Here is a 57671-nt window from a genome sequence, read left to right as displayed (position 1 = left end):
GCCAGCTTAGAGTAAAATATTGAGATACCCTTCTCCTTTAAAGCAGCCGCGGTATGCAACACACCTTTACATAATGTAGATTTTTCGGCATTATCTTTCGGTTAAAAATTAAGGTAGTAACCCCTAGAGGATTCGATGGCCAAAGAAGACAATATTGAAATGCAGGGTACCGTCATAGATACGTTACCAAATACCATGTTCCGCGTTGAATTGGAAAACGGACACTCAGTAACCGCTCATATCTCTGGTAAAATGCGTAAAAATTATATCCGCATTTTAACAGGCGACAAAGTCAATGTGGAATTGACCCCATACGATCTCAGTAAAGGCCGTATTATCTTCCGTGAAAGGTAGAGATCCCTCGCCCCCGGTTTAGGCGAGGAAAGTGATTAGAATTTAAAAACGCTAACGCATTGTTTGTATTCGCTGGTAATTTAGTACTGACTTTTATTACTGCCTTGTCGCGTGCAACGGGTATTTATCGCTTTCGGCTAACTTATCCGTAGTTCGTGACTGGGATGAGTGCCAGTAGCCAGCGCCGCCATAACTTGAAAGGCGAAGGGTATAAAATTTTACCTCCTTCCTTGGCGGCAATGTCATATCAGTTAATTAAGAACGGCTCCAGCCGCTTTACGATTTTTGGCTGCTTGAAATTGGTAGCTGAGTTTCTGTTTATTTTTATCTAAACTAACAATAACCGAGCCACCATAAAGTAGTGATCCAAACAACAGTTCATTAGCCAATGGTTTTTTCAGATTTTCTTGAATGATCCTCTCCATTGGCCTTGCTCCCATCGCCCTATCATAACCTTTTTCTGTCAGCCAATTACGTGCCTCATCACTGACCTCCAGAGATACTCCCTTCGCATCGAGCTGTGCTTGCAATTCGACGATAAATTTATCAACAATTTGCTGGATCACGATAATTGAAAGATGATTGAACCAAATAATATTATCCAAGCGGTTACGAAACTCCGGTGTAAATATTTTTTTGATTTCTTCCATCGCGTCGCTACTATTATCCTGTTGTTGAAAACCAATAGAGGTTCGCTGGGATTCCCTTACCCCCGCATTGGTTGTCATTACAACGATAACATTACGAAAATCGGCTTTGCGACCATTATTGTCGGTTAGCGTGCCGTTATCCATTACCTGCAATAACAAATTAAACAAATCAGCATGTGCTTTTTCGATTTCATCAAGCAGTAAGACCGAATGCGGATGTTTGATCACCGCATCCGTCAATAATCCCCCTTGATCGTAACCAACATATCCTGGAGGCGCACCAATGAGACGACTAACAGTATGACGCTCCATATATTCAGACATATCAAAGCGCAGTAACTCAATATGTAACGCCTTCGCTAACTGTACTGTAACTTCCGTTTTTCCGACACCTGTCGGGCCAGCGAAAAGAAATGAGCCGACAGGTTTTCTCTCATGACCTAACCCCGCTCGACTCATTTTGATGGCTTCGGTTAAGGCTTCAATCGCTTTATCTTGCCCAAATACCAACATATTCAATCGAGCGCGCAAATGTTGTAGCTCATTTTTATCACGTTCTGAGATAGTTTTCTCTGGTATCCTTGCCATTCGTGAGATCACAACTTCAATATCTGCCACATTAACGGTTTTTTTACGCTTATTAGATCGCATTAATCGACTACGTGCGCCAGCTTCATCAATGACATCAATCGCCTTATCCGGTAAGTGGCGATCATTAATATACTTAACTGACAGCTCTACCGCAGCACGTACTGCTTTAGTGCTATAACGTACATCATGATGCATTTCATATTTTGGTTTTAACCCATTAATAATTTGTATTGTTTCTTCCGCGGTGGGTTCTGTAATGTCAATTTTTTGGAAACGACGCGCTAAAGCATGATCTTTCTCAAAAATATTGCTGAATTCTTGATAAGTCGTCGATCCCATGACTCTAATTTTTCCGCTAGAAAGCAGAGGTTTTATCAAATTAGCCGCATCAACTTGTCCACCAGAAGCTGCACCTGCACCAATCATCGTATGAATTTCATCAATAAACAGAATGCTTTCTTTATCTTGCTCGAGTTGTTTCAATAATATTTTGAAACGTTTTTCAAAATCGCCCCGATATTTGGTACCCGCCAACAATGAACCAATATCGAGAGAATAAAGCTTACATTTTGCGATAATTTTTGGCACATTGCCTTGCACAATGCGCCAAGCGAGTCCTTCAGCAATAGCGGTTTTACCCACACCCGACTCACCGACCAACAAAGGATTATTTTTTCGTCGGCGACACAATACCGTAATAGCACGTTCTAATTCATTGTCCCGACCTATAAGCGGATCGATACTCCCTACGCTAGCCTGTTGATTAAGATTAGTGGTGAAATTCTCGATGGATTCTTCTCCCATTGAAGATTCTTCACTCACCGAAGACTCTGTATCTTTAGGGAGTTGTTCTGATTCATTTTTACACAAACCATGGGCAATAAAATTCACCACATCTAAACGGCTAACATCGTGTTTGCGTAATAAATAAGCCGCCTGAGATTCCTGTTCACTGAAGATAGCCACTAATACGTTAGCGCCTGATACTTCACCACGTCCGGATGATTGAACATGGAATATCGCCCGTTGTAATACTCGTTGAAAACTCAATGTCGGTTGAGTATCACGTTCTGTTTCCGTATCCGATAATATCGGTGTGGTTTGTTCGATAAAAGCTTCTAACTCTTGCCGTAAAGCAACAAAATCAACTGCACATGCCACTAGCACTTTTTCTGCTGTCGGATTATTCAGTAACGCCAGCAATAGGTGCTCCACGGTCATAAACTCATGTCTATTCTCTCGCGCATTGGCGAAAGCCATATTAAGACTGAGTTCAAGTTCTTGATTGAGCATAGGCACCTCCCCAATAAATTGCCTTAATCAGGCTTTTTCCAATGTGCAAAGCAATGGATGCTCATTTTTTCTAGCGTATTGATTGACTAACACTACCTTAGTTTCTGCAACTTCTGCGGTGAAAACACCACAAATAGCTCTACCTTGATAATGAATATCCAGCATAAGTTGCGTGGCAAGTTCGATATCATAAGAAAAGAACTTTTGCAAAACATCAATGACGAACTCCATCGGAGTATAATCATCATTATTCAGTATAACTTTATACAAAGAGGGGGGTTGCAGTTTATCAATCTGTTGCTCATTAACTAAATGTTCGACATCTAGTCCAGCATGGTTGTCTTTCATTACTCGCCTACTATTTACTAATATTTTTTTATTTACTGTCTATACCCAATGAATTTCGAGTTACGGCAAGGCAGCCAGGGCGACCGACCGATGAGCGTGGACATACCATGAGGCGAGTACCCGCAGACAACAAAGCCGTAACTTGAAAGGCGAAGGGTATAATCTACATTGGCTCGCTATATCAACTCACCCACAGCCAACTATATTTACTCTCGTGCTAAAGCCTCAATAGGACTCAAACGCGCAGCATTACGAGCAGGCAAATAACCAAAAACAATACCAATCACAGTCGAGCATAAAAAAGCACTCAACATCGCCATCGGTGAAAAAACAATAGGCCAGCTAGGTAACAATATTGACATAGCGAAGCCAACGATCAATGACAGCATCACCCCCAAAATCCCCCCCACTAAACACAACAATACGGCTTCAATCAGAAATTGTTGCATAATATCCCCTGGACGGGCACCCACGGCCATACGAATGCCTATCTCACGGGTACGCTCTGTCACTGAGACCAGCATAATATTCATCACGCCAATACCGCCGACGATCAAGGAAATCACTGCGACCAATGTTAAAAAAAGTTGCATTGTACGCGTGGTTTTTTCTGCTGTTTGTAGAAGGGTATCCATATTATAAGTGTAAATATCTTTCTTGCCATGACGTAATGTCAACAAACGAACTAGCTTTTGTTCAACGTCTTTGCTGTCATATCCGTCTTTAATGCGCACGGTAATTGAATCAAAATAAAATTTACCGTTCAATCGCTTTGACATAGTACGGTACGGCACCCATACCTGCAAAGTCTCACTGTTGTTAAACATCGATGGTTTTTTTTTCACCACACCTATTACCGTAGCAGGCATATTACCGATCAATATCACTTGACCTACCACGTTTTCCAAATGAGGGAACAAAAGCCGCTGGGTGTTATTATCAATCACTACCACTTGGCTTTGTTGATCAACCTGATATTGGCTAATAACGCTTCCCTGCGCCATCGTCATGCCAAAAACATGAAAATATTGACCATTGACACCAAACACATGACCAGCAACATCAACATTCCCCGAACGCAAACGCATACTACTGGCAATCAGCGGTGAAATCACATCAATATAAGGCTGAGCCTTTAACGCTTCTAAATCATTAGCCGTCAGTGAGCGTAAATGGCTAGGCTCGTCATCACCATAATCTTCCCCCGGATAAATATGAATAGTATTAGTACCGATAGCCCGAATATCAGCCAATACTTTTTTCTGTGCCGCCTCGCCAATCACCAAAATAAAAACCACCGAGGCGATACCAATAATGATCCCTAACATTGTCAACCCAGTACGCATTTTACTCGTCATCATGGCACACCAGGCCATCAATAATGATTCACGCAGCCGGAAGACGGTTTGTTGCCACGAGGGAATATCCGCTTTCGGGCTCAAAGATTTCGTTGGCAACTTATTGGGCGACGGTTTAAAACCTGAATCAGCAATAATACTACCGTCACTAATTTCAATAATCCGTTCAGCTTGAGCCGCAACCTGCGCATCATGCGTGACGATAATGACAGTATGGCCTTGTTGTTGCAGCTGTTTAAGAATAGTGATGACTTCCACAGTAGAATGACGATCTAATGCCCCTGTGGGTTCATCAGCCAAAATAATTTTTCCACCGTTTATCAATGCTCGAGCAATACTGACCCGTTGTTGCTGCCCGCCAGAAAGCTGATTAGGCCGATAATTAGCTCGGGCTGATAATCCTAGGCGTGTCAGCAATGTGATCGCTCGTTCATGTCTTTTATTGTTAGACCATCCAGCATAAATAGCGGGTATTTCGACATTATGGGCTGCATTAAGATGAGGCAATAAGTGATAACGTTGAAAGATAAAACCAAAATGCTCACGGCGTAAGATGGCAAGTCCATCGTTATCAAGCGACGCTACATCCTGACCATTAACCAGATAAGTGCCTGTGGTCGGCTGATCTAAACAACCAAGAATATTCATTAAGGTTGATTTACCAGATCCAGAAGCGCCCATGATGGCTACCATTTCTCCCGCGTTAATTTTCAACGATATATCCTTTAACACTTCAACGCTCTGTTCGCCAGAAGGATAGCTACGGTGGATAGATTTCAGTTCAAGTAGCGGCATCATAATGTTTTCTCTTGATGACTACGGCCGATAATAACCTCTTCACCAAGCATCAAGCCGGAGAGAATCTGCGCATTTATGTTGTTACGAATACCAATAGCAACCTCACGTTTTTCTTCTTTGCCATTTTTTAACACAACGACTTGATAGAGATTATCAGCCAATTTTTGCTTCAAAGCAGCCAAGGGGACTACCATCGCTTGCTTGATATTGCTTAATTCTATGGAGATTTGTGCCGTCATTTGCAGACGAAGTAAAGCATCCGGGTTAGGAACTTCGAAACGTGCGAGGTAAAAAACAGCATCGTTGATTTTCTCCGGCATCAATAAAATATCTTTCAAAACACCGTGAAAATGTTTGCTCTGATCCCCCAATATAGTAAACGACGCTTTTAAACCCGGTGTTAAATGGATAACATCAGCCTCAGAAACTTGCGCGTTGACTAACATGGTTTGCATATCCGCTAAGGTTAAAATAGTGGGTACTTTTTGTGCAGCAATGACAGTTTGACCTTCTAGGGTAGTGATTTGAACAACTTCACCCCCCATAGGCGCGGTAATTTTTGTATAACCGAGATTAATTTTTGCACTCTCTAAACTGGCGATGGTTTTATCGATTTGGGCTTTAATAGTCTCTAATCTGGCATTTTTTATCTCTAGATCAGTGCTGGCTTTATCTAGCTCATGCTGTGAAATGACATGTAATTTAGCCAAAGTATGTTGACGATCTAACGTTAATTTGGTCAATCTACGCTCTGCCAACCCTTGCCGTAACTGTGCATTCAAATCCTGTAAAATCGCATTTACTTCTCGGATCCTGCTTTCTGCCTGTTGCGCATCTATTACCGCTAACAACTGACCTTGCGTCACTTTATCACCGAGCTTTACATACAAATGTTTCAGTTGGCCACTCACCTGAGCCCCAACATCCAGTTTGCGTACTGCATCAAGCTTACCGGTTGCTAATACTTTTTTCTGTAGATCTTGCGTCGTTACTTTTATTGTTTGATATTGAATAGGATGAGGTGCTATGAAATATTTTATGGTAAAAAAAACAGTAATCACTAGAATAATAATTGCTATGCCACTTCGTTTTAATCCTTTAAACTGTATCAAAATTATTATCCGCCTTATTTAATAAGTATCACCCAATTATTTTAAATTTTTGATTATAATATAATAAAAAATTAATATAAAAATAAAAACGATGATTATTTAATATAAATCCATGCTTTTTTATTATTTAATCTTAAATAGATGGTTTTAAAAGTCATGAATAAACATATTAAAGTTTTTTTGACCCCGTATCCACTAGAATAAGAAACCACGAGAATAAGAAGTTTTGAATAAGCTCAATAGATCATAAAAAATAATGCTTAATATATTTTGACTATACTCTGACACAATCTACCGGAAGCCACATAATTAAACGTAAACCACCGAGTTGACTCTCTTCCGCTAATACCCAACCTTGGTGCTGAGTGACAGCTGTTTCTACAATAGCCAAACCTAAACCGGTTCCTCCCGACGTACGATCTCTAGCTTCATCGGTACGATAAAATGGCCGAAATATCTGCTCACGATCTTCCGGGCTAACGCCAGGACCATCATCATCAACAGTAATGGTAATACCCTTATTATCTGCGCTAAATGCCACTACAATGTGTTGATATGAATAACGCAAAGCATTACGCACGATATTTTCTAAAGCACTTTCAAGTGCCGACGGATTACCAAATAATGCCCATGCCTCCGGGGGGCTCGCCACTTCGAGCGTCTTTTTTAACTGCTCCGCTTCAAATTTTGCGTTATTTAGCATATCGCTCCAGAGTTCATCGGCTTTTAGTGGTTCACGCCGCAATTCATGTTTATTGCGAGTACGGGAAAGTACCAACAAATTATTAATCATACTATCAAGCCGTTGGACATCTCTTTCAACCCGTTCCAGCTCATTTCCCTCTCCATAACGACGACGCATCAACGCGGTAGTAAGTTGTAAGCGGGTTAATGGGGTGCGTAATTCATGGGAGACGTCAGAAATAAGACGTTGTTGCGCGGTAGCCATACGCTCTAATGCACTAATCATCTGATTGAAACTGGCACCGGCGGCTAAAAATTCTTGTGGCCCTGATTCCAATTCTGGATGCTGCTTCAAATTGCCACGAGCAACATCATCGGCCGCATTTTTCAAATTACGAGCCGGTTTAGCTAAACTCCAAGCAAGCCAAAATAATAAGGGTGCACTAATTAACATCGTGGCAAGAAGCAGTAATAGCGGACGATCAAACATCATATTGATAAAATCAGACTGTCGATGATTGGCCGAGCGGATAAGATAAAGTTGATAACGTTCTTTACCGTCAAGAATAGAAAATGGCCCGACTATTTCTAAACGACCATACTCCTTTTTTTGAGGCGCATTTTCATCATCTGATTGACCGATAAAATTGCGTACCATTTGCATTTCTTTATCCTTGGCACCGATCACTCTCCCTTCAGCCGTCACCAATACTAAATGTTGACCAGGCGGTGCCCATTTTTCTATCACGCGCCGTAGACGACGCCACCACATAAGATCATCGTCCGGTTCACTGGAAAGTTCTGCTTCGATGTGTTGCTTCAACATACTACCCTGACGCTTACCATCATCCTGCAGAGGAATTATTTGACGTGAATCTAGCTTCGGTATCATCAACACCAACAGCACCACCAGTGATAATGTGAACCAAAAAATCGTAAAAATACGAGTGGTCAGACTGGCGATCATTTTTTTGCGACCATCAGATAGCCACGTCCTCTCAATGTTTTAAACCAATGGTATCCCCCATCTTCACGTCCTGGTAACTTACGGCGCAAGTTAGAAACGTGCATATCAATAGCACGATCAAAGGGAGTGAGACGTTTACCTAATACCTTCTCACTCAATTCTTCACGCGATACTACCTGACCGATACGTTCCGCTAATAAATAAAGTAAAGTAAATTCGGTACCGGTTAGATCAAGTACTTTTTCATGAAAAGAGGCTTCTTGTCGGCCAGGATTCAATTCTAAACCTTCCACTTTTAATATCCGCGCACTCTGATCCTCATTTTGTGGTTGATGACTTTGTAATATCCTACCGATTTGTGCTATCAAAGTGCGTGGTTTAAATGGTTTCGCATGGTACTGATCAGCCCCGAGCTCAAAACTCAGCGTCTGATCTAATTCAGTATCACGTGCCGTTAACATGATCACTGGAGTCTTATAATTTTTTCGAAGCTCTTTTAAAGTTTCGATCCCATTTTTTTTGGGCATCATTATATCCAGCAATATCACATCGATAGAATCATCTAATAACTTCAAGGCTTGCTCGCCATCATAAGCAACCACCACCTCAAAAGCTTCCATTTCAAGTAGTTCTTTCAAAGAAGCACTTATTTCACGATCATCCTCAACCAGTAAAATTTTATTCATAGTAATTTCATCTCTTTGATACGAAATACGTTATCAACCACCAGCATTCTATTAGGTTAGGTAATTTGCCTTAAAATTACATAGCAAACTGAATCTTGGCGTGATAATGCGTAAATTAATAAGATTTAATGATGGTATCAATGTTAGTTTTTAGCTTCTCCGCTATTATTTGCTGCCCATACAATCGTAGCAGATAGTTTGCATTATGGAGACGGATAGTTAATTAGAAGATGCTTTATTGAAGTTATCGGCTATCGCTCGTCGATCATCGCGATTTTTGACATCCTCTCCCACTGAATTTTCAGTGAGAGAGCCCCGAAGGTAACGGCGTTTTTTAGCCCATTTTTTCATCAATTGAGTGTCGCTCAAGAAAATTTAGAACAGGTGCTAAAAGTCTTTCAAATACATACAAACTAGCGGAGCGATATTGATTATTACACGCCTTATAACCAAAGCAGTTTAATTTGATTTAAATGTTGTCGTCACTTTCCGTACTATTTGTACTGTCTGCGCTCCTCCGTATTGAATCAAATTAAAATGCTTTGCCTATGCAAACGTTTTAGCTACCCATTGCAACTATTTTGTGCACGCTAATATTTTGCCAAAAAAAGCTCAAAATGCTTATTTACTTCGTGTAGACTCGGCTTTTTGAGCTTGTTTTTGATGAAATTAGTGAGCACAAAAAATTTCGAACAAACTCTAGACTTGTCATACACAAGTGGCGGTCTGTGAAGTGGGAAGCTCCCAATAGGGCGGGAACAGTCACATAATATACCCTTCGCCTTTGAAGCCGCCGCGCGTTGTTGGCTGCGAGTGTTCGCCGAATCACGTAGTTGTCTACGCGCATCGGTCTCACACCCTGGCCGCCTAACGGCAACTTCAAGGGCTGTGGGTATAGACCTCTTTCCAAACCTACTACGTGACGCGAATCCTGCGTTGCCCGATGCTCGCAATCCTCATGTACTTATGGCAACGAAGGTTGCTGTGCTCCGGGGGGTGCCTTGACTTAGCATAACGAACTACGGTTTGGAAAGAGATCTAATGAGGAAGTGTTATGCAACAAAGTGCCGTTGTCGTTTTTAGTGGTGGTCAAGATTCAACGACTTGCTTGATCCAAGCCTTACAACAATATGAAAAAGTGCATTGTATTACTTTTGACTACCAGCAACGTCATCGTGAAGAAATCGAGGTTGCAAAAAAATTAGTGAAAACATTAAATAATGAGCGCACTGAAAAAAATGGCATCGTCCATAAAATTTTAGATGTAACATTACTTAATGAGTTAACAATAAGCAGTTTGACACAAAACCATATCCCCATACCTCCTTATACCGACGCTAATAAGCACAATAACAAAAAAGCTATTCCCAATACTTTTGTGCCGGGTAGAAATATTTTATTTCTTACATTAGCGGCCATCTACGCTTACAAAATAAATTCGACAACCGTTATTACCGGCGTATGTGAAACCGATTTTTCAGGTTATCCTGACTGCCGTGATGATTTTGTAAAATCACTTAATCAAGCCATCAATCTCGGTATTGACCGACATCAACCTATCAATTTTATTACCCCATTAATGTGGCTCAATAAAGCTGAAATATGGGCTTTGGCAGACAGCTACCAAAAATTAAAGTTGATTCGCAGCTCTACATTAACTTGCTATAAAGGCGATATAGGCGATGGTTGTGGGCAATGTGCCGCCTGTCACTTACGATCTCAAGGTCTTATTTATTACCAGGCTAATAAACAGCAGGTAATAGAAAATTTACAGAAAAAAATCAACCGTCTTTAATATACCCAATGAATTTCGAGTTACGGCAAGGCGGCAATCAATCGAATTCCAGGAGTGTACAGGTAGTACATGACTGGAATGAGTGATCGCTGCCAACGCCGCCGTAACTCGAAAGACGAAGGGTATTCCTCCCCGGCTGAATTTTCCGTGGGGAGGGTTCGCTAGAAAGAGGTCTATTATTTATACTCTTCGCCTTTGAAGCCACCGTGTTGTTGGCGGCGGGTGTTCGTATAGCCGAATCAGTTTAATTTGATTCTGTGTTGTCGTCACTTGCCGTACTATTTGTACTGTCTGCGCTCCTCCGCCGTGAATCAAATTAAACTGATTCGGCTATATGTCTACGCTCATCGGTCGGTCGCCCTGGCAGCCGAAGGCAACTTTTCAAAGGCGAAGAATATATTTCCAGCTTACAATTTCAATTTGGCACTATTACGCTCTAGAAATGATGGCCCTATGCCTGAAACTTCCTGGAGCTGATCAAGCTCAGTGAATCTGCCATATTGTTCACGATAGCTGACTATCGCTTCAGCTTTTTTCATACCGATACCATTGAGAGACTTTGCCAATTGTTCAGCAGTAGCTGTATTGATGCTAATCCGATTTGATGGTGGCTCTTTTTTTGTATCAACCACAGTATTTTCTTTAGATTTATTGTGTATGTTCTGTGACGGACTGGCTGTTGTCGCTATATTTTTATCAGGAATATTCGTGTTAATCGGTACCGCATTCAGTCTCAGTGTTGTACCCCATCCTGTTAATAACAACGCTAATATCAGTAATTTTTTACTTTTTTTCATATTGTATCCTCCATGCGTTTAACAACCTGCTTACTTTGCCTCAGGCCATTTTTCCTAGCAATCACTGGAAGATAAATATGAGAATGGCCGCGCAAGCGGCCTTATTTTTGTTAGATCATTTTGCAAATAATTGTGATGCCGATAGCAATTATGATTCAGTAGCACTTATTTTTATCGTCGCTTGTTGATGTAGATTTGCCATCAACGCTTCAAAATTCATACCGCTGGACGCTTCCTGCATTTTATTAATAAAGCTCGCCTCCTCATCTTGGGCGAGTTTTCCCGCAGTAACAGTAAGTAGCTCGATTAACACAAAATTGCCTTTGCTATCCTGAGATAAACCATATACCGGCTTATTTTTTTGTGGGTGAGCTAATGTGAAGATAGTTTTTATCAACATTTCATCATAAGAAGAGCGAGACAGGGTTTCTTTCTTGCCGAAATTGAGACCTTCTTTTTTCATTATTTGAATGTCTTTTTCCTGCCGCAATGCCGCCAAGATTTTTTCACCTTGAGTTCGCGCCGCATTTTCTGCTTTTTGACGTTTAATTAGCTCTCTTATTTCGCTGCTAACCTGATCGAAAGATTGAGGTTTTTCCGGTGTATATCCATCAACACGGATAACAAAAGCTTTTTCTCCTTCAACATTAATCACATCAGAATTACCAGAGCTCGCACCATCAGCCCCGATCAGAGAGCCCTCAAAAATCGCTTGTATTACCGGTTTAAAATTCAATTCAGCAGGGACTGTCCGGCGAGTAAACCAATTAGTTTGTTTTGCTTGCAAATCTGCTGCGACTTCGGCTGATGCCAATGAGTCGTTGTTGTTGGCAGCAGCCGTGCTAACTTGCTGTTGCAGAGCATAATACGCATCTAAGGTTTTTTCTTGCTGTACTTTCTTTAGCAATTCAGTACGCACTTCTTTAAAAGCCCTACTTTGCTCTGGTTTGATATCGTTCAATCGTACTATTAAATAGCCCACGGATGATTTTATTACGTCTGAGAGCTGACCTTTTTCAGTTAAATTAGCCTGTTTCAGTTCATCTAAGGTCATGCTTACTTCTAACCAACCTAAAGTGCCACCATTTTTGCGTGAGATAATATCCACGGATTTTTGTTTAGCAAGGGTAGCAAAATCAGCCCCTGTCTTGAGCTCAGCTAAGATAGCCTGGGCTTCTTTTTCCGTTTTTAGCTGAATGACACTAAAATGTTTTCGCTCTGGTTGGATATAATTGTTTTTATGTTGTTGATAATAGCTTTCTATCTCTTTTTCACTCACTGTAATTTTTTTCTGGATTTCCGCCATGTCCATCAAAATATAGCTAATTTTTATTTCTGCTGGAGCGATAAAGTCTTTTTTGTTTTGATGATAATAATTTTTCAGCTCTTTATTAGTTACCTTTTGGTGCGCTTGTAGCGCGTTGACATCTATAGTAGCAAGACGAACATCACGCTGTTGTAAAACAAGTTCAGCTGTTTTTTTCATTTCCATCGGCAGAATAAATTCGCTGCTACCAACAGCTTGTAATAACTGTTGCAAAATTAATTGTTGACGCTGTAATTGAGCAAACTGATCGGGCTTGTATCCCATACTATTAATTAAATTAAGATATTTAGTATTATCAAATTTATTGTCCGTTTGAAAATACGGTATTTGGCGAATCGATTCTTTTACCTGCTCGTCACTGACTGTTAAACCAAGCTTTTGCGTGTACTGATTAAGTAATACATTATTGATAAGCTGTTCGAGTGTCTGCTGACGTAATTTGCTCATATAGCTTTCATTACTTGCCAAAGTGGAGAATTGCTCTCCTAATTGCTGTTGCATGCGAGCCCGTTCGCTTTGAAATGCTTGCTGTAATTTTGCTTGGCTAATTTTTTCACCATTAACCTTAGCAGCATAATCGTTAGCACCACCCACTAGATAACCACTGACACCCGTTAAGATAAAAGATAAAATAATCAGAACGATAATAATTTTCAGTGCGACACTATTGGTCGCCACCCGTAATTTTTCCATCATAAGGTGATGATACTCCGCTGTAATTTATATTAAAAATCTTAGAGCTTATGCGAAATTTTTTTGCTCTATTAAAGAAAATTTCAAACAAATTTTAAGCATCAAAAAATGGCTGGCAAGTACTGACTTACCAGCCTCTTTTTTATCAATATACCCTTCGCCTTTCAAGTTATGGCTTTGTTGTCTGCGGGTGCTCGCCTCATGGTATATCCACGCTCATCGGTCGGTCGCCCTGGCCGCCTTGCCATAACTCGAAATTCATTGGGTATACTGCAAGGCATTCACCATCCGTTTTTAGGATTTTAGCTCAGCGCCAAAGGGAGGCTGCTCCAAAGCAAAAGAAAGAACATCCTCAATACCTTTCACGGGATGGATAGTGAGATCAGCGATAACATTATTCGGGATCTCCTCTAAATCACGTTTATTTTCATCAGGGATCAGTACAATCTTAATGCCACCACGATGTGCCGCCAATAATTTTTCTTTTAAACCGCCGATAGGCAACACCAAGCCGCGTAATGTGATTTCACCGGTCATTGCAACATCAGCACGTACTGGATTACCTGTCAAACAAGATACCAATGCTGTACACATGGCAATACCAGCACTGGGGCCATCTTTGGGTGTTGCACCTTCTGGCACATGCACATGAATATCACGTTTTTCGTGAAAATCGGCCTGGATACCTAATCTTTCTGCGCGCGCACGTACCACCGTTAATGCAGCCTGAATAGATTCCTGCATCACCTCACCCAATGAACCGGTATAACTCAGTTTACCTTTACCTGGGACACTGGCTGTTTCAATGGTCAGCAGATCACCCCCGACTTCAGTCCAGGCCAAGCCAGTGACCTGCCCAACTCGATTTTCAGTATCAGCACGACCATAATCTACTTTTTGTACACCCAAAAATGTTTTCAAATTGTCGCCATTAATTTCAATATTTTTAATGGCTTTATCCATTAACAAATTTTTTACTGCTTTGCGACAGAGTTTAGATATTTCACGTTCCAGGCTCCGTACACCTGCTTCTCGGGTGTAATAGCGGATAATATTGATAATAGCGCTGTCTTGAATAGTAAGTTCATTTTTTTTGACAGCATTGCGATCAAACTGTTTTGGCAGTAAATGTTGTTTAGCGATATTCAGTTTTTCGTCTTCGGTATAACCAGATAAACGGATCACTTCCATGCGATCTAGCAACGGAGCCGGAATATTCATTGAATTAGAGGTGGCGACAAACATAACATCAGATAAATCATAATCAACTTCAAGATAATGATCATTGAAAGCCACATTTTGTTCTGGATCAAGCACCTCTAATAATGCAGAAGCCGGATCGCCTCGCATATCAGCAGCCATTTTATCGATTTCATCCAATAGAAAGAGCGGATTTTTTACCTTAACTTTAGCCATTTTTTGAATCAGCTTACCTGGCATAGAACCAATGTAAGTACGGCGATGGCCACGAATTTCCGCTTCATCACGCACACCACCCAGCGCCATACGAACATACTGACGACCTGTGGCACGGGCAATAGATTGACCCAATGACGTTTTTCCGACGCCAGGGGGGCCAACTAAGCAGAGAATCGGCCCTTTGATTTTATTAACACGGCTTTGTACGGCAAGATATTCAAGAATGCGATCTTTCACACGGTCTAAACCGTAATGCTCAGTGTCTAGTACCTGTTGTGCTTTAACTAAATCTTTTTTAACTTTACTGCGTCCGTTCCAGGGTACTTGCAACATCCAATCAATGTAGCTCCGTACTACGGTGGCTTCTGCCGCCATCGGCGACATCATTTTCAATTTTTTCAATTCTGCTTCAGTTTTTTCACGCGCTTCTTTCGGCATTTTTACCGCTTCAATTTTACGCTTTAGCATTTCGTTTTCATCGGGCGTATCGTCCATCTCTCCTAGCTCTTTCTGGATGGCTTTCATTTGCTCGTTGAGATAGTATTCGCGCTGGCTTTTTTCCATTTGTTTTTTTACGCGTTTACGGATATTTGTTTCCATTTTTAACACATCAATTTCTTTATCCATCTTCTGAAGCAAATACTCTAACCGATCAGTCACAGAAGGCATTTCAAGAACCTCCTGTTTATCAGCTAATTTCAATGGCATATGTGCGGCAATGGTATCGGCAAGACAGGCTGCATCTTCAATCTTGTTTAAAGATATTAATACTTCCGGGGGGATTTTTTTATTAAGTTTTATACAACATTCAAACTGATGAATTGCGCCACGCACTAAGGATTCTTGCTTCCGCTCATCCATTACTGGCAGTTCGATATGTCGAGTCACCGCCACGAAACATTCACCATCATCTAAAAGGATATCAATCTTCGCGCGCCTTAATCCTTCTACCAGCACTTTTACTGTGCCATCCGGCAATTTCAGCATTTGTAGAATCGACGCAATAGTACCAACAGAAAATAAATCTTCTGGAGCAGGATCATCTTTTGCCGGGTCTTTTTGCGCAACTAAGATGATTTTTTTATCATGTTCCATTGCGGCTTCCAGGCCTCGAATAGATTTTTCCCGGCCAACAAACAGGGGGATCACCATGTGCGGGTAAACAACCACATCACGCAATGGTAATACTGGGATTTCTATACGTTCAGAACGCTTAAGGTTCATAGAACTCTCTCTTAGGTTAGCTTTCTGCCTGACTTATAATGGAATCTTTTCACATCTTCCCCCGCTCCAAAAAACCTTATAGCCAAATCATTTTAACTTGATTTAAGTGTTGTCGTCGCTTGCCGTACTATTTATTTGTACTGTCTGCGCTCCTCCGCCTTGAATCAAATTAAACTGATTCGGCTATAGTTTTACGGTGTGTATTGGATAAAGTACAGATTGTCACGGATTTCACTATTATAGATTGTGGATATATGGGGACAAAAGTCTGAGATTCAACAATAACAATGCGAGGAAAAAATGGGGGACGAAATCCCCCCCCTAAGAGCCTGTTCCAAATCTTCTTGAGCAATGCTCAATTGATGAAGTATCAGCGAGAACAAGGAATTTCGAACAAGCTCTTAGTTATATACCATTCGCTTTGAAGCCGCCGCGTTGTTGGCTGCCAGCTCTCGCCCTCATGGTATGTCCACGCTCATCGGGTCTCACGCCCTGGCAGCCGAAGGCAACTTCAAAGACAAAGGGTATATTCACTTCTTAATTTAATCAGTTATTCTCCAATGGCCTGAGCTTCACTCTTTTTGTAGACGAGCAAAGGGGCAGATTGGCCATCGATAGCCGATTCATCCACCACAACTTTATCCACTTTTTCCATTGACGGTAAATCGTACATCGTATCCAGCAAGGCCGCCTCAACAATAGAACGTAAACCGCGGGCACCGGTCTTACGTGCCATCGCTTTTTTAGCAATTGCGATCAGCGCTTCCTCAGTGAACTCCAATTCAACACTTTCTAAGTTAAACAAGGCTTGATATTGCTTAGTCAGCGCATTCTTCGGTTCTTTTAAAATTTTAATTAAAGCCTCTTGATTTAGTTCAGTCAGCGTTGTGACGACCGGCAGCCGTCCTATGAATTCAGGAATTAAACCAAATTTAATCAAATCTTCAGGTTCTGCCTGGCGTAATAATTCACCTTCACTGGGTTTTTCACAGACACTTTTTACAACCGCGCCAAAACCAATACCCGTGCCTGTATTCAAACGCTGACTAATCACTTTATCTAATCCAGCAAAAGCACCACCACAGATAAAAAGAATTTTTGAGGTATCAACTTGTAGAAACTCCTGCTGAGGATGCTTACGCCCCCCCTGCGGTGGCACTGCGGCGATGGTTCCTTCGATAAGTTTTAATAACGCCTGCTGCACCCCTTCCCCAGAAACATCACGGGTTATAGATGGATTTTCTGATTTTCGCGAAATTTTATCAATTTCATCAATGTAGACAATCCCTCTTTGCGCCTTTTCTACATTATAATCACATTTCTGCAACAATTTTTGTATGATATTTTCTACATCTTCACCAACGTAACCCGCTTCAGTTAATGTAGTCGCATCTGCCATAGTAAAGGGCACATCCAGAAACCGCGCTAAGGTTTCTGCTAACAGCGTTTTACCACTGCCCGTTGGACCAATCAGTAAAATATTACTTTTTCCTAATTCAACACCATTATTACTGTCACCGTTACACAGACGTTTATAATGGTTATACACTGCTACCGCCAACGCTTTTTTCGCCTGTTCTTGCCCGATAACATAATCATCGAGATGATGACGAATTTCATGAGGTGTCGGTAAAGCACTTCGCTCTCTGTGTTGGGAAACATCTTTGATTTCTTCGCGAATTATGTCATTACACAATTCAACGCATTCATTACAAACATACACCGCGGGTCCAGCAATCAACTTACCCACTTCACTTTGGCTTTTGCCGCAGAAAGAGCAATATAGCGGCTTTTCAGAATTCTTTTTGCTCTTATCCGTCATCAATAGACCTCTTCTTTAAATTTCTGTATTAGATTTCTTTCACAGCCTGCTGCGTGGCGCGAATTCTACATTACGCGGTGATCACCATCCTCATGTACTTTGTGTACGCTGCGGGTTGCTGCGCTCCCGCCACTAACTACGGTTTATCACAAGAAACAGTACCGATTCTTAGAGCCTATATGAACAGTATATCGGATCTCTGTAATCAATCCTGATTATACCCTTCGCCTTTGAAGCCGCCGCGTTGTTGGCTGCGGGTATTCACCCTCATGGTACTCCACCCTCATCGGCCGGTCGCCCTGGCAGCCGAAGGCAACTTCAAAGACGAAGGGTATATGACACCATGACCGACAACAAATGAGTAGCCACCAGTGACACTAAACTCTAAATAATAAAGTGGTTATTTTGTACCTTTTTTACCTTTTTTATCCACTTTTTCATCAAGATTAGATACTGCTGCCCGAGTGTATAATATTTGGTCGACTAAACCGTAGTTTACTGATTCTTCTGCCGATAAAAAATAATCCCTTTCTGTGTCTTTTTCTATATCTTCAAGCGCTTTACCCGTGTGTTTCGCCATAAGTGTATTCATGCGATTTTTCACATTTCTGATTTCTTTGCTATGAATTTCTATATCACTCACCTGCCCTTGGTAACCGCCCAATGGCTGGTGAATCATTACACGTGAATTAGGTAAACAAAAACGCTTTCCTTTTGTCCCAGCCGTTAACAGAAAAGCACCCATTGAGCACGCTTGTCCGATACATAGGGTAATGACATCCGGTTTGATAAATTGCATGGTGTCATAAATAGACATCCCGGCAGTAATGACTCCACCTGGAGAATTGATATAAAGAGAAATATCTTTATCTGGATTTTCTGCCTCTAAAAAAAGCATCTGAGCCACGATAAGATTGGCCATATGATCTTCAACCTGACCCGTCAGAAAAATCACACGTTCTTTTAACAAACGAGAATAAATATCGTAAGCACGTTCCCCACGTGATGTTTGCTCTACCACCATCGGCACTAGCGCCATAGTTGATACCTGATCTGCACGACTATATGACATTACCCTCTCCTGATAGAATTTTTTAGCGTCACTGTCATTGATAACCAATTCTACTTGAGATAAGCAACAATAACCATGGCCTAACTTAATTGGGGGATAGAATTCCTTTTTCAAGCTTTGCTTTCTTTTTTACCCAATAGAGCTAGCACCTTATTTTATGATGTATACTAATCTGATGACTTATCCATTAAAATTTCGCCAACATGTATTGGCCATTAAAGAAAAAGAAAAACTGACGTATGCGAAAACAGCGTCTCGTTTTGGCGTAGGGATGGCCAGTCTTATGCGCTGGAATCGCCGCATAACGCCTTGCACGACGCACAATAAACCGGCTACCAAAATAGATATGGAAGCGCTGGCACAAGATGTCGCTCCTGGATTAATCAAGATCTGTTGCCTAAGGTACCCCATAATGCCGTTATTGTGATGGATAATGTCAGTTTTCACAAACGTCAAGATAGACAACATTCAATAAAAAATGCCGGATTTACCCTCGAATATCTTCCTGTTTATTCCCCTGATCTCAATCCCATTGAGCATAAATGGGCTCAAGCTAAAGCTTGTCGTAGGAAATACAGATGTGATGTCGATACTCTGTTTTCTACCTCCTTATTTTGAATCAATTTATACATTGTTAGCTCTAAGCAATGTTCACTTGTCAACGCTACTTTAGATTGACCACTTTTTGCTACTTTAAAATGTCCAGTTTTTGCTAATTTTCCTGTTGGGTTTCTATTCCAGGCGCCTGGATAATATCAGTCGTTTTTATAGGCAACATGCCTGCTTTGCGTTTATTTTTGAGTCGATAGCTTTCTCCTTTAATATTCAATGTGGTTGAATGATGTAAAAGCCTGTCTAAAATCGCAGTTGCTAAAATGTGATCACCGAATACGTCCCCCCAATCAGTAAAACTTTTATTTGATGTGAGAATGATGCTCGCCTTTTCATAACGACGGCTCAATAACCTGAAAAATAGGCTAGCTTCTTCGCGATTCATCGGTAAATACCCGATTTCATCCAGTATTAATACCCTGGCATAGCACAGTTGCTGAAGTTGGCGTTCCAGACGGTTTTCTTGCTTTGCCTTCATTAAGGTACAGCAGAGTCTATCCAGAGGCATAAACAATACCCGATGCCCAGCTGTAGCTGCCTTGACAGCCAGCGCTATCGCCAAATGCGTTTTCCCTACCCCAGGTGGGCCTAACAAAATGACGTTTTCATGATGTTCGACAAACCTCAGCCCCGCCAGCTCGCGGATAATTTTCCTGTCTATACTTGGTTGGAAAGTAAAGTCAAATTGCTCCAAGGTTTTTATCCACGGCAAACGTGCTTGTTTTAACCGCGATTCCAAGCCTTTTTGGTGACGCCCGTTCCATTCCTGGGCTAATGCCTGCTGGAGAAATTCACGGTAGTTCAGTGCTTTCTTGGTGGCTTCTTCACATAAACTCTCCAACGCATCGCCCAGGTAATCCATTTTTAACCGTATCAACAAGTTTTCCATTTCCATCAGAGTAGCTCCTCATACACACTGAGCGAACGAGACGCTACTCGATTGACCTGTTGCCAAAGGGCTTGATGATGTTCTGGCACCTTTTGCCAGCCCTGCGTTACCTCCTGCAAGAGATGCGTCGCGAGCAGTTGCTCATCGCCGTAAATACGTAGCGTATTATCTAAACCGATACGAATATTAACCGCACGACCACACCAGAATGAAGGCACGCTATAGCGATTACCTCTGACATCGATATAGCTGTCCCATGCCACTTGTCGTAGGTCGAAGTAGCTGGTATCGAAATCAGTCGCAGGGAGTGGCATCAAGGCTATTTTTTCCTCAGCAAAACGATTTTCCGGTGTCTGCTTGAATTGACGAAGATGACGCTGGTCTGCCACTTTCGCCAGCCACATCGCTAGCAGTTGATTAACATGAGCGAAACTCTCAAACTGACGGTAGCGAGTGAAAAAATTGTGTTTAACATAGCCCACCATCCGTTCGGTTTTGCCTTTCGTTTGCGGTCGATAAGGCTTACAGGCGCGAGGGCTAAACCCATAGTGATTAGCCAGTTGCAGGAAGCCCGCATTGAACTCGATGTGGCCATTTTGTCCATGTTTGATAACAGCGGCTTTTTGGTTATCTACCAAGACATTTTTTACGCTGCCACCGAAGTAATTGAAGCTGCGAACCAGCGATTCATACGTGTGCTCAGCATCTTGCTTAGGGGCAGCAAAGACATGAAAGCGACGCGAAAAACCGAGCGTATTAACGGCAAAATTAACCGTACAGGCAGAGCCTGCCACCTCAACGATGATTTCTCCCCAATCGTGTTGAAGTTGATAACCGGGGAGGGTTTCAAAGCGTACCGTGTTTTTCGAGGCCCTGAGCGGACGTTTGGGATGTATATAACGTCGGAGCATCGCACTCCCACCCCGGTAGCCTTTTTCACGGATTTCCTCAAAAATAACCGCCGCATTCCAAACCTGTTCACTCAACCTTGAATCGATGTAGTCTTTAAAGGGCTCGAGTTTAGCAACCTGTTTTTTACCGCGTTTTGCTGTTGGCGGCGCAGGATAGCTAATGTGCCGTCTCACCGTTTTTTCTGAACACCCTATCTGATGGGCAATATCAACAATAAATGCCCCCTGTTGATGGCGTTGTTTTATCATGTAGTGGTCCTCTCTTCTTAGCATGCTTATTTCCCTCATGGCTTTGTCACCACAAAGGAAACTGCATTCTGGCTTGAGTGGACAAATTAAATTAGCAATTTACGGTCTTTTATCATTAGCGCTGACAGCCATAGAGGATATCGTTGCCTCCCCTTCCATTAAGTCGATTATGATGATGATCACCGACAAGGGTATCGTTGAGTTCAGCGTGAGCGATAATATGTTCGATATTTCTGAGGGTTGCCGCCAATATCGGCTCATTTGATCCTATATAGAAAATGCTGGCGGTACCCAGATTGACGTTATAACCGGAGATCCCTGGTGGTTTGCTTTCAATAATGAGCGTGTCCTGATCTGAACCCTTACCATCGAAGGTACTGCTCAGGTTTGGTGCAGGAAGGACATGTTTTTGTTTATTGCCTAAGTAGAAAATGTCGTGTAGCTGTCCACCGGTATAGTTTTTTTTGCCCGTGCCACCAAGAAAAATATTATTTTTATTGGCGAACCCGATCCCGCAATCATTACCATCGCCTAAATCAATCAGAGCCACATTTTTGTATCCGAACGATGTTGACGCGCTGGAGCCTAGGACACTGGTTATATGACGTTCGGTAATACTGAGAGAGGTATCGCCTGTCACGCCGACGTTAGGAATGAGATGATTTTTTTCCGTAATGACATCTCCCCATTCAGCACCATTAAAAGTATCATCAACGGCTTTAATTGAACCCGGTGTATAGTAATATTCATCGGTTTTTTCAACCTCAAATATCTCATCGGGTTTTAAGTGATATTTTCGTTTTTCTGGCTCCACCTCTTCAGGCCGCAGACCCGATTTTAGTATTCTGCGTCCTATTCGAGGCAACATACCATGTGGTGTAGTATCAATAGTGACTAGATTTAAAAAAGGATGTGCTTGCAAATCAAAATCACCCAGACTGTAGATATAAGTATCAATATCTTGATTACTCATCATCTTTCGCCGGGCATTTTCAAATAAATAGTCTTTATAATGCTGAAGGAATATCGGTTTTTGCCGCTCGTATGCCAAGCGTCTCTGCACATCTGCTGTCGGGCGCATGCCCCAAAATACCCTCCAGCCATTTGCTAACTTTTCATAACCATCCAACGTAATATATTTTTCTATCGCTTCAATTTGGCGTACAACGGAATAAATGCCTCTGCCGAGCATGAGTCCCAAACCAATTACCACGCCAAGCGGCGCGACAGCTGCTGCTGCGGTCGCACTGGCCATAAAAGCGATACTGGTGACGATGCCAACAATCGCGCCTATTGTTGAGAAAACCCCACTGACGATGAGATCTTGCCGAACTTCACGATCAGTCACTGTGCTGATCTGAGAAAAGGCGTGATAGGCCTGATAGATATCAAAACCGGTACCTAATAGGTTCAATCCCGCCCCGCCAAATTTGACACCAGCAAATTTAAGCTTAAAACCCAGTTTTTCCGCACAATGGGTGAAAGCAGGCAGCTGACCCATGCTGCGTGCCAATGCCTGGCGCGCAATAGAGGGATAGACTTTACTCAGAACCAGCTGAAGGGGATCGGTAATCCCATTGTAGCCAAAAGAAACCAGCGCTAAATTGCGCTCAAATCGAATCTCTTCTTTTTGTTCAGGAGTTAACCTTACGTCATTGAGCATATCGGTGTATTTTTTTATCGTCGCGATCCCGATGATGTAGCCCATGGCTTGCATCCCGCAGGCTAAACGGTGGGCGCCTGCGTTAATACGATCCAACCTGCGGCGAGAAGATGGCCACAATGTTTGATTCTGTGAACGTTTGATGTGCTGTGCTTCGCCGATCACCTTGAGAGATTGTTGGAAGGCCTGTAAGGTTGAGCGCATCTCTCCTGTTTGATCAGTATTAACACGATAAATTTCAACCTGGTATTGATTATTGCGCTCTGTCATGCCGTACTGTTGCGCACGGCTTTTCCCTGAGGTATCGCGAGTTTGTAGATAGTCATTGAGCAACGTATGCAGGGTAGAAAGATTTTCATGTGAATGTGAGTCATTCAAATGTATCACGCCAACATTAGCGTCATACAGCGAATAGAGGTAACCGGATCCGTTTGCTGTGATATTCAACATCATCGAATGATATTGGCCTTTTAGCCAATAGGATCCTATATTGCTGATTTTTTGCTGGGGAGTGAACAGGCGCTGATGCGCCATATTGCGTTGTGTGACCTGCTGTAAATCATCAAACAGTTGGCGCAGTGAATCAGCGCGCTGAATTTCAGCCAAAGATATGATGCCCGCGGCTTTTTCTCGCTTGATCTCGGAGTGACCCTTTATCCCATCGAAGAAGGTGTTTTCTTCACCGACAACGTAAGCATCAAGCCACGCGAGGCCAAGTGCGGTGGAATCCGTCAGAGTATGGTTATTAAAGGCACTATCGCTGATATAGAGCCCTTGCAAAGCCAAGTGTGCCCTAATTTTTATCCCTCGATTTTCTGTTATGCCTGCCTGGGTGCCGGTTTGATAAAATGCCAAAGCGCTTTGTTGTTGGCGCTGATGCCAATGTTGGCGCTGTCGCAGCGCAGATTGTAGGCTGACTTCAGCCAGCTCAGTGTGTATCTCTGGGTGTTGTAACAGTTGCTGTACATTTTTATTCCATGTCTGCCGTCGATCTTGATGATGTGTGGTCAATAGCATGCGTTCAATATCCATCTCCCCATCAGGTCGTTGAAAAACCTGGCTGAGATCACGCTGTTGCTGCGTGTTTAGTGAAAGATAGAATTTCTGATTTGACGCCAGCTCATCAATGAGCTCTCTTGCACGTTGCAGTCGCAACGCAAGATTGTTGGCCGGCACTAATTTTTTTTCGTTATTCCAACGCAATACTAACTTGTCATCCGCGCTGTTCTGATGCCAGCTATCTTCTGCTAACTCTGTCAATCGGTGGCCTGATTCATTGACACGGACTTTCGTCCGGTAGGCACCGATATCCGCGTAGGTACCCTGCTCAGCCAGTGATTCGGCAAATTGTCGGGCATAACCCCCGGTTTGTTTTTCATAGTCAGTCAGTGAGCATCCGACCAGACTGATACTGTAGGGGGTGAGCGTGATGACATATTGCGCTTGCAACTGGGTAATAAATTTCTGGATCCTGGTCGCCAGCGCCGATGCCTTGCTACCGCCTAATGTTTGATGATTTCTTTCGCCTTCACCGCCACGGCCATGCCCCACCGCCAGTATGGACACATGGCTTGTTAACACACTAGCTTCCCCCTTTACCAAACGAAAATCCCCTTCAGCACTTAAATAAAATAAGGCTCTGTTGTCAGGATCTTTATTGAATAACTTCTCTCCTGCCTCCTTAGCGGTAAGATCGTTTTCCAATACCAAAATAATTTTGCTGTTCAACGGTGAAGAAAGTGTGGCGCGAGCCGATTTTAGCGGTATTTTCCTCCATTCGCTCGCATCAAACATCTTCGCGGTACTCAAGTGAGGCGCACTTAGCTCTCTTTCCTGGCGATGAGAGATATCATTGAGGACGAGCAATTGATTTTTTTCTGTCGATTCTGACTGAGGCAGCCCAAAGTATATTCTGTATTCTTTTTTTGATAACACCGTCAGCGCAGGTAGCCCCAGAAGGGGAGCGATACCAGGTAAAAAACGGCGGCCTAAGGGTTTAGAGAGTAGGCTCTGTTGTTGATAAATCGCCAGAAATTTCTCAGTAGGAAGTAATCGCGCTGACAGCTCGGTTAGTTTCATTAGCACCTTATTATCGGCCATCCCTTGTTGCACGATATTTTGTGGCTTACTTGGGGGATCCAGCGCAATAATTTTTATGTCATTTTCACGCGCGGTAACACATAACTTTCGCAAAGAACGATTCAAAGGCAAAATCGTTGACTCCGCTTTTCCTTGCAGATATCTATCGATTAACGCCTTTATTCTTGTGCTTAGCGGTAGACAAAGTGTGGTGATCCCTCTCCCTTTGAGTTCATGTATATACTTTGTTATAAAATCGATAGTGTCTTGATACTGCATCATGCTGTCATAACTCAGTAGCATGCCTTGATGCCCTTTTTCGAATATCACCGCTAACTGATGTTCGACTTCCTGTTTTACCCGCGATTTAGGCTGGCCGTTAAAATTCAGCGGTAAAGAGGATTCATCAGCGGGTTTTCGTAGGAGTTTATTCAGTTGTTTCCGGGCGTCTCTGGTATAGTTTCTATCCCAATTATCTGTGTTTGCCTGATAAATTCGGTGATAAATTTTCTTTACATCGACTAAACGCACTTCAGCATTTTCTTTCACGGCATTAATCATAAAATGCATTAACGTTGATTGAGAAGCGGGTGCTGAGTTAAATACCATTTGATACAGCTCAACGGCTAATGGAAGCCGTGTTTGAGCCATTTTGATGATTTCCGTAATGTAAGGCGTCATAGCAGGGGGAAACAGCGCCTGGTTAATTTGCTGATCCAATGTTAATAAAGTCCTTTCACGCCGCGTATCTCGGCGTTTTTCATCGTTATAAGCCTGTATCTGGAGTTTTAGAATAAAGGCGTTTTTAATCAGTTCCATCCCTGATGTGTGATGTAATTGATTGAGAGAATAGAGGATGGCTTTGTATGACGAGCCTATCGGCTTTAAAGGCACCCGTGCATTTTCCTCTAGCTCTGTCGGCAACATCACATGATCAAACTGAAACTGCATTAAATTATCTTGCTGCTCTCGTAAGAGAGCGGTGATTTGCGCTGAATTTTTGGTATTTTCTGCCAGTGACAGCATACGCGGATAAATTGACGTGAAGCGGCCACGGCAGCGGACTATCTTTGATAACCGCTCGACCATCTCAACATTGCCCTGTTGTATGGCTTCCATCAGTGCATCCGCCGAATCATCTCGCGCATAATGCGCAAGCAACACCTCTATCAGTGTAGGGTTCTGTGATAAAACAGCGTCTTGCAAAATAGAAAAGTGTGCATGCAAACTTGGCTCGTTAGGATCCACGTTAGCCTCCAGTAATGTCTTCAAGATTGCCACATCTTTACTGACAACCGCGTAGTACAGCAGGCCATCGTTATAAGGGATCTGTTCAGATAATGTTTTGACCATCGGCTGATTTTTTGTTTTGATGGCTAATACCAAAAACTGACGAAAAATACGGCTCAGACGGGGCATGTTGTCATTAAAATCGATCTTGAGTGCCTGTTGGTATAAGATTTTCAATAAATTATCTCTAGGCATAATATTGCTGGCAGCCCAATATTTGAAAACATTGTCGATATCTTTGGCTTTCATTCCACCCAATAAATCAGCCGAAATCGTGGCCAGTTTAGCCTCATCTAGCCTGGAGATAATCGGTATTAATAGCGTAAGATTGGCTTCTAGATTTTGGAACCACGCCTTGTGAGTGGTTATATAATCAATGCTACCCTCATCACCCAATTTTGAGAAAAATGTACGGATATCTTGCAGATTAGCGGTGGGCAGCCTCTGAGGATTAATTTGGCTCAGTAGTGGTGCGTCTTGATCGCAGGTTTGCGCAATGATTTTCATCAGCTGCGCAGGATTGACCTGATCGATAATCTTACCAAGGCAATTGATATCAGGCTGGCTGATGTTACCCTCTGGAGTTACCCGCCAAAATAGATCAACCAGGCGCTGGAGTTTATTGCCCTCAGCATCCTCGGTGACGGTTTCTATCAACCCACCTGCATTATTTGGCCATGTGCTTTCTGATGGTAAAAAAGAGAGTTGTTTAGCTATCTCAACTTGCAGCCAAAGGGGATCGGATCGTAACCGGTATTTTTCTTCACCTTCAACAGGCTCCTCCATTAAAGCGCTGACGTTGATATCTTTATAATACGCCTTAGAATTTGCGATAGTGTTTTGTATCATCCCCCATGCCACTGGCTCCTTACCGAGGATAACGCACAGATTGTTCAGATAATTTTTAGCCAGTTGATCCGTAATGTTATAGGGCGTGAGCGCTTGCCGGAGGGCGTGATGACAAGCGTGGTACTTTTGAGGGCTGAGAGTGATGGATTGTGCAAGTGGATCGGTAATCGGCGCAAGGCGTAATTCTTTGCTAAAACCATTCCAGTAGGCGTTAAAGGTGTGTATATCGCTATGCCGTAAGATGGAGTGATGCGCGGTAAATGCCTTGATAACATCACGGGTAACCCTGTTTGTATATGCCAATAAATCAGCAGCGAGATCACCTGAATAGTGACTCAGGTTAAGTTTAGTGCTCAGGACGTAACTATGAACGCTCGAAGCGCAAAATTTAATTTTTTTTGCCAGCTCCTGAATTTCAGCCAATTTTACTTTAAGCGCAATCCCCGAGGTTTTTACCAGACTTTGCGCAATTTCTTCCATCGGTCGTTTTGCATGATATAAGCTATGAAGGTAAGCAGGAACAGCATTCTTGGTAAATAAACGCTGTTTAAATCGGGTGAACATATTCTCCACCGTGTCGCTACTATTTCCCTCCTCCCCGATAAGAATTTCACGCCCTTTATCAGGACTATGTTCATTGTAAAACTGAATAATCTTATTAATCGCCTCTTCATATTGTTTTTTGAACACTTCAAAATCTGGCGATGTTTTAAATATATCAATCTCCCTTTCATTTTCTTTCATATAATAGACAGGTTCCGTTACTTTCTTTTCCATGTGATGACTAGCCTAAGAATAATGATGTTTGAGTATAATACTTTTATAACTTAGCGCTTCTCATCACGGTTGTTGGCGAGGTATGAAGCAAAGGGTATATACCCTTTGCCTTTCAAGTTACGGCGGCGTTAGCTGCGTGTGCTCGCCGAATCACGTAGCCTGTCTACGCTCATCGGTCGGTCGTCCTTGCCGCCTTGCCGTAACTCGAAATTCATTGGGTATATAGATTAAAGGATTTAAACTGGGGTGACGGAAATATCTGGGATCCCCGGCGTAGAAGTCCGGAATTGAGCGTCGCTTAAGAAGATGTCGAATAGGTTTTTAACCGATAGATGACGCGATCACATTTTGAACTTTCCGGACAGCTTTTGCAGCTGCCGGTGAGACAGGGGTTATTTTGTTTAATGCGCTCGATTTTGCCCATCATTATTAATTGTTCCAGCATAGCCTCCACCAACCGTAGAGGTATTGTCAACTGTAAGCTGAGTTGACGTGCTTCTGCCATGCCATTCAGTGCTATGGCATCACGTACCTGTAGTAGACTGGCCATAAACTTCATCCCCTAATTTCAGCGTGATCCGACATTGAGCGCGGCGCAAACCCCAAAAAATTAATGTATTAATAATCATAACCACGCCGATAATAATAAGACTTTGTTGCGGATGATGGCTAAAGGTGGCAATTTGATAAAACAGGGTTGCCAGTGAATACGCAAGATTTAATCCCCATAAAATAGAAAATATCATCCAACCACGGCTGGTTTCTCGAGCAATGGCGCCCATAACAGAAACACAGGGGACATAAAGTAAAACAAAAATAAGATAGCTGTAAGCAGAAATACTAGAGCCAAATTTACTGCTCATGATCCCCATTGCACCGGCGGCCATTTCACCCTCTCCTTTACTCGCTTCTAGTGGGTGCAATAATACATTTAAACTGAAGGTATCTTTCAACCCCTGTGCCGTTTCATGTAATCCCTCTTCCAATTGTGCTAATAGGTTAAAATTTTCGGCATCAAAGGATTCATTGTTAATTTTTTCGGCCGTGTACAGTGTATTCAGTGTACCGACCACCACTTCTTTAGCGATCGCTCCACTGATTAAACCTACTGTCGCTTGCCAATTATCAGGATGAACGCCGATGGGTATCAAAAGCGGGGTTAGGGTTTTACTGACCGACGCCAGTGCTGAGTCATTAATGTTGTCAACGGGTTGACCGTTAAAAGAGAAGCTGTTCAATCCGCCAATTACAATACAAGCCGCAATGATCACTTTACCGGCTCTCACCACAAAGCCTTTTAATCGCTGCCAGGTTTGCAATAATAAACTTTTTATATGGGGCACATGATAAACAGGTAACTCCATAACAAAGGGCGTAACTTCTCCTCGCATAATGGTATATTTCAGCGCTAATCCCGTGGCAATGGCGACGACAATACCTAACAGGTAAAGGGAGAAAACAATACTGGCGCCTCCTTGGTTAAAAAACGCTGTAGTAAATACTGCAAAAATGGCTAATCGTGCGCCACATGACATAAAGGGTGCCATCATAATGGTAATAAAACGCTCTCGCGCTGCATCCAGAGTACGAGCGCCCATAATAGCCGGCACATTACAACCAAAACCAACGATTAAAGGAACAAAAGATTTACCCGGTAACCCGAGTGCTTGCATCAGTCGATCCATCACAAATGCGGCTCGAGCCATGTAACCTGAATCTTCAAGAAAAGAAAGGAATAAATACATCATACCAATCTGTGGCACCAGAGGTAGCATGGTATTAATGCCTCCGCCCACCCCCTGCGCGAGAAAAACCGTCAACCAGGAAGGAAAATGAAGTGTATAACCTAGCCATTGCAATCCCTGGATAAAAATCGCTGACGAGCCTATATCAAATATGGGTTGGAACGCCCCGCCAATATTAATGGCTAAAACAAACATTAAATACATAATAAATAAGAAAATAGGGACACCTAACCAGCGATTTAGGATAATGCTATCTAGTTTTTGTGTCAGGCGATGCGGCTCAGCTTGCTGTGAATTACCCACCTCGCGACAAATTTTTGCAATACTTTGATAGCGAGCATCGGCAATCAGTAATCCTAGATCTTCATATTGCGCTAACCGTTGATGCACATTCAGCAACAGACTAGCAGGAATATCGGCATGCGCTAAAGCATGGACATCCCCTTCGAGTATTTGCAACGCTAGCCCTGTGCGCTGTTGCATAGAGATTGATACTGGCATGGCTTGTGCCAATTTATCCAGTTCTTCTAACAATGCTGGTGGATAATCAACCGGCATTTTACTTTTAGTCTTTTTTGTTTTATTGACTAAACATTCATCAATCTTGTTTTTTAATTCCTTGATACCGCTCGCTCGGCAGGAAATCAATGGAATGACGGGGCAACCTAATTGTTTAGATAGTTGATTAATATCAATTTTAATATGTTGACGCTGAGCGATATCCAGCATGTTGAGTGCAACAATACAAGGGATACCTAATTCGACTAATTGCAGCGTCAGATAAAGATTACGTTCCAGATTAACGGCATCGATCACGTTCACCACGAGATCAGCCTGAGCACTTAATATATAGCGGCAAGCGATTTGTTCATCCACTGAAGTCTGTTCGGAAAGCGTGGTAAGAGAGTAGGTGCCGGGCAAATCGACCAAGGTTATTTTTTTATGTTGTGTGGTGGAAAAATGCCCTTCTTTTTTTTCAACAGTTACCCCTGCCCAGTTTCCTACGCGCTGACGGGAACCGGTGAGCTGGTTGAATAATGTACTTTTTCCTGTATTGGGATTCCCCATTAAACCGATGGTTATCATTATATTTATTCTTTATAATTCAATTGATTAATATAAAATTTGCTATCGTTAGATATTAAATTACAATTATATTATTGCTCGATTTGTCATTGACATAACCTGCGACTGATCGGCTATTTTCGCTCTATACCCCATGAATTTCGAGTTACGGCAAGGTGGTAATCAATCGAATCCCAGGAGTGTACAAGCAGTATACCCTTCGCCTTTGAAGCCGCCGCTTGTTGACTGCGCACCCTCGCCCTCATGGTATGTCCACGCTCATCGGGACTCACGCCCTGGCAGCTGAAGGCAACTTCAAAGGCGAAGGGCATATACTAGCATTGTTTTTATTAACCGTTATACCCGATAAAATACCATCAGGTGATAAATTGATTCTTTTCCTCAATTTCGGTAGAAATGACATAAAATTAAAAGACCAAATGAAGATAGTGGACTAGGCTTTTAAGTGGACGGAGAATAATTAAGCAAACTTTTCGAGGTCAAGATGGAAAAGCAAGAACAGTCTAATATCATGGTCGGCAAAATGTATGCTCAATGTGAGAAATTAAAAAAAGATCTCGAAAAATTCAAAAAATTAGAACAAGAAATCCATTTTTTAAATCAAGCAGGGGAAGGTGATCTAAAAGCAAAAAAAAGAATGGAAGAATTAAAAATGGTCTATCCAGGTGGCTTAAAAAAAGAAAAAGCCCAGATAGAATCCTGTGTTAATGACCTTAAAGTTCAATTTAAACAGCTCAAGACTTATATAAATAATCTTCATATTTCAACACAGTAAGAAAATTTACAAATAATTATTAACTTAATAATTATTAAGAGAGGTATATATGAATATGAACATTGATATGCATGTGGGTGAAAACAATGTAGAAGCTCCTTCTATTAACCCAAATGTTTCTATGGCCGCCGATAGCGCCAGTTCGAATGATAAAGATGTATATAATTATGCACTTGATACATTAAATGATATTTATAATTTTCTTGCCTCATTAAGTACCAATTTATACGCCCAGATACGGAATGACACGGCGACGGCGCGTGACGAGCAAAAAGAGAGTAATGATGTAGACGCGAAGATTGCAAAGATTTCTAAAAATCCAAGCCCTGACGCCACCCTCGCTCTCGATAAACAAATCATCGATTTTATGAATGCACATGGGATTAAAGTAGGTGATAAAAGTATTACTGACTACATCAAGGATTGTACACACAAAGGTAAACACGTTGGTGAACTTGATAAAGGTGAACTTACGGCAGTGAAAAATGCATTAGATAATGCGGCCAATCGTTCTACTGATCTCTCCAGTCAAAATCAGCTAAAACTGCAAAATCTTTTGCAAAATTTAAATAATACCATCAGTAACGAGAGCTCCTATATAAAACAGCGTGGAGACATGATTAGTACTATTATTCGTAATCTTAACTAGCGCTTAAAATAAGGAAATAACGATGAGCGCTCAACTGAATGATGTGTTAGTTAATTTTATGCGTCATGGGGGTTCTCTTCATATGTTAGCGAAGATGGATCCTAAAGATTTAGCTTTATTATATGCGTACAGTCTTCAATTGTATGAGGGTGGAGAGTATGAAAGCGCTAAATCATTACTTAATTTGTTAATACGCCTCGACCACTGGAATTTTTCCTATTGGCAAACATTGGGGCAATGTTATCAGCAGGTTGCTGAGTATCATCAGGCAATTTATTGTTTCAGTCGGGCAGGGCAGATTTGTGTTGATAACCCGTTGCCCGCCTGCTGTGCTGGTGAGTGTTATAGCGCTTGTGGTAATCAAAGTTATGCCAAAAAAGCCTTTCTGGCTGCCTTAAACTGGTGCCATGTTCATCCAGAAATGAAAGACATTCGTGAGAGAGCAGAACGGGGGTTGATGAATTAGACGCTTGCAAGACTGCTGTACCCACAAGCCCTTGAAGTTGCCTTCGGCTGCCAGGGCATTCGTGGTGCGAAGTCAAAGCGCCCTGCATTGGAGGTCTTATTATGAGACAGATAGATACCAGGTTACCCTCCGTTGAATGGGCAAAAATCAACGATCAGGATAAATCCTCGGCTCCAACCAGCCGTAGCAATCAATTGCATTCAGCTCACTGGGCAGAATTCAGTGCCCTGGATGGCCACCATTATCTACCCAGTGAGAGTGAGACAGACAATCCCTTAGACTATCCTCGAGCGGATAAAATTTCCGCGCACGCCGCTCAACAAGCGTTAAATCATCTTTTTAGTCATCATGAAGAAACGGTTTCTTTAAACGATTTAAACCCCATGCGGATCAACATCTTAGTTATGATGCTTATTGCGAAATTCACCAAGGACTCAAATGCCGTATTGAGTAAAGTGATCACCCGCTCGAGCGATTTACAAGTTTTTTTACGCGACCAACAGGTTGAAGATTTTCAAAAGCAAATTGCTAAGGCTGTTGAACAAGGTGAAAAGGCTAAAAAAGCGGGGGTATGTGCCGCTGTTTTTGATTGGATCATCGGAGCGGCAGAAGTCGTGTGGGGTGTTTGCAAGATGATTGAAGGGATGGCTGAACTTGCTGGTACTGTATTAACGGGGGGGCTTTCTGCCGTGGCAGGGATTGCGGCGATAACGGCAGGGCTTGCTTATATTGGTGCCGGGTGCGCGGGCATCAGTAAAGGTACTGCAGAAATGTGTCTCGCCTTAGGTTATGGCGATAAAGAGCAATTAAAAAAATTCATCGAAAAAGAAGGAGAGATACAGCTAGGACTTGAAATTACTGCGATGCTTTTCGATCTAATTAAAGGCGGCGCGCTTATTGGTGTCGCTCGTAATATGATCAAACCGGCGCTAGAAGAAACATTAAAAGCAGGAACCAGTGAAATGCTCGGTAACCTGGCGAAAGAAGCAGGTGACACCATCACGACAGAAGAAGTGAAACAAATTATCAATACCACCGCCCGTTTTATTGCTCAGGAAACGGCGGAGCTAGTCATCGTTGATGTCACTAAATCTTTCACTCAAGAGGCTTTCAAGGAAGCACTTGCCAGTGCGACAAAAAAAACGATGGCAGAAGTGATAACGGGAACCGCAAAAAAAGCAGTCAAAGAAGCGGCAGAAGAAATCGCCGGGCAAATAGAAAAAAAGATATTGCAAAAAGTAATGACCAAGGTGAGCGGTAAGATCATGAAAAATATTGTGTTTACATGGTTAACATACTTACGATTTTTCAGTGGCAGCATTGTGACCATTCATAACGGCCTACTGAAAAGGGACTCAGCCGATATTACCGAAAAAATACAAAAACTGATTTTAAATCAAGAATTCGATCAAAATAAATTAGACATAGCGGAAAGAAGTAAACAACAAGATCAGAAAATGCTAAAAAAAATCGTTGAAAGTTATGCTGATTTGACCGAAAGAACATTTAGCAATAACAATCAATATGCCTTACTACAGACAAAAATTGCTAATTCAATAGCATGAGGGGGGGATTATGTCACAGGTTATACAAAATCCAGTGGGATCCGTTGGCTTGCCAAAAGATAATAATGGTATCAAGAGCAATGAAATAGGCACTGGTCTGGATGTGATGGACAGTCAAGATGTGATGGCCAGTGTGTCTAGTTTTATCCTCATGCTCAATGACCTTATGCTGAAGCTGCGTGACATCATGCGTGTTTACGGAGCAGTACAGCAAAGCCAAGGCTGGGAAATCGTAGAGGCTGAATATGAAAATAAAGCACAGGCCATTGAAGAGAACAAGACAGCGGCCAACATTGAAGCTGGTACAATGATTGGTGGGGGCTTATTGTCGTTATTTACGCTTCCTTTTTCATCATTCCCTGCTGGAATGGCAGTAGGAATGGGGGGGGCGAAAAGTATAGAAGGTAGCGGTAAATATTTTGCATCAAATGACACACGCTCAGCCAATCTTTCACAGCTTGCAGGGGAGTTACAAATGAAAAATGCGCAGTCATATGCTGATTCTGCCAGGAAGCTGCTAGATAATGCGACTGAGGTGGTCAGTGCAATGCTCAACAATACAAGAAGTCTCGTGGATGTTATGGGAAAGATACTTGCGTCGATGCGTCTTTCTTAGTCGAAATTATACCCTGCGTCTTTGAAGTTGCCGCAGCCAACAACGCGGCGGCTGCAAAGGCGAAGGGTATATCTTGTGCTCACTGATACTTTGACTGCTTGCATAACCGACTAGGTGGTGTGAATTTCTGCGTTGCACGGTGCTCTCACAATCCTCATTAGCATGTTAGCGTAGGTTGCTGTGTGCCGTGCGTCTTGACTTCACCCCCTGGCTACGGTTTTGCAAGCAATTTTTTGTCAAAAATAGATTCAAATATACGCCTTTACGTTCTGTAAACTGCGCTTTCTCGCTCTCTCTCGTCCATTTTTTTCTTCGTCTGCGTGTCGATCAAGAAGATTTCGAATAGCCTCTTAGGAGAAGATAATGACCGATCCCATCGCCAATTTCTTGAAACAGAAAAGAATACCCTTACAGCCTGCCTATTTTCTTGGGAGTAAACTATTATTGGGCTACGAATTTGTATTGAAACAATATAAGATTATTTTTCGTACTGAAAAAAATAGTTTGATTATCTGTGAATTAACGCGTTTAGAAAATGCAGCACCTTCTGCGACAGGGCTACTGAGTTTATTTGCTTTTCTTCGTATCATGAGCAGAGAAGTGAATGAAATAACGGAAATAAAAGGCATGATAATAAAAGAGGTATTCAATCAGCAGCTACATGAAACAAGGGTTCGCTTGATGAATATACTTTTGAAAAAAGGGGCAGTATTGTCTACCGACGATAATGGTGATGACTGGCTGGTTTTTTCTCTACACAAGAATAGAGCTCTTTCCAAACCTACTACGTGACGCGAATCCTGCGTTGCCCGGTGCGCGCAATCCTCATGTACTGCTTGTACACTCCGGTTGCTGTGCGCCGGGCGCCTTGACTTCGCATAACGAATTACGGTTTGGAAAGAGGTCTAATTAATAAATTATATTTATTTAAAGTAAATGATACTTTATTTGTTTTACTCATTTCTAATATAAATAAAAATTCTTATCACCAATAACTAATAATTCTTGATGATATTCCCAATAATTAAAAAATATGAGGTATAGACCTGATAGATTAATCCTTAAAACAGCACGACACTGTAAGGAGTGAGTAGTTTTTCCGGGGGGGTAACATGAAATCAATTCAATTTATTTTATTCCGGCAAGACGGTACCTTACGGTGTGGTGATAAGTGCAGTGCGATACCCGCAGGTCATCTAGTAGTAGCAGAAGAGAATGCCATTGCATCCACTTTTTGTCGTAGTACATTAACCACGGTATTTTGTTATCCGATTGATTTACTTTCGCTTTACCAATCGGTAGCAGAACAATCAATACAACCAAATCAGAAGGTGGTAGTTGATTTTTGTAAAATACTACCGGCTCCTGAAGATATTATACAGGCGACTGAACAATTAACGCAGATGAAACGCGGCGTAGCGCTACGCTTTCTTTATCTTTATTGTTTAGGCCTGGAAAATATTTATTTTGCAAATTTACTCAATTTAATCGTCGGAACTAACAATGAGCTGCTAGAATTCTTTGAGCAGAACAGTCTTAATCCGTGGAGTGTTTCGCGCTACGCTGATGAGCTAGGCATTTCAACACGTAAGCTTAATTTTCTTTTTTATCAAAAATTTGGCATGTCAGTGAAACAATGGTTACTCGATCAGCGTTTAAAAAAAGGGTGTGAGTTATTACTTTCAACCCATTTGCGGGTAGCGGATATTGCGATGGAGTGTGGTTTTAGTAATCATGCCCACTTTTCTGATAGTTTTCGCCGTCGTTATCAGCAATGTCCTTCACAAATACGTTCAGCGATGAATTAGGAGAAAATCGATGACAACAGATATCTTTGTTCCATTAATAAACGCAAGTAATGTCAGCATGCAGCGAGTGAAAAATGAAATAACGAATCTGAAGGATCTTTCCGACCCGCAACAGCAAATACTAATGCAGAAGTATACGAAAGAAATGGTGACGATAACCGAGTTTACCAGTTCGATGATCAAATTGTACCGTGATCTGCTGAGATCGATCATTAGTAAGATTGCAGCCTAAGAAGATAAGTAATGACACTATTGACCCAATCCTGTCGACAATTGATTGTTGAAGCCGCAATGGCCGGGGTTAACCATGGCTTACACAAAGAAGTGAGGATTATCTTAGAGGCGCTGCCTTTTTTGGTGCCAGATGCTGAAGTGCGTTTGTCATGCCAGGCGATACTGTTGTTTGGTTTGGGTGAATCTGAGCAAGCCTTACAGCTGTTAGAAAAGAGTCAGGAACCCGATGCTTTGGCACTGCGCCAGTTATTCGAATCTGCATCATCCTCTTAGAGCATGTCAAGCCAGAGTTTAGATTGAATTAATCCTAAAAAAACAGTATTCATATGGAGTGATGATAATGGCTATTGATCCTATAAGTGGTCTCGCTGCACTTTCTAGCATCGCTGGACTGACGAGATTTATTCCAGATGCTAATGATACAGCAGTAAATAGAAACGTGTTCAATAAAATGCTGTATCCTAAGAAAGTGTCGGAAGCCCCAGAAGCTTCAGCTAACTCGATACAACTAGGCACTCAGGAAGTATTAGCAGATGCAGCTAACCTGGCGCGGGTAGGTGTCATTGTAGAGCTGGCAACGGGTTTTTCCAATAAAGTCTTAGGTGGGATAAATACATTGACCACCAAAATGGGATGAAAATAATGCAACGTGGTTTAGTGATTTTATGGATTGTGTTATCACTGGCCGGCTGCAAGGTTGATTTGTACAACGGTTTAGCCGAAGGTGAAGCGAATGAGATGTTGGCTTTGCTGATGTTGCATAATATCAGTGCCAATAAAGAGTCAGAAAAAGGTGGAAAAGTGGGGCTGAAAGTGGAGCGCGATCACTTTATCAATGCGGTTGAATTACTGCGCCAAAATGGTTTTCCACGAAAAAGTTATGCCACGGTGGATCAGCTGTTCCCTTCTAATCAGTTAGTTACTTCTCCGGTTCAAGAACAGGCCAAAATGATCTACCTGAAAGAGCAGCAATTAGAGAGTATGTTGAGCCATATGGATGGTGTGATCCATGCTGATGTCACTATTGCAATGGTAGCGCCAACCGATGGAAAAGTCAGTGTACCCAGTTCCGCCTCGGTGTTTATCAAATTTTCTCCTGAGGTCAATTTAGCCAGCTATAGCCCACAAATAAAAAGCTTAGTGCAGGATGCGGTTCCCGGTATTGCTTATGAAAAAATCAGTGTGTTGATCCAACCGGCGAATTTTCGTTTTAGTGCACAGACTACACCCGCTAAATCAACACATGCATGGAATCTACAATGGTTATTAGCCAACGCGACAATGGTTCAAAGCATATTCGCTGTGCTCGGCCTGTTGATTATTGCTTTGATATTTTTCGGTTGGACTAAGTATTTACGTAAATGATGGTATTTTATCATGCTGGCTAAATACCAAACGCCTGATAATTCTATTGATGAAAAAATAGTGCGACTACATCAGCTCGCGTGGCAGCCTGCCCGTTTTGCTCACCCTTCATGGCTGATGAAAATGGGATTGCGTAGTGAAAAATATCATTATGGTGATTGCCAGACGCTGGATAATATTTTAAATCGTCAGTTAATTGACTGGCGCGGATTTCCAAAACAACCGCTGCCGGCGGTGTTGACGAATAAACAAAAAGCACAAATGGCGCTAGAGCCCAGGTTAGATGCGGTTTGTATGGCATTGGGACTGGTGAGTCTAAGATGTAGTGATTATTTACGCATCCGTCACTATCGGCAAGCGCTGTATCCTATACTCAATGATGAGGATGTGTGCCAACTTCTTGGTATTGGTTGTCCGGGCGAACGCGCGGCGATATTGAGCCCAGAAATATTACCCTCTATCGCATTACAACTAGGTCGAGGTATTTTGCATGCAACCAGTTCAGCAGCAATTACTTGGCAAGCGTTATCCATTTTATTACCGCCTTTACCACGAGCAATATGGTTACCCTCGGCCGATCTCTGGTTAGCCAGGCTGGAGCGTTTATTGTGAATGTTTTTCATATTGAGATAGCAAAGCGAGATTATGTTTTACCGCTTGGGCTTTATATTCCTGCCGAGACAGTAAAAAAAATAGACAGTGGCATGGAAATAGAAGCACAAGCACACGCCCGCGCGCAATTAATTTTGCAACAAGCAGAAAAAGAAAAAACCGCATTATTGGCGGCTGCACAACAACAGGCAACAGAGACGATGCAGTTGGCGCGGGCTGAAATGGAAAAAAAAGTTTTACAACAACATGTTAATTGGTTGGTAGAAGCTGAACAGCTCGATATCCGGTTGGTAGAGCAAGTGCGTAGTCGTATCATGCAAGCGCTCACCTCGGTGATACAATCTTGGGCGGGTCAGCAGTCCGTCGACAAAATTTTGCTCGCGCGCTTAACTGACCAAGTAGAAGAAATGGCACAGCAGGGTTTGATCACACTAAGGGTACATCCTCAGCAAATTGACTCGTTGACAAAAGCACTGGGGGATCGGCTGACGCTACAAGCGGATGCCAGCTTGGAGGTTGATCAGGCTGTTTTAGCCTCTCCGTTGCTTTCATTAAAAATATCACTGAGTGATCATTTATCCCAATTGCTTGCATGGTTGCATGAATCTTCTGCAATATTACCGGATGAACATTAAATGACGACTCAACCGATCAATCCTACTCATTCTACAGGTTCGTCGCCCTCTGAATTTGCTCATTCAGTAGGGACGGCAATTCAACCCCCGACTTCAGCAATGAAAGAAGCGGAGGCAGCCCTGTCGTTGCAAGATACTCAAGACGATATCGGGCTTCTGTTTGGATCAAAAGTGCAAGACGATCAACAGACCAAAAAGACACGTCGTGACGCCTGTAGACAGCGAGAATTTCTCAAAATTATTGAACATATGGCGGGGCATAGTGAGGGGAAAAACTTACTGTCATCTCCGCTTCCTAACCAAGATAGCGAATTGGCGCGCGCGGCAAAAATGTTACAGGTCGGCGCGTTTTTACGGCAATATTGGAATGATCCCGCGCAACGTAAAACCTTGTTGCAAGAATTATCTGAGTTGATGGAAGAAGCCGGTTGGGAAGTTGAACTGTTTGGGCTATTAGAGTTTGGCTCTCTTAATGCCGATTCATTGCGTGCAGTGAAACACTTGTTTCAACAAAGTATTGATGAGGAAGAAAAGCAATCGCTCGATAAATGGTTTAAACGTGTTAGCCATTGGAAAGATCGTAAACGTAAGGTTTTGGTCTTGTTGCGTGCATTAGCATTCGATATGAGTACCCAGCCTACCACTAAACGGGGTCATCGATTGGCAGCGATATTGAGTCAACTACGTCGATTACTCTTGTTTCTTGGATTGGAAGATCATTGTAAGCATGTTGGTGACGCCTGCGGGTTAGAGGGCGACATTGTTTTGCAAGAAGTGTTAGCTATTGTCGGACAACCCTGGTTATTTAAAGAATGTTTACAACATCGATTAGCTAATTTGCAGCATTTATCTCCACAGCAACAACCTAATTTTCTCCTGCGTTTGCATGAGTTGTTTAAATTGATGCCTGCTGCTCATTTTAATGACGATGAGCAACGTGAGCAGATATTAGAAATTTTGCTGAATTATTATCCTTAAATGGGTGTGACCTAAGCGAGCACAAAAGATTTACAGGCTCTTAAAACGGAGCATCAACAATAATGGACATGGATCTAGTGGTGGTTCGTAATTTGCAGTTATTTTTTCGTTTCGCAGAATTGCCCTATACCGAAGTTAAACCCTGTATGGAATGGCGCATTGGTCAAAGAGCGGTGTTTGTTGAGGTTCATCAACAGAGAATATTGCTCACCACCGGGCGTTTAAATCCGCAGGCAAACCTAGAAGAATTACGCACCCTGCAACAACGTTGGCGCCTTGAACGGTTTTACGGTATTCCGCAGCGCATCTATCTGCTCAGTATTGGCATCATGGTAAGTTGCTGTCCTCATACCGCGTCAGGCGCTGAATTTTGGTATCAAATTTATAAGCAACAATATGCATTACTTAAAACTCTCGAAGGCGAATGGTCATGATGCTTGAGCCCGTTAAACGTGCGCTAACGCTACTAGCAGATCGGCAAGATATATTTTTGGCCATTATGTTATTAGTCGCCATTTTCATGATGATCCTGCCGTTACCGACTGCCCTGGTTGATGTGTTGATTGTGATTAACTTGGCGCTTTCTGTCACCTTACTGATGATCGCTATTTATTTACGTGATCCTTTGGATTTTTCCGTTTTTCCCTCATTACTGCTGATCACGACTTTATATCGACTAGCATTAACCATTAGTACCAGTCGGTTAGTATTACTACAACATGATGCCGGAGAAATTGTTGAGGCGTTTGGTCAATTTGTTGTAGGCGGAAATCTTGCTGTCGGTTTGATCATTTTCACCATTATCACTGTCGTGCAATTTATTGTGATCACCAAAGGCTCTGAACGAGTAGCAGAAGTCAGTGCACGCTTCTCGCTTGATGGCATGCCGGGTAAACAAATGAGTATTGACGGTGATTTACGCGCCGGTGTTATCGATGCGGCTGAAGCCGGCCGTCAACGTGCTCGTGTGCAAAAAGAAAGCCGTCTGTTTGGTGCCATGGACGGGGCGATGAAATTTGTTAAAGGTGACGCCATCGCCGGGATCATCGTGATCCTGGTCAATATTATTGGTGGTATTGCCATCATTGGTGTGTTTCAGCATGAAATGTCAGCAGGGGAAGCGGTACAAATTTATGCGGTGCTGTCTGTCGGTGATGGGCTAGCGGCGCAAATCCCTTCATTACTGATTTCCATTACGGCAGGGATTATTGTGACGCGGGTTCCGGCGGAAGAAAAACAGAGTTTAGCGAGAGATTTAGCCAGTCAAGTGGTTCGACAGCCTGAAGCCTTGTGGATGGCGGCGGGTTTGCTGCTGATGTTTGCGTTATTACCAGGCTTTCCTTTTATTGATTTTGCCGGGTTGGCAGCGCTTATTGCCATGCCAGCATTTTTGATTTATCGCAAAAAACGTCGTCCAGGCAATATACTGGGTGTGGACGGTGCAGCGTCAGATTATAAAGAGGGCGCAGAGATGACACCAGGTGCGGTACCCCTGATGTTGTATTGCGCCACTAATCTCTATCACGATGATCTAAAACGGGAAGTAGATGGACTACGTTGGCAACGTTTTGAATACCTCGGCGTTCCACTGCCTGAAGTGGTTGTTCGTTGTGATCCCGCTTTGGAAAATAACAGCATATCGATTCGTGTTTATCAAGAGCCGGTACTGACATTAGTGTTACCACATGATGATTTACTGCTACAGGAGTCCAGTGCGCAATTGGAATCACGGACTGACATGCTGCCGCATAATATGGGTGCATTGCATTGGATCCAGGCAGCACAAAAAGAACGTGCAATCACCTTGGGTCTCCCTTGTGCCGAGGGACGTCAGCGTATTATTTCCTGTTTAAAACGGGTATTGGAACGACATACTTCAGAATTTATTGGCGTACAAGAAACACGTTACTTAATGGATGCGATGGAAGGACGTTACGCCGAATTAGTGAAAGAATTGCAACGCCAGATGCCGGTGGGAAAAATAACTGAAATTTTAAGACGCTTAGTAGAAGAAGGTATCTCCATTCGCGATTTACGTACTATTTTTGGTGCGCTGGTGGAATGGGCGCCAAAAGAAAAAGACGTCATCATGTTAACCGAGTACGTGCGCATTGCGCTGCGCCGTCATTTATGCTTTCGCTTTGGTAAGGGCAACAACTGGTTGTCCGCATTACGCATTGGTGAAGGGGTAGAAAACCTTATCCGTGAATCTATCCGCCAGACCTCAGCGGGGACTTATTCATCACTTGACCCTCCACAATCACGTTTGATTTTAACGAAAATCAAAACGGCCATTGCAGAGCATGATGGCGCAGTGTTGCTAACTTCTGTTGATGTGCGTCGTTTTTTACGCAAAATTATCGAACATGAGATGTTTGCTCAGCCCGTGCTGTCCTGGCAAGAATTGGGGGATGAAATTAATATTAAAGTTGTCGGTATGGTCGAGCTGATTGGAGAAGAGCTGGATGGAATTACCTGATATTAAGCAACTGAGCGCCAGTTTACAGCAGCGATTGTGCTTTACAACCGCGCCGCCCACCGGCCTTAATTACAGCGGCTCAATAATGGATGTTGGCCCCACATTGCTGCGCGCGAGTTTACCTGGTGTCAGCATGGGGGAGCTTTGTCGCATAGAGCCTGTTGGCACATTGGCTGAAGTGGTCGCTATCGAACAGCAAGTGGCATTATTGTCACCTTTTTCTTCTTCCGATGGATTAAGTAGTGGCCAAAGCGTGTCACCTTTAAAACATGCGCATCGAGTGGCCGTCGGATCAAGGCTAAAAGGCCGCATTCTCGATGGTCTAGGACAACCGATAGATGACGGTCCTTCATTAAAGGGGCATTGGCGTGAGCTAGATAATTCTCCCCCTGATCCATTAACCCGTAAGCCGATAGAAAAACCGTTTATTACTGGTATTCGCTCAATAGATGCCATGTTGTGCTGTGGCGAAGGGCAGCGCATTGGTATTTTTGCCGCCGCGGGAGTCGGAAAAAGTACCTTGCTGAGTATGTTGTGTGAAAACAGTGACGCCGATGTCATGGTGTTAGCGCTGATCGGGGAGCGAGGACGGGAAGTGCGAGAATTTCTCGAGCAAGTTTTGACCCCTGAGGCACGTACTCGTACGGTCGTTGTGGTTGCCACTTCTGATCGCCCGGCGTTAGAAAGATTAAAAGGCGTTTACACTGGTACCACCATTGCTGAATATTTTCGCGAGCGAGGGTTGAAAGTGTTGCTGATGGTAGATTCACTAACACGTTATGCTAGAGCGGCACGTGAAATCGGTTTGGCGGCCGGTGAAGCCCCGGCGGCGGGCAGTTTTCCCCCTAGCGTATTTGCGGCGATGCCGCGTTTATTAGAAAGAACAGGCAACAGTGCTCGCGGGAGTATCACGGCATTTTACACGGTACTGGTTGAAGGCGATGATATGAACGAACCCGTGGCCGACGAAGTACGCTCACTATTGGATGGTCACATCGTTTTATCGCGACAACTTGCCGGCGCTGGACATTATCCTGCGATTGATATTGCCGCCAGTGTTAGCCGAATTATGCCGCAGGTGGTTTCAGCCAAACATATGGCATTGGCGCAAAAATTACGTTTAATACAAGCGCGTTATCAAGAAATCGAATTATTGGTCAGAGTAGGGGAATATAAAACCGGCCAAGATCCGGAGGCCGATGAAGCATTAAAACGTTACCCTGCCGTTTGTGCATTTTTGCAACAGGGGAGACATGAGCGTTGCGATCTGGAAAAAACACTAAGTCAGCTAGCACAAGTGCTGGGATCCTAACTTTAAACCGTTTGTTAACGATACGCGCACGAAGGGAGCAAAGTTTACGTCGTAGCATTGCCGAGCATTGTAATGAGCAGCTTGAACTGGAGGCGCGAATAGAAAGTTCGCGGACTGAACGTCAAAATTTATGTCAGCAACTGCGAGAGCTGACCCAATGGTGTGGTTTGTTAGCACCGAGGGAATTCAGTGAACAAAAAAATCAGCTGCATTTAATTTATCAACAAGAACGTAGCCAACAGGCGCAAATTACTCAATATCTTGAAGAAAATAAGCAGCTTGCAATTAAAGTAGAAGCGCTTCGAACATTATTACAGCGTAATCTGCTGGAACAGGAAAAACTACGGATACTGATTAAAGATGAGTCGAGTCGATATTGAAGGAGCCATACCCTTATGGCAAAGCATCGGTAATAATCAAACAGAGGATGGCTCTCGAAAGCGAGAACGTTTTTTGCGTCATTTACGTTTAGATTCATGTCCTAAATTGGTGAAGAAAAACGCGACTCAGAGCGAATTGTTACCAGCGGAGCAATGGGCGAATTACCGCATTACTTCAGGGGTACTCAATGGAACACTTATTCGTGTTCATCTGAGGGGAAATGGAATTCTGTTACAGCTTTTTTGCCCTAATAATAAAACAAAAAAACGTGTCTTAAGTGTTAAAAAACGTTGGCAGCGTAGCTTGATACAGCTCGGCATTCCTTGTGAGTTGGAGGTCATTGATGCTGTTGACACTGTCCCCTGAATTGAAGGAATTAAGTGCATTAATAGGCAATGGACGCACGCAAGGGGCAGTCACTACAACCTTTAAGATGATGGAAGGGAAGGGTGTCTGTTTGCCAGTCAGCATCGAGGGCGTTAACTGTGGCATTTGGTTATCTGAACAAGAATGGGCAAGCTGGCTTGAATCTGTACTTGCTGTCTCCGATCCCAACTGTTTAAACAACGATTTATTGGTTGGCATGTCTCATTGGCTGCTTTCTTCTCTCCAGCGCGTATTGCCATTATTGGTCGTCAGCAACCAGCTATCCCGCCCATACGACCTCTTGAAACAATGGGCAGTGGTATGCACATTTAGCTTAGAAAACCAGCAATTTAATGCGGTATTGTTTGACTGGCCGCTGATGAAATTACATAAAATTTTCACCGATTGGCCTAGCGATCAGCCATCTTCATCAGGATCTAAATCACAATCATTAAGCTATCAATGTGGATTAGTCGCCGGTTGGTGTCGTTTGTCTTTGACGCAATTACGCACGATAAAGGTGGGCGATGGGCTACGTGTGTGTGCCGCCGCCGATCTAGAAAATAACTGCTGTTGGTTGTGGCAGCTGGGTGAGCCGCAGTTTTACATCAGGTTAAGCGAGGAAAACCAAATGACAATACAAAACATTAATCAGGATATTGATGAATTACTGCACTTGGATACGGATACTACTGCCGGATCCGCGGTGGAAAATTTACATTCGGTTTCCTTGGATGCGTTGAAAAAAACCTTGGTAATGGAAATCGGTCGCCTCGACATGAAAATAGAAGATATTAAAGCGCTTAGCGTGGGGCAGACATTAGCCTGTAAAAGTGCCTGCTATGGCGAAGTCGGCATCCGATTAGATGGACAACAGGTTGGCTCTGGCAATCTAGTACGTTGTGGAGAAGAATTGGTGGTGAGGATTGATCAGTGGGCGCTGAAATAGACTCGAAATCTCTTGAGCGTCGCTCAAGAGATTTTGAACATAAAATTAATACCCTAGTGGAATCGGCATGGAACTACTCAACACCTCCTATAAATTGATTTTTTTGCTGTCGTTATTATCTATTTTGCCTTTATTAATGGTAATGGGAACCGCCTTTTTAAAATTATCAGTGGTTTTTTCTTTGCTACGTAATGCACTGGGTGTGCAACAAGTTCCGCCCAATATCGCTATTTATGGTTTGGCACTGGTATTAACGTTATTTATTATGGCGCCAGTCGGATTCGATGTGTATGACCGCCTGCAAGGTGAGGAACTTCCGGATGACATCGGGGCTTTTATACAGCATATCGATGAAAAAGCCTTGGTGCCTTATCGCGCCTTTTTAGTGCGTAATACCTCAGTTGAGCAAACGAATTTCTTTACTGAAATTATTAAAAAGGATTGGCCAGAAAAATATCGCGATAAAATTAAGCCAGATTCATTACTTATCATGATGCCCGCCTTTACGGTCAGTCAATTGACCGAGGCATTTAAAATAGGGTTATTGCTTTACCTGCCTTTTGTTGCCATCGATTTAATTGTTTCTAATATATTGTTAGCGATGGGAATGATGATGGTATCACCGATGACTATCTCACTCCCCTTTAAACTGCTGATCTTTATTATGGTAGGGGGATGGCATTTGTTGCTGGGGCAATTAGTAGGATCATACGCATGAGTGAGGCTATTGTTGTTCAACTTGCCACTCAAGTACTCTGGATTGTACTAATGCTTTCAATGCCTGTGGTGGTGGTCGCTTCAGCAGTGGGGTTAATCATCAGCTTATTTCAAGCATTAACGCAAATACAGGATCAAACATTACAGTTTTTAATCAAGCTATTGGCGGTATCTATCACATTATTGGTTAGTTATCATTGGATGGGTAGCACCTTGCTCAATTATACCCAGCAAGTTTTTTTACAAATTGGCAGCATGCGCAACTAGCATGGAAGAATACTTGTTTTGGGTGGTCGCCCTGGCGCTAGCGATGATGAGACCCTTGGGGATCCTATTGATTTTACCGCTGTTCACCGCGAGGAGCCTGGGGAGCAGTTTACTGCGCAATGGTTTAGTGGTTGCCATTGCCTTGCCCATGACCCCAATGTTTTTTTCATCGCCACTGATCCATTCGAGTTCCATCATGCTGTGGTGCTCGATCATCATGATCGAATTATTGATTGGTATCATTATTGGTTTTTTTGCTGCGTTGCCATTTTGGGCGATAGATATGGCAGGATTTTTGATTGATACGTTACGTGGTGCCACCATGGCGACATTACTTAACCCTACCATGGGTATGCAGTCTTCTATTTTTGGTATTTTGTTTACGCAAATTTTATCCGTATTGTTTTTAATATCCGGTGGTTTTAACCAATTACTCTTGGTGCTGTATGGCTCTTATAAAATACTCCCCACTGGGCAAGGCATCACGCTGTCTGATGCCTTTTTTACCTTTATCAGAGTACAGTGGAAATTAATGTTTGAATTGTGTTTAACTTTTGCTCTGCCTGCATTATTGGTGATGTTATTAACCGATCTCGCACTGGGATTAATTAACCGTTCGGCGCAACAACTCAATGTTTTTTTTCTCGCTATGCCAATAAAAAGCGCTATGGCATTATTTTTATTACTTATCGGCTTACCTTTAGCATTCCATCATTATTTATCTCAGGTGAGTCATATTGAGAAAGAGATGAGTGTTTTGATTCAGTCACTAAAAAAAGAAGAAAAAAAAGGGGCAGAAAGTGGCTGAAAAAAATGAAAAACCCACGCCTAAAAAAATTAAAGATGCTCGTGAAAAAGGACAGGTAATCAAAAGTGTTGAAATTACCTCGGGTGCGCAACTGGTGGTGGTATTAATTTATTTTACATTGACCGGCAATGACTTAATCGATCAAGCCGCCGCTTTAATACGTAGTAGTATTGAGCAATTAAGCCAACCAATGAATATTGCTGCATTACGCATCGGCGCGGAAGCCACGGCTTTGCTGATGCATATAACCGGAATATTAGGCGGTGCTTTAATCATAATAACGTTATTAATGGGGATCAGCCAAATTGGACCATTATGGGCACCCAAAGCACTCTCTATTAAAGGAGAGCGTATTAATCCTATTAATAATTTACGTAATTTAGTTTCGTTTCGCAGTCTATTTGAATTAGGAAAATCACTGATTAAAATTGTTTCATTGTCGTTAATTTTCGGCTATTTACTCAGTCGTTATGCTCCCACCTTTGGCTATTTATCCTATTGCGGCAGTATCTGTGCTATGCCGGTATTTGGCACTCTAATGAGTTGGTTACTGGGATCGTTAATTGCCTGTTACCTACTCTTTGCTTTGCTTGATTATTCTTTTCAACGTCATAGCGTTATGAAACAACTAAAAATGTCGCCTGAAGAAATCAAGAGGGAATTTAAAGACAGTGAAGGTGATCCACATATCAAACAAAAACGGCGAGAGCTACAGCAACAAATACAAAGCGGAAGTCTATCCACCAATGTGAATCGCTCAACGGCAGTGGTACGTAATCCGACTCATTTTGCTGTCTGTTTGTTTTATCATCCTGAAGAGGCACCGCTACCTATAGTGCTTGAAAAAGGCCACCATGAAATGGCCAAGACCATTATTAAACTGGCCGAGCGAGCCGGTGTCCCGGTGATCGAGAATGTCGCCTTGGCACGAGCGCTCTATCGAGATGTTGATTGTGGCAACACCATCCCTGAAAAATTGTTTGAACCGGTAGCAACATTATTACGGATGGTATTGGCTTATCAAACCGATGATGATGATGAAAAAAGCTAGGGCATAGCGGCGTCGGTCACTCGGCGTTCAAACAGCTCGTTTTTAATATGATTTTCCAGCGGTGCTGAACACAGGTCTGAATCAAATATCACAGTGACCGTCCCTCTATAGGTATCCGCTCCACGCTTGATCATATTATCAACATGAAATGGCTTCACTTTAAAATCGATATGACCGGAGCCATTTTGTACCCTATTAATGGTATTAAAAATATTATTCTCCAAATCCTTACCGACCTTGAGTAGCTGCTTACTCACCTTTTCTTGATTGATATTCACCGGTAACGTCAGATAACTCTCAACAGGCACGGTAATACTGGGATCGCGATCGCTTCGTATCGCACAATGCTCCTCTTCTGTCTGATCACATTTAAGATAAACAGTGAAAGGACCTGAAGACGAAATACCAAAATTACTGCGAGCAATGAGGCTAATCGGTTTTTTTTCGTTATAGCTAATATTCTCCCAGCCCTGTTTAGGTGCCAGTAATACTGACGAATTAGCACCGGCCTGAGGCGTTATTCTGAGTTCGTGATTAATTCTAAAGTAGAAATTAAGACCGAAGAGCACATCAGGTAACCAGGGTGAAAAGGTTTCGCCCAAATCAAGATTCAAATCGTCATTCGTAATATAAATACCGCTTTCCATGGTTAATGGATTTGGCAGGGTTAATTCAGCGGTGATGCTAATATTTTTTAGAGCAACAGCACTATTGACCGGCAGGATTTCATAACAAGGCGTATCACCAGAGCGCCTGTTACAAGAAAAGACACCCGCTTCGCTAGTATTCGTATTCGCTTCTTTTTTATTATATTGAACTTCCAATTCTGTCACTTTAAATGCGAGCTGCCGGTACGCATAGGGGGTATTGAGACTATCGCCATCGTTGATATTTTCGAGCGCTAATGTTGAGGAAAACCCGGGAAAATAAAGCCCATGCTTTGGAGCATGGTTTGCCTGTATATCAATCCAACCGGTGTTGACAGGTAAACAAAGGCGTAAAATGAGCTTTTTTCCATCGTCAGAGATTCGACTTTTATTTAAGCAATTGCCCCCTTTTTGGCTGAGATGGTGAAAGGTGTCAACGCTACTTTAGATTGACCACTTTTTGCTACTTTAAAATGTCCAGTTTTTGCTAATTTTCCTGTTGGGTTTCTATTCCAGGCGCCTGGATAATATCAGTCGTTTTTATAGGCAACATGCCTGCTTTGCGTTTATTTTTGAGTCGATAGCTTTCTCCTTTAATATTCAATGTGGTTGAATGATGTAAAAGCCTGTCTAAAATCGCAGTTGCTAAAATGTGATCACCGAATACGTCCCCCCAATCAGTAAAACTTTTATTTGATGTGAGAATGATGCTCGCCTTTTCATAACGACGGCTCAATAACCTGAAAAATAGGCTAGCTTCTTCGCGATTCATCGGTAAATACCCGATTTCATCCAGTATTAATACCCTGGCATAGCACAGTTGCTGAAGTTGGCGTTCCAGACGGTTTTCTTGCTTTGCCTTCATTAAGGTACAGCAGAGTCTATCCAGAGGCATAAACAATACCCGATGCCCAGCTGTAGCTGCCTTGACAGCCAGCGCTATCGCCAAATGCGTTTTCCCTACCCCAGGTGGGCCTAACAAAATGACGTTTTCATGATGTTCGACAAACCTCAGCCCCGCCAGCTCGCGGATAATTTTCCTGTCTATACTTGGTTGGAAAGTAAAGTCAAATTGCTCCAAGGTTTTTATCCACGGCAAACGTGCTTGTTTTAACCGCGATTCCAAGCCTTTTTGGTGACGCCCGTTCCATTCCTGGGCTAATGCCTGCTGGAGAAATTCACGGTAGTTCAGTGCTTTCTTGGTGGCTTCTTCACATAAACTCTCCAACGCATCGCCCAGGTAATCCATTTTTAACCGTATCAACAAGTTTTCCATTTCCATCAGAGTAGCTCCTCATACACACTGAGCGAACGAGACGCTACTCGATTGACCTGTTGCCAAAGGGCTTGATGATGTTCTGGCACCTTTTGCCAGCCCTGCGTTACCTCCTGCAAGAGATGCGTCGCGAGCAGTTGCTCATCGCCGTAAATACGTAGCGTATTATCTAAACCGATACGAATATTAACCGCACGACCACACCAGAATGAAGGCACGCTATAGCGATTACCTCTGACATCGATATAGCTGTCCCATGCCACTTGTCGTAGGTCGAAGTAGCTGGTATCGAAATCAGTCGCAGGGAGTGGCATCAAGGCTATTTTTTCCTCAGCAAAACGATTTTCCGGTGTCTGCTTGAATTGACGAAGATGACGCTGGTCTGCCACTTTCGCCAGCCACATCGCTAGCAGTTGATTAACATGAGCGAAACTCTCAAACTGACGGTAGCGAGTGAAAAAATTGTGTTTAACATAGCCCACCATCCGTTCGGTTTTGCCTTTCGTTTGCGGTCGATAAGGCTTACAGGCGCGAGGGCTAAACCCATAGTGATTAGCCAGTTGCAGGAAGCCCGCATTGAACTCGATGTGGCCATTTTGTCCATGTTTGATAACAGCGGCTTTTTGGTTATCTACCAAGACATTTTTTACGCTGCCACCGAAGTAATTGAAGCTGCGAACCAGCGATTCATACGTGTGCTCAGCATCTTGCTTAGGGGCAGCAAAGACATGAAAGCGACGCGAAAAACCGAGCGTATTAACGGCAAAATTAACCGTACAGGCAGAGCCTGCCACCTCAACGATGATTTCTCCCCAATCGTGTTGAAGTTGATAACCGGGGAGGGTTTCAAAGCGTACCGTGTTTTTCGAGGCCCTGAGCGGACGTTTGGGATGTATATAACGTCGGAGCATCGCACTCCCACCCCGGTAGCCTTTTTCACGGATTTCCTCAAAAATAACCGCCGCATTCCAAACCTGTTCACTCAACCTTGAATCGATGTAGTCTTTAAAGGGCTCGAGTTTAGCAACCTGTTTTTTACCGCGTTTTGCTGTTGGCGGCGCAGGATAGCTAATGTGCCGTCTCACCGTTTTTTCTGAACACCCTATCTGATGGGCAATATCAACAATAAATGCCCCCTGTTGATGGCGTTGTTTTATCATGTAGTGGTCCTCTCTTCTTAGCATGCTTATTTCCCTCATGGCTTTGTCACCACAAAGGAAACTGCATTCTGGCTTGAGTGGACAAATTAAATTAGCAATTTACGGTCTTTTATCATTAGCGCTGACAAAAGGTCTTATCATTAACATGCGGCTGAAAATCTGCCGTTATCACCACGGTTTCTGCCATTACCCCACTGGTCATCATCAATAATAACAACAGCCCCATAAGAGGGTTATGAAAGCGATTTTTACTGCTCATTATTTTTATCGACATAGTTATTGACATAGTTATCGACTCCGATGGCAGGCTAAGGTATCAACAAAACGGACTTTACCTTTTTCTGCAAAAGGGGCGGGAGCCAATGGGCAGATCAGCCCAGGTTGATCTCCTTGGCCAGTCAAGGTAATTTTCGGGTTAGCCGCATTCACCTCAAGTGTAAACACGCCATCACTATTAATACGTGCTTTGCCCACATCACTGGAAATTTCTTGGTTATACAATAATTCACCGTTTTCATCGGTTAGCATGCCGACCACGGTTTCTGTTTTTACTGCCCGCAGTTTAAGGTAATTAACACTGCCGCGGTTCATGCGTAAAGTGTAATTTTCCGGATAAATTTTTATCCCCTCACCAGAAGGCGCACTAAATTGCAACAATTTCTCTTGCCAAGGCATCACACTGACAATATTTTTACCGGTTTGTAAAAAGGGGGAGTTAGCCTCCGCGCCGGATATCTCAAGCTTGAGATCCTTTTGATCACTTTCTACCTCTAAGATCAACGCGGCTTGCGCATCCAATTGTCGTCCAGCGGCAATACTGTTACCGCCGAAAACTAAAATATTACTCAAATTAGCACCGCCGTAGAGATCGGTTGTCTTCGCTCCTCGCTGCAAATAAACATCACCGTTAATCAGAGGGGTATCAACGCCTAGGTTACCACTTAGCGACAGGCCATCAGGATCTGCTGAGACAGTGGTATTGGCATAACTGAAGGGGGCAGGGTGCTCTGGTCGCCACTGATAATGCAGATTGGTGTAGGGATTGTCATTTTTTAAGCCGAGCTGTGCCGCAATACTGTGTGTTTTTAGCGTCTTATCTAAACTAAAAGAAAGGCCTAATTCGATTCCTCTATCACGCCCTTGATAGGAGGAATAGCGAGGCCGATCATAGCCCACGAACCTAAGGCTAACATCACGCCCGACGATCCTCACTGAGGTATTGATGCCGATATCCGCCGCCAGCCCAGGTTGCGAGCCCGCACTGATATATTGCCCGCGAAGCATCATGCTGCTGTGGCGCGTTAAATTCTGATTGAGTGTGATCGCCCAACTTTCTTTATTAGCGTTTTTATTGTTACCTTGCTTACCATCTGGTGTATTGATACGGCGCCAATGCAGGCCAATACTCCCTTGTGAATAACGTTGGTAATAACGAAGATCTGTTGAGATCCTTCGCTCACTGTTAGCACTGATTTGGGCATAGAGCGCGTTTTGGTTATTTAACATAATTTCAGTGCGCGCACTGACATCTTGCCGCTGGCCTTTTTGCGCCAGTGCCGCGCCTAAAATCACGCGGGGATGGAGTAAAAAATCAGCGCTGCCGCCTAAGGCAATCCCTTCCTTATCTTGCGAGTCCCGAGATGATGACAGAGGTTGAAGCTGACCGAACCACAGGTTATAGCGCCAACGCTTACTATTATCTTTCCAGCGTATTGGTTTATACACCTGAGCACGCTGGCTATCTGTTTTTTTACCATTTTCAATAATATCAATCCTGATATCATAAATACCGGCGGGCAAACGCAGCGTATTGAGAGGCTGTATACCCGCTTGCAATTGTTGGCTGTAAATTAAGCGATTATCACGGTAAACTTCCGCAATAGCCGCGTTGCGACCGGTGACATAGATGGGATAGAGACTGACGTTATCATAGTCAGCCAATAAATTATCTGAGCTGGTCCACATCATGCCCAAGGTTCTTTCATTACCAAAACCGCCCGTTTGCACATTGCCTGCCGCAGAGCTGGGCGTAAAATAGCCAAAACGAAGAAAATGTCCCTGCCATTCTTTTTGCGTATAAAATTCATATAAATTGATCGTATTCTCTGCTGAACCCTGTGTGTTATAGGCTGCCGATTGAAAAGACAGCTTTTGGCTCCAGCCCATTAGCGACGAGATCCAGGATGAATTAAGCCGCGAACGATGAGAGGCATTCTGCCCGCCAGAATAATTAAAATCATTACTGATAATCAGTCCCGCAGGGGTTCCGGTGGGCATCGCAAGATAACGACTCTGTGTTTTTTCTTTTTCATATTCTTTCGAATACAGCTTTAATGAAGAGGCACTTAGGCTATATTCTGCCGCCATCAAGCCTGATGGACAGTGGTCTTCACATTTTCCAAGCTGAATGCCTTGCAGTAAAGAATCTTCCCAACGATGAATATCAGCTGAGTCATAAACACTTTCATTCTTGCTGGTTAGTCTCACTAAAGTAATAGTGCCTGCTTCAGTTAAGGTCATATCAGCATCAAATAATATTTTATCGTTTAAATAAACCTGAACCGGAATTTCTGAGTGATAAAAATAATCTTTGAAATCGTCAGGCATCGCCTGTTGATCTGGCGAAAATAAAATAGGATTAGCCACTGCGTAATTAAAAGTAGAACAGATAGCTATAATAAGAAAAAGAAAAAACAAAGATAAAAACATAATATTTTTAATTAAATTTATTTGATATTAATTTCCAATGACTATTAAAAAAAGGATCAGCCCGTCAATCTTTTAGCATGGTAACTTAATAAAACTAATAAGAATGACGGATTGGTATGTTTATATTATTACAGAGATTAATTACACGTCAGATTCAAACATAACGGTAACTTCTCCTGTATAGTTTCCGCTTGGTGTCGTATCCTGATTTAAAGAGACAGGTTGTATTTTTAAATTAGCGTTGCCACGAGTGGCGCTGGTTGTTTCATCAACGACAGCAGATGAAGAGTCATGACTAATTTCAACACCATTATAATATATCGACAATGGTATTGTATTGTTCTTACCATCAGTTAATACTGGCTCACCAGTTAGTCTAGCATTGATAGCCTTTCCGGTAGTATTAACATGAGTAAAGGGCACATCCACTGTTCCTAATGTTCTTGCAGCAGGATTGAAGGTTAATTCATACTGGCTTTCAAGATCACTGGTAGGTTTGACTTCAAAGACAACCGGAGTAATACGCGCCAACAGATTAATAGTATGATCTTGTGAAAATGTCTGAGCATAAGCCCCAGAAGAAAAAGCCGTTAATGCCAAAATAGCTGAAGCTAAAAGCGTTTTATTTTTTACCATTGTATTTTTCATATTTTCCCTTAATGATTACTTTGATAATGTTATCCTGATTAGGATGTTTTCTTTAAATTTAACCTAATGGTTAATATTTAAAATAGGGTTTTACTGCTTTGTCTAATACAGAGTAGCTTACGTACTCTTGCCTTCAATAAGCGTATAATTTATTTCCCCTTCAGCCGTTTTTTTATCCAACTGATAACTCTTGCCCGGTAGAATAAAAGTACGTCTTTCTTCTTCGCATCTTTTTTTATCTTTTTCTTGTAAACAGATTTTTATTTTATCTAATAGCACCGTAGCATTGCCGTTATTTTTTACTGTAATAAGCTGTTTATCTTTAATGAATTGCGTATCAAAGTGTGGATTTTCTGGCAAGACAAAAAGCGCGCTACCATAACCTGTCATAACATTGACACCGGCTTTAATTTCTTGTGTCGATTTATAATCTTTTAATTCTTTTTCAGTGAGATTAAAGCCGTCATTATTTTTGGGTAATACGGGTGTAAAACGCACACGGTAATAACGCTCTTTATCTCTTTTACCAGGAAAAATAAGCCGTACATATTGAAAACCGGAAGGAGGAATAATCAAGCGTTGTGGCGTGACTATTAATGTTTCTTTATTTACTTTATTATTTTTTACTTGAATAATCGGTGTTTCTGTATTCTTCTTTTCACCAAGCGTTATTTCTAAAATATCCACGCGCACAAAAGCGGTGCTACTACCAGAATTATAAATTCGTTTGGTTAATGTGCTTTCTCCCGGCATTAACATGTCATACATACTGCCAATATTAATAGCAGGAGACGCTGTCACTAGAGAAGAAAAAAAATAACTAGTAAGAAGAAATAAAAGGGGAATAATTTTTTTCATTTAATTAAATCCATTTAATAAATCAAGGTATAAATGTAGCTATTTAAAATGATTTAACGTGGGGGAATTCTATATTTATTATTTTTTATAATCACGAGTATACTTTGACTTTATTGGTTAAAAATAAAGAAACGAAATAATTTTAAGATTATTTAAGGGTTTTCCATTTATTAATATACCCAATGAATTTCAAGTTATGTCATTCAATATGCTATAGCTGAATCAGTTTAATTTGATTCAAGGCGAAGGGTATATCAGTGCAAAGGAAAACGCCCCGCATCAATCACCTCTGCTAATGCCTTTAGTTTGGCGAGCACCCGCTGCTGCATCATTGCACTTGCAATAACAATATCGATATCAATGGTAGCTAATTTTTTCTTGGCATCACTATGGCTAGCCAGTTTTAACACTTTCACTTTTTCGTTAGCTAAAACCGTGGTGATATCACGCAGTAATCCGCTGCGATCATGAGCGGTAACACGCACTAACAGTGAATACTCACTAGAATAATTTTCACTCCATGCCACATCGACAATACGTTCAGGTACATGCAGTCGAAGCTCGGTTAATTGTTCACAATGAGCCTGATGAATGGAGATCCCTCGCCCTTTAGTGATAAAACCTACAATGTTATCGCCTGGTATCGGATAGCAACAGTGGGCGATAGAGTACATCAGATTACCCACCCCTCCGACAATAATGCGCCCAGGCTCTTTACTATTAACCGCTCCTTGTTGTGTTCTGTCGGTCAAATACTGCATTGCCTGCTTATCGGCTTCTTCTGGGCTGGGTTTATTGCATTTACCGCGTAAGAAGTTAACCATCTGGTTGATGCGGATATCACCTGCACCAATCGCCATTAGGACTTCATCGAGTGAATTAACGTTGTAACGTGAGACCAACCATTTTTCGGCTTCTTTTAAACTAATATCGAGCTGTGCTAATTCGTTATCTATTATTTGACGCCCGGCCAAAATATTTTTTTCGCGATCTTGTTTACGGAACCAATTGTGAATTTTAGCGCGCGCCCGATGGCTGGTGATATAACCCAAATTAGGATTTAGCCAATCACGGCTCGGATTGGGGTGCTTTTGCGTGATAATTTCAATTCGGTCACCCATTTTTAATTGATAGGTAAAAGGCACGATGCGTTCGCCAACTTTAGCGCCAATACAACGGTGGCCAACATCACTATGAATG

At 42.5% G+C, this 57671-nt stretch carries 53 protein-coding genes (1 of these 53 cut by a window edge); 29 read left to right on the top strand and 24 right to left on the bottom strand.

Annotated features, from left to right (window positions below; all coding sequences use genetic code 11):
- Window positions 1-135 precede the first annotated feature (135 nt).
- On the top strand, window positions 136-354 hold the full coding sequence (gene infA, locus AACL30_RS13375) for a translation initiation factor IF-1 (RefSeq protein ID WP_339056939.1): 219 nt from the start codon (window positions 136-138) through the stop codon (window positions 352-354).
- Window positions 355-605: 251 nt separating this feature from the next.
- Here infA and clpA read toward each other — a convergent pair whose 3' ends face one another.
- The 6 genes from clpA to cpxR all read right to left on the bottom strand — a co-directional run bounded on the left by clpA (window position 606) and on the right by cpxR (window position 8841).
- Complete coding sequence (gene clpA / locus AACL30_RS13370) at window positions 606-2888, bottom strand: ATP-dependent Clp protease ATP-binding subunit ClpA (protein WP_339056938.1); 2283 nt, start codon at window positions 2886-2888, stop codon at window positions 606-608.
- Between the two features lie 27 nt (window positions 2889-2915).
- Complete coding sequence (gene clpS, locus AACL30_RS13365) at window positions 2916-3236, bottom strand: ATP-dependent Clp protease adapter ClpS (protein WP_339056937.1); 321 nt, start codon at window positions 3234-3236, stop codon at window positions 2916-2918.
- A 206-nt stretch (window positions 3237-3442) separates the two neighbouring features.
- Window positions 3443-5392 carry a macrolide ABC transporter ATP-binding protein/permease MacB gene (gene macB / locus AACL30_RS13355; protein WP_339056936.1) on the bottom strand — a complete coding sequence of 650 codons (1950 nt, stop codon included), beginning with the start codon at window positions 5390-5392 and terminating at the stop codon, window positions 3443-3445.
- Window positions 5389-6501 (bottom strand): macrolide transporter subunit MacA, encoded by a 1113-nt coding sequence (gene macA / locus AACL30_RS13350; RefSeq protein ID WP_422389607.1) that lies wholly within the window; start codon window positions 6499-6501, stop codon window positions 5389-5391. The genes macB and macA overlap by 4 nt, the downstream gene beginning before the upstream one ends.
- Window positions 6502-6778: 277 nt before the next feature.
- A complete protein-coding gene (cpxA, locus tag AACL30_RS13345; protein ID WP_339056934.1) occupies window positions 6779-8155 on the bottom strand; it encodes an envelope stress sensor histidine kinase CpxA in 1377 nt (458 codons plus the stop codon).
- Entirely contained in the window at window positions 8152-8841 is a 690-nt protein-coding gene (cpxR, locus tag AACL30_RS13340) for an envelope stress response regulator transcription factor CpxR (protein ID WP_006704677.1), read from the bottom strand. Before cpxR ends, cpxA begins: the two co-directional genes overlap by 4 nt.
- Before the next feature lie 1054 nt (window positions 8842-9895).
- Here cpxR and queC point away from each other — a divergent pair.
- Window positions 9896-10636 carry a 7-cyano-7-deazaguanine synthase QueC gene (gene queC / locus AACL30_RS13335; protein WP_339056933.1) on the top strand — a complete coding sequence of 247 codons (741 nt, stop codon included), beginning with the start codon at window positions 9896-9898 and terminating at the stop codon, window positions 10634-10636.
- 407 nt (window positions 10637-11043) lie between these two features.
- On the opposite strand, the gene AACL30_RS13330 is transcribed toward queC, so the two are convergent.
- The 6 genes from AACL30_RS13330 to clpP form a co-directional block, all read right to left on the bottom strand.
- Window positions 11044-11433, bottom strand: a complete 390-nt coding sequence (locus AACL30_RS13330) for a ComEA family DNA-binding protein (RefSeq protein WP_339056932.1) — start codon at window positions 11431-11433, stop codon at window positions 11044-11046.
- Window positions 11434-11581: 148 nt separating this feature from the next.
- A complete protein-coding gene (gene ppiD, locus AACL30_RS13325) occupies window positions 11582-13456 on the bottom strand; it encodes a peptidylprolyl isomerase (RefSeq protein ID WP_339056931.1) in 1875 nt (624 codons plus the stop codon).
- Window positions 13457-13747: 291 nt separating this feature from the next.
- Window positions 13748-16096, bottom strand: a complete 2349-nt coding sequence (gene lon, locus AACL30_RS13320) for an endopeptidase La (protein ID WP_339056930.1) — start codon at window positions 16094-16096, stop codon at window positions 13748-13750.
- Between the two features lie 405 nt (window positions 16097-16501).
- Window positions 16502-16630 carry a hypothetical protein gene (locus tag AACL30_RS13315; protein ID WP_339056929.1) on the bottom strand — a complete coding sequence of 43 codons (129 nt, stop codon included), beginning with the start codon at window positions 16628-16630 and terminating at the stop codon, window positions 16502-16504.
- A gap of 16 nt (window positions 16631-16646) precedes the next feature.
- On the bottom strand, window positions 16647-17918 hold the full coding sequence (gene clpX, locus AACL30_RS13310; protein WP_339056928.1) for an ATP-dependent protease ATP-binding subunit ClpX: 1272 nt from the start codon (window positions 17916-17918) through the stop codon (window positions 16647-16649).
- A gap of 400 nt (window positions 17919-18318) precedes the next feature.
- Window positions 18319-18990, bottom strand: coding sequence for an ATP-dependent Clp endopeptidase proteolytic subunit ClpP (gene clpP / locus AACL30_RS13305; protein WP_339058481.1), 672 nt, complete (start codon window positions 18988-18990; stop codon window positions 18319-18321).
- A gap of 157 nt (window positions 18991-19147) precedes the next feature.
- Here clpP and AACL30_RS13300 point away from each other — a divergent pair, with 157 nt between their 5' ends.
- Both AACL30_RS13300 and AACL30_RS13295 read left to right on the top strand, forming a co-directional pair.
- The gene (locus AACL30_RS13300; RefSeq protein WP_339056927.1) at window positions 19148-19417 is read left to right on the top strand and encodes an IS630 transposase-related protein; all 270 of its coding nucleotides are present in this window, start codon (window positions 19148-19150) and stop codon (window positions 19415-19417) included.
- Entirely contained in the window at window positions 19417-19608 is a 192-nt protein-coding gene (locus tag AACL30_RS13295; protein WP_339056926.1) for a transposase, read from the top strand. The genes AACL30_RS13300 and AACL30_RS13295 overlap by 1 nt, the downstream gene beginning before the upstream one ends.
- Before the next feature lie 94 nt (window positions 19609-19702).
- On the opposite strand, the gene istB (AACL30_RS13290) is transcribed toward AACL30_RS13295, so the two are convergent.
- The 5 genes from istB (AACL30_RS13290) to feoB form a co-directional block, all read right to left on the bottom strand.
- The gene (istB, locus tag AACL30_RS13290) at window positions 19703-20500 is read right to left on the bottom strand and encodes an IS21-like element helper ATPase IstB (RefSeq protein WP_339058365.1); all 798 of its coding nucleotides are present in this window, start codon (window positions 20498-20500) and stop codon (window positions 19703-19705) included.
- Window positions 20497-21675, bottom strand: coding sequence for an IS21 family transposase (istA, locus tag AACL30_RS13285; protein ID WP_339056344.1), 1179 nt, complete (start codon window positions 21673-21675; stop codon window positions 20497-20499). Before istA (AACL30_RS13285) ends, istB (AACL30_RS13290) begins: the two co-directional genes overlap by 4 nt.
- Before the next feature lie 91 nt (window positions 21676-21766).
- On the bottom strand, window positions 21767-28309 hold the full coding sequence (locus tag AACL30_RS13280) for a C80 family cysteine peptidase (protein ID WP_339056925.1): 6543 nt from the start codon (window positions 28307-28309) through the stop codon (window positions 21767-21769).
- 298 nt (window positions 28310-28607) lie between these two features.
- A complete protein-coding gene (locus AACL30_RS13275; RefSeq protein WP_339056924.1) occupies window positions 28608-28859 on the bottom strand; it encodes a FeoC-like transcriptional regulator in 252 nt (83 codons plus the stop codon).
- Window positions 28834-31140: a Fe(2+) transporter permease subunit FeoB gene (feoB, locus tag AACL30_RS13270; protein ID WP_339056923.1), complete on the bottom strand. Its 2307-nt coding sequence runs from the start codon at window positions 31138-31140 to the stop codon at window positions 28834-28836. The genes AACL30_RS13275 and feoB overlap by 26 nt, the downstream gene beginning before the upstream one ends.
- Before the next feature lie 484 nt (window positions 31141-31624).
- Here feoB and AACL30_RS13265 point away from each other — a divergent pair, with 484 nt between their 5' ends.
- The 24 genes from AACL30_RS13265 (at window position 31625) to AACL30_RS13155 (ending at window position 49173) form a co-directional block, all read left to right on the top strand.
- Complete coding sequence (locus AACL30_RS13265) at window positions 31625-31915, top strand: hypothetical protein (RefSeq protein ID WP_339056922.1); 291 nt, start codon at window positions 31625-31627, stop codon at window positions 31913-31915.
- Between the two features lie 49 nt (window positions 31916-31964).
- The gene (locus AACL30_RS13260; protein ID WP_339056921.1) at window positions 31965-32564 is read left to right on the top strand and encodes a type III effector protein; all 600 of its coding nucleotides are present in this window, start codon (window positions 31965-31967) and stop codon (window positions 32562-32564) included.
- Window positions 32565-32586: 22 nt separating this feature from the next.
- A complete protein-coding gene (locus tag AACL30_RS13255) occupies window positions 32587-33030 on the top strand; it encodes a SycD/LcrH family type III secretion system chaperone (protein ID WP_339056920.1) in 444 nt (147 codons plus the stop codon).
- 101 nt (window positions 33031-33131) lie between these two features.
- Window positions 33132-34595 carry a type III secretion system translocon subunit SctE gene (gene sctE / locus AACL30_RS13250; protein WP_339056919.1) on the top strand — a complete coding sequence of 488 codons (1464 nt, stop codon included), beginning with the start codon at window positions 33132-33134 and terminating at the stop codon, window positions 34593-34595.
- A 10-nt stretch (window positions 34596-34605) separates the two neighbouring features.
- Window positions 34606-35211, top strand: coding sequence for a type III effector protein (locus AACL30_RS13245; RefSeq protein ID WP_339056918.1), 606 nt, complete (start codon window positions 34606-34608; stop codon window positions 35209-35211).
- Window positions 35212-35574: 363 nt separating this feature from the next.
- The gene (locus tag AACL30_RS13240) at window positions 35575-36003 is read left to right on the top strand and encodes a hypothetical protein (protein WP_339056917.1); all 429 of its coding nucleotides are present in this window, start codon (window positions 35575-35577) and stop codon (window positions 36001-36003) included.
- Window positions 36004-36323: 320 nt separating this feature from the next.
- Window positions 36324-37019 carry an AraC family transcriptional regulator gene (locus AACL30_RS13235; protein ID WP_339056916.1) on the top strand — a complete coding sequence of 232 codons (696 nt, stop codon included), beginning with the start codon at window positions 36324-36326 and terminating at the stop codon, window positions 37017-37019.
- Window positions 37020-37029: 10 nt separating this feature from the next.
- Window positions 37030-37251 carry an EscF/YscF/HrpA family type III secretion system needle major subunit gene (locus tag AACL30_RS16560; protein ID WP_422389552.1) on the top strand — a complete coding sequence of 74 codons (222 nt, stop codon included), beginning with the start codon at window positions 37030-37032 and terminating at the stop codon, window positions 37249-37251.
- 11 nt (window positions 37252-37262) lie between these two features.
- Window positions 37263-37526, top strand: coding sequence for an EscG/YscG/SsaH family type III secretion system needle protein co-chaperone (locus AACL30_RS13230; RefSeq protein ID WP_339056915.1), 264 nt, complete (start codon window positions 37263-37265; stop codon window positions 37524-37526).
- A 67-nt stretch (window positions 37527-37593) separates the two neighbouring features.
- A complete protein-coding gene (locus tag AACL30_RS13225) occupies window positions 37594-37890 on the top strand; it encodes a hypothetical protein (RefSeq protein WP_339056914.1) in 297 nt (98 codons plus the stop codon).
- A complete protein-coding gene (sctJ, locus tag AACL30_RS13220) occupies window positions 37887-38618 on the top strand; it encodes a type III secretion system inner membrane ring lipoprotein SctJ (RefSeq protein WP_339056913.1) in 732 nt (243 codons plus the stop codon). Before AACL30_RS13225 ends, sctJ begins: the two co-directional genes overlap by 4 nt.
- A 12-nt stretch (window positions 38619-38630) precedes the next feature.
- Window positions 38631-39230 carry a type III secretion system domain-containing protein gene (locus tag AACL30_RS13215; protein WP_339056912.1) on the top strand — a complete coding sequence of 200 codons (600 nt, stop codon included), beginning with the start codon at window positions 38631-38633 and terminating at the stop codon, window positions 39228-39230.
- The gene (gene sctL / locus AACL30_RS13210) at window positions 39227-39865 is read left to right on the top strand and encodes a type III secretion system stator protein SctL (protein WP_339056911.1); all 639 of its coding nucleotides are present in this window, start codon (window positions 39227-39229) and stop codon (window positions 39863-39865) included. Before AACL30_RS13215 ends, sctL begins: the two co-directional genes overlap by 4 nt.
- Window positions 39866-40843 (top strand): TyeA family type III secretion system gatekeeper subunit, encoded by a 978-nt coding sequence (locus tag AACL30_RS13205; RefSeq protein WP_339056910.1) that lies wholly within the window; start codon window positions 39866-39868, stop codon window positions 40841-40843.
- A 62-nt stretch (window positions 40844-40905) separates the two neighbouring features.
- Entirely contained in the window at window positions 40906-41277 is a 372-nt protein-coding gene (locus AACL30_RS13200; protein ID WP_339056909.1) for a type III secretion system protein, read from the top strand.
- Complete coding sequence (locus tag AACL30_RS13195; protein WP_422389551.1) at window positions 41274-43322, top strand: EscV/YscV/HrcV family type III secretion system export apparatus protein; 2049 nt, start codon at window positions 41274-41276, stop codon at window positions 43320-43322. Before AACL30_RS13200 ends, AACL30_RS13195 begins: the two co-directional genes overlap by 4 nt.
- Complete coding sequence (locus AACL30_RS13190) at window positions 43309-44634, top strand: EscN/YscN/HrcN family type III secretion system ATPase (RefSeq protein WP_339056907.1); 1326 nt, start codon at window positions 43309-43311, stop codon at window positions 44632-44634. Before AACL30_RS13195 ends, AACL30_RS13190 begins: the two co-directional genes overlap by 14 nt.
- An 11-nt stretch (window positions 44635-44645) precedes the next feature.
- Window positions 44646-45014, top strand: a complete 369-nt coding sequence (locus tag AACL30_RS13185) for a type III secretion protein (RefSeq protein WP_339056906.1) — start codon at window positions 44646-44648, stop codon at window positions 45012-45014.
- Window positions 44995-45381, top strand: coding sequence for a hypothetical protein (locus tag AACL30_RS13180; RefSeq protein WP_339056905.1), 387 nt, complete (start codon window positions 44995-44997; stop codon window positions 45379-45381). The genes AACL30_RS13185 and AACL30_RS13180 overlap by 20 nt, the downstream gene beginning before the upstream one ends.
- The gene (locus tag AACL30_RS13175; RefSeq protein ID WP_339056904.1) at window positions 45359-46330 is read left to right on the top strand and encodes a YscQ/HrcQ family type III secretion apparatus protein; all 972 of its coding nucleotides are present in this window, start codon (window positions 45359-45361) and stop codon (window positions 46328-46330) included. The genes AACL30_RS13180 and AACL30_RS13175 overlap by 23 nt, the downstream gene beginning before the upstream one ends.
- A gap of 67 nt (window positions 46331-46397) precedes the next feature.
- Window positions 46398-47048: a type III secretion system export apparatus subunit SctR gene (sctR, locus tag AACL30_RS13170; protein WP_339056903.1), complete on the top strand. Its 651-nt coding sequence runs from the start codon at window positions 46398-46400 to the stop codon at window positions 47046-47048.
- Window positions 47045-47314, top strand: coding sequence for an EscS/YscS/HrcS family type III secretion system export apparatus protein (locus AACL30_RS13165; RefSeq protein WP_006705036.1), 270 nt, complete (start codon window positions 47045-47047; stop codon window positions 47312-47314). Before sctR ends, AACL30_RS13165 begins: the two co-directional genes overlap by 4 nt.
- Before the next feature lies 1 nt (window position 47315).
- The gene (gene sctT / locus AACL30_RS13160; protein ID WP_339056902.1) at window positions 47316-48122 is read left to right on the top strand and encodes a type III secretion system export apparatus subunit SctT; all 807 of its coding nucleotides are present in this window, start codon (window positions 47316-47318) and stop codon (window positions 48120-48122) included.
- Window positions 48115-49173 (top strand): EscU/YscU/HrcU family type III secretion system export apparatus switch protein, encoded by a 1059-nt coding sequence (locus AACL30_RS13155; protein WP_339056901.1) that lies wholly within the window; start codon window positions 48115-48117, stop codon window positions 49171-49173. Before sctT ends, AACL30_RS13155 begins: the two co-directional genes overlap by 8 nt.
- Here AACL30_RS13155 and AACL30_RS13150 read toward each other — a convergent pair.
- From AACL30_RS13150 to istA (AACL30_RS13140), 3 genes are all read right to left on the bottom strand, one after another.
- Window positions 49170-49997 (bottom strand): hypothetical protein, encoded by an 828-nt coding sequence (locus AACL30_RS13150; RefSeq protein WP_339056900.1) that lies wholly within the window; start codon window positions 49995-49997, stop codon window positions 49170-49172. The genes AACL30_RS13155 and AACL30_RS13150 overlap by 4 nt on opposite strands.
- 310 nt (window positions 49998-50307) lie before the next feature.
- The gene (gene istB / locus AACL30_RS13145) at window positions 50308-51105 is read right to left on the bottom strand and encodes an IS21-like element helper ATPase IstB (RefSeq protein WP_339058365.1); all 798 of its coding nucleotides are present in this window, start codon (window positions 51103-51105) and stop codon (window positions 50308-50310) included.
- Window positions 51102-52280 carry an IS21 family transposase gene (istA, locus tag AACL30_RS13140; protein WP_339056344.1) on the bottom strand — a complete coding sequence of 393 codons (1179 nt, stop codon included), beginning with the start codon at window positions 52278-52280 and terminating at the stop codon, window positions 51102-51104. Before istA (AACL30_RS13140) ends, istB (AACL30_RS13145) begins: the two co-directional genes overlap by 4 nt.
- Here istA (AACL30_RS13140) and AACL30_RS13135 point away from each other — a divergent pair.
- Window positions 52279-52467, top strand: coding sequence for a hypothetical protein (locus tag AACL30_RS13135; RefSeq protein WP_339056899.1), 189 nt, complete (start codon window positions 52279-52281; stop codon window positions 52465-52467). The genes istA (AACL30_RS13140) and AACL30_RS13135 overlap by 2 nt on opposite strands.
- 77 nt (window positions 52468-52544) lie before the next feature.
- Here the strand turns inward: AACL30_RS13135 and AACL30_RS13130 are convergent, their stop codons facing one another.
- From AACL30_RS13130 to relA, 4 genes are all read right to left on the bottom strand, one after another.
- Window positions 52545-54902 (bottom strand): TcfC E-set like domain-containing protein, encoded by a 2358-nt coding sequence (locus tag AACL30_RS13130; protein ID WP_339056898.1) that lies wholly within the window; start codon window positions 54900-54902, stop codon window positions 52545-52547.
- Window positions 54903-55106: 204 nt separating this feature from the next.
- The gene (locus tag AACL30_RS13125; protein WP_339056897.1) at window positions 55107-55613 is read right to left on the bottom strand and encodes a CS1 type fimbrial major subunit; all 507 of its coding nucleotides are present in this window, start codon (window positions 55611-55613) and stop codon (window positions 55107-55109) included.
- Window positions 55614-55730: 117 nt separating this feature from the next.
- Window positions 55731-56471, bottom strand: coding sequence for a hypothetical protein (locus AACL30_RS13120; protein ID WP_339056896.1), 741 nt, complete (start codon window positions 56469-56471; stop codon window positions 55731-55733).
- Window positions 56472-56725: 254 nt separating this feature from the next.
- Window positions 56726-57671: the end of a GTP diphosphokinase gene (gene relA, locus AACL30_RS13115; protein WP_339056895.1), read on the bottom strand. Its footprint extends 1283 nt past the window's final position; 946 of the gene's 2229 nt are visible here — the last part of the coding sequence; its start codon lies beyond the right edge, outside the window; its stop codon occupies window positions 56726-56728.

This window comes from Candidatus Regiella endosymbiont of Tuberolachnus salignus (assembly GCF_964020115.1).
Taxonomy (GTDB): Bacteria; Pseudomonadota; Gammaproteobacteria; order Enterobacterales; family Enterobacteriaceae; genus Regiella; species Regiella insecticola.
Note: the sequence above shows the minus strand (reverse complement) of the source record. Positions and strands in the feature narration are given on the sequence as shown.

Coding starts and splice junctions, on each gene's coding strand:
- infA (WP_339056939.1), top strand. CDS start 136: ATGGCCAAAGAAGACAATATTGAAATGCAGGGTACCGTCATAGATACG.
- clpA (WP_339056938.1), bottom strand. CDS start 2,888: ATGCTCAATCAAGAACTTGAACTCAGTCTTAATATGGCTTTCGCCAAT.
- clpS (WP_339056937.1), bottom strand. CDS start 3,236: ATGAAAGACAACCATGCTGGACTAGATGTCGAACATTTAGTTAATGAG.
- macB (WP_339056936.1), bottom strand. CDS start 5,392: ATGATGCCGCTACTTGAACTGAAATCTATCCACCGTAGCTATCCTTCT.
- cpxA (WP_339056934.1), bottom strand. CDS start 8,155: ATGATCGCCAGTCTGACCACTCGTATTTTTACGATTTTTTGGTTCACA.
- cpxR (WP_006704677.1), bottom strand. CDS start 8,841: ATGAATAAAATTTTACTGGTTGAGGATGATCGTGAAATAAGTGCTTCT.
- queC (WP_339056933.1), top strand. CDS start 9,896: ATGCAACAAAGTGCCGTTGTCGTTTTTAGTGGTGGTCAAGATTCAACG.
- AACL30_RS13330 (WP_339056932.1), bottom strand. CDS start 11,433: ATGAAAAAAAGTAAAAAATTACTGATATTAGCGTTGTTATTAACAGGA.
- ppiD (WP_339056931.1), bottom strand. CDS start 13,456: ATGATGGAAAAATTACGGGTGGCGACCAATAGTGTCGCACTGAAAATT.
- lon (WP_339056930.1), bottom strand. CDS start 16,096: ATGAACCTTAAGCGTTCTGAACGTATAGAAATCCCAGTATTACCATTG.
- clpX (WP_339056928.1), bottom strand. CDS start 17,918: ATGACGGATAAGAGCAAAAAGAATTCTGAAAAGCCGCTATATTGCTCT.
- clpP (WP_339058481.1), bottom strand. CDS start 18,990: ATGTCATATAGTCGTGCAGATCAGGTATCAACTATGGCGCTAGTGCCG.
- AACL30_RS13300 (WP_339056927.1), top strand. CDS start 19,148: ATGATGTATACTAATCTGATGACTTATCCATTAAAATTTCGCCAACAT.
- AACL30_RS13295 (WP_339056926.1), top strand. CDS start 19,417: ATGGATAATGTCAGTTTTCACAAACGTCAAGATAGACAACATTCAATA.
- istA (WP_339056344.1), bottom strand. CDS start 21,675: ATGCTAAGAAGAGAGGACCACTACATGATAAAACAACGCCATCAACAG.
- AACL30_RS13280 (WP_339056925.1), bottom strand. CDS start 28,309: ATGGAAAAGAAAGTAACGGAACCTGTCTATTATATGAAAGAAAATGAA.
- AACL30_RS13275 (WP_339056924.1), bottom strand. CDS start 28,859: ATGGCCAGTCTACTACAGGTACGTGATGCCATAGCACTGAATGGCATG.
- feoB (WP_339056923.1), bottom strand. CDS start 31,140: ATGATAACCATCGGTTTAATGGGGAATCCCAATACAGGAAAAAGTACA.
- AACL30_RS13265 (WP_339056922.1), top strand. CDS start 31,625: ATGGAAAAGCAAGAACAGTCTAATATCATGGTCGGCAAAATGTATGCT.
- AACL30_RS13260 (WP_339056921.1), top strand. CDS start 31,965: ATGAATATGAACATTGATATGCATGTGGGTGAAAACAATGTAGAAGCT.
- AACL30_RS13255 (WP_339056920.1), top strand. CDS start 32,587: ATGAGCGCTCAACTGAATGATGTGTTAGTTAATTTTATGCGTCATGGG.
- sctE (WP_339056919.1), top strand. CDS start 33,132: ATGAGACAGATAGATACCAGGTTACCCTCCGTTGAATGGGCAAAAATC.
- AACL30_RS13245 (WP_339056918.1), top strand. CDS start 34,606: ATGTCACAGGTTATACAAAATCCAGTGGGATCCGTTGGCTTGCCAAAA.
- AACL30_RS13240 (WP_339056917.1), top strand. CDS start 35,575: ATGACCGATCCCATCGCCAATTTCTTGAAACAGAAAAGAATACCCTTA.
- AACL30_RS13235 (WP_339056916.1), top strand. CDS start 36,324: ATGAAATCAATTCAATTTATTTTATTCCGGCAAGACGGTACCTTACGG.
- AACL30_RS16560 (WP_422389552.1), top strand. CDS start 37,030: ATGACAACAGATATCTTTGTTCCATTAATAAACGCAAGTAATGTCAGC.
- AACL30_RS13230 (WP_339056915.1), top strand. CDS start 37,263: ATGACACTATTGACCCAATCCTGTCGACAATTGATTGTTGAAGCCGCA.
- AACL30_RS13225 (WP_339056914.1), top strand. CDS start 37,594: ATGGCTATTGATCCTATAAGTGGTCTCGCTGCACTTTCTAGCATCGCT.
- sctJ (WP_339056913.1), top strand. CDS start 37,887: ATGAAAATAATGCAACGTGGTTTAGTGATTTTATGGATTGTGTTATCA.
- AACL30_RS13215 (WP_339056912.1), top strand. CDS start 38,631: ATGCTGGCTAAATACCAAACGCCTGATAATTCTATTGATGAAAAAATA.
- AACL30_RS13205 (WP_339056910.1), top strand. CDS start 39,866: ATGACGACTCAACCGATCAATCCTACTCATTCTACAGGTTCGTCGCCC.
- AACL30_RS13200 (WP_339056909.1), top strand. CDS start 40,906: ATGGACATGGATCTAGTGGTGGTTCGTAATTTGCAGTTATTTTTTCGT.
- AACL30_RS13195 (WP_422389551.1), top strand. CDS start 41,274: ATGATGCTTGAGCCCGTTAAACGTGCGCTAACGCTACTAGCAGATCGG.
- AACL30_RS13190 (WP_339056907.1), top strand. CDS start 43,309: ATGGAATTACCTGATATTAAGCAACTGAGCGCCAGTTTACAGCAGCGA.
- AACL30_RS13180 (WP_339056905.1), top strand. CDS start 44,995: ATGAGTCGAGTCGATATTGAAGGAGCCATACCCTTATGGCAAAGCATC.
- AACL30_RS13175 (WP_339056904.1), top strand. CDS start 45,359: ATGCTGTTGACACTGTCCCCTGAATTGAAGGAATTAAGTGCATTAATA.
- sctR (WP_339056903.1), top strand. CDS start 46,398: ATGGAACTACTCAACACCTCCTATAAATTGATTTTTTTGCTGTCGTTA.
- AACL30_RS13165 (WP_006705036.1), top strand. CDS start 47,045: ATGAGTGAGGCTATTGTTGTTCAACTTGCCACTCAAGTACTCTGGATT.
- sctT (WP_339056902.1), top strand. CDS start 47,316: ATGGAAGAATACTTGTTTTGGGTGGTCGCCCTGGCGCTAGCGATGATG.
- AACL30_RS13135 (WP_339056899.1), top strand. CDS start 52,279: ATGCTTATTTCCCTCATGGCTTTGTCACCACAAAGGAAACTGCATTCT.
- istA (WP_339056344.1), bottom strand. CDS start 52,280: ATGCTAAGAAGAGAGGACCACTACATGATAAAACAACGCCATCAACAG.
- AACL30_RS13125 (WP_339056897.1), bottom strand. CDS start 55,613: ATGAAAAATACAATGGTAAAAAATAAAACGCTTTTAGCTTCAGCTATT.
- AACL30_RS13120 (WP_339056896.1), bottom strand. CDS start 56,471: ATGAAAAAAATTATTCCCCTTTTATTTCTTCTTACTAGTTATTTTTTT.